Origin of the sequence: Youngimonas ophiurae (nom. illeg.) (assembly GCF_049803795.1) — a bacterium.
Classification (GTDB): domain Bacteria; phylum Pseudomonadota; class Alphaproteobacteria; order Rhodobacterales; family Rhodobacteraceae; genus Thalassobius.
Map to the genome: position 1 here is coordinate 280,118 of NZ_JBNAGJ010000005.1, position 42,845 is coordinate 322,962.

The following is a 42,845-nucleotide window of genomic DNA, read 5'->3' on the forward strand; positions in this document are numbered from 1 at the left end:
GGCCTATGCGGACGATTGTCAGAACGCCGCCGACTGGCTGGTCTCTGATCTGCAAAGCATTGGGGTCGCAGCAGAAAAACGCCAGACGCCCGGCCATCCGATGGTGGTGGGCCATGTCGAGGGCGACGGCCCGCATATCCTGTTTTACGGCCATTATGACGTGCAGCCCGTAGACCCGCTGGAGCTGTGGAACCGGGATCCCTTTGATCCGGCCATCGAAGAGGAAAACGGCAAACAGGTGATCCGCGGGCGCGGATCCTCGGATGACAAGGGCCAGCTGATGACCTTTGTCGAGGCCTGCCGCGCCTGGAAAGAGGTGCATGGCTCCCTGCCCTGCCGCATCACCTTCTTCTTTGAGGGCGAAGAGGAGTCGGGCTCGCCCTCGCTGGTGCCGTTCATGCAGGACAACGCGGACGAGCTGAAATCGGACATCGCGCTGATCTGTGACACCGGCCTGTTCGGCGAAAGCACCCCTGCCATCGTCACCATGCTGCGCGGGCTGCTGGGCGAGGATTTCACCATCACCGGGCCGGATCGTGATCTGCATTCGGGGATGTATGGCGGGATCGCGATGAACCCCATCCGCGTGCTGACCCGTATCCTGGCCGATCTGCATGACGAGACCGGCGCGATCACCCTGCCCGGTTTCTATGACGACGTGCCCGAGCTGCCCGACGCGGTGCGCGCGCAGTGGCAATCGCTGAATTTCGATCACGATGCCTTTCTGGGCGAGGTCGGGCTGAAAGCCCCGGCTGGCGAAATCGACCGCACTCCGCTGGAGATGATCTGGTCGCGTCCGACCTGTGATGTGAACGGGATCTGGGGCGGCTATACCGGCGCAGGGTTCAAAACGGTGTTGCCCAGCCAGGCCAGCGCCAAGGTGTCTTTCCGCCTGGTGGGGCAGCAAGACCCCGACAAGATCCGATCTGCGTTCCGCGAATATGTGGAAAGCCGCCTGCCCGAGGGGTTCTCGATCGAGTATCGGACCAACAAGGGGGCGCCGGCCTCGCAGATGTCGATCGACAATCCGATGTTCGACAAGGCGCGCGCGGCGCTGTCGGATGAATGGCCCAATGCGGCGGCCTATGTGGGCTGTGGGGGCTCGATCCCGATTGCGGGCTATTTCAAGGACATTCTGGGCACAGATGCCATGCTGATCGGATTCGGTAAGGACGATGACCAGATTCACAGCCCCAATGAAAAATACGATCTGTCCAGTTTCCACCACGGGATTCGCAGCTGGGCGCGGGTTTTGGAGGCTTTGACCCGATAAGCTGCGTGCCGCGCGGGAAAGCGCAGCGCAGTTGAGTATTTTAAGAGCAAAGAAGCGGGGCGGGCCCGGTTTTTAAATGACGCCGGTGAATCTGTCGGGCAGGCGGAATTGCAGGTCATAGTCGGGCCGGTCGAATTGGAAGAAGCCGGTCTCGCCGCGCGGTTTGAAGCTGCGGTGCATTTTTTTGCGGTAGGGGCGCATGTCAAAGCCGTCTTGAAGCGGGAGGGCTGCGAGATCATCGAAGAGAGCCTGATCCTGGCCGCGGGCCTGGGCGAACCAGTGGCGACCGATGGAGACGTCCTTGGGATCGCCCAGGGTTTGGGTGATCGTGTTGCGCCGGTCCATGGCGGATGTATATTCGCCAAAATCGCAGAATTTGAGGTGCAGCAGGTAGAGGCAATCTGGTGTAAAGAGCTGTTCGAATTGGGTAAAGTGGCCTCCGCGCGCGATTTTCGTGCCGGTTGAGAGGATACAGGGTTTCGAATAATGCGGGGCCAGGCGGACGTGGCGGCGCGGGCCTAGGATGTGGTCTTGGATCGGGTCCGGCTCGATGTCGGTGCGGTGGATCACTTCGAGCCCCAGCGGGGTGTAGACCCGATTTTTGCGGACCTGTTGCAGGAATTCAAGCAAGGTGCGGCCATCAGCGGGATCAATCACCACCAGCTCGTCCACGTCGCCGACGATCACATGGGTGTAATAGCTGCGCAGCCCCATCACCAGGTTGTTCAGCAGGCGCCAGCGTTTCATGTCGAAATTCTTATGCGGATCGCCGGGGATGCCGATGATATTGCAGCCGGCCGCCAGTCTGGCGACGTCCTCACCGCGGCCGTGATTGATGATATAGAGGTTCTCGCGTCCGAACAGCGCCCCGTAGTGCCGCAGCCAGAAATCCAGGAAAAACAGATCGTCCCGCACCATGGTGACGACCGCAACGGTAGATTGCATTTTACGCGCTTTGCCTCTGCTCAACTGCCTTTTGGCAAGACTAACCATTTTATGTGTATAAGAGAATCGATTTCTTAGTCCGGTCGGAGCGCGCCTGTGTCATTGCCCCCTGATTTCGCCGAAACCGGCCTGTTGATCCGTCCGGGTGCGCGGCCTCCGGCCCGGTTTCAGGTGATCGGAGAGCGCAGCAGCGGCACCAATTACGTCAAACGTCTGCTGGGCCGGAACACGCCACTGGAGCCGACGGAATTGCTGGGCTGGAAGCACGGTGGATTCCAGGCAATGGCGGTGCCGCGCGATCTGGTGGTGATCCTGTCGGTGCGCAATGCGCGCGATTGGGCGCGCTCGATGTTTGCTAAGCCATGGCACACGGGGACCGCCCTGCAAAGCCTGCCCTTTCATGCGTTTTTGCGCGCGCCCTGGGAAACCGTGATTGATCATCCCAAGTATTTTGCCAATGCCGGCCCGGCCATGCTGGGCCAGCCCTTGCAGCAGGATCGCGATCCGGTGACGGGCCGCCCCTATCCGAATCTTTTCGCCTTGCGCAGCGGGAAATTGCGGACGCATCTTAGCCTTCTGGGGCGCGATTGCGCCTTTGTTCTGTGCCGCCACGAAGAGCTGATCGCGAATCCCCAGGCGTTTTTGGCGCAGTTTCGCGCCGGGCTGGGGCTGCCCGTGTCAGAGGCCCCGCTGCGCCCTGTCGTCAAACGTCTGGGATCACGGTTTAATCCGGCGGTCGAACGCCCTGCCCCGCCTCGGGACTGGGCCGAGACCGATCTGGCATTCATGCGCGCGGCGTTGGATATGGGGCTCGAATCCCAGCTGGGGTATCGCTACTGACGGGTTTGCAGGCTGCGCACCGCCTTTAGCAAGGCCACGCCCCAGGGCAGCCCGTGAAACAGCAGATCGAACCAGTCCAGCGGGGCCACCAGCGTGCCCGCGGCCAGCATTTTCAGCTTTTCCCAGATATGCGGTTCGGGCACGAAGGGCGCCAGGCCCAGCGTCGCACAGATCAGCAGGACGGTCGTCCAGGATATCTGATCGATCCATTTCATGCGCCTACCCTTCGGAAGAAAATGGCGCGGTTGACGGGGCTCGAACCCGCGACCCCCGGCGTGACAGGCCGGTACTCTAACCAACTGAGCTACAACCGCGCTTTGCACGTCTGGTCCACTGGATCGGATAGCGATGGCGCGGTTGACGGGGCTCGAACCCGCGACCCCCGGCGTGACAGGCCGGTACTCTAACCAACTGAGCTACAACCGCTCGCTATCCGCTCGGGCGTCCCAAGCGTGAGAGGCTGTTTATGCGCAAGCCTGTCGGGCGTCAAGCGCCTGGAGCCGGAAAAAGCACAAATATTTCACCCTCTTTTTTGCCCCCCTGATCGTCCCGTTATTTGCCCCCCTGATCGCCCCCTCGACCGGCCCGTGTCGAAACCGGCCCAAGACGCGATTGGCGGGCGATCCCTTTGGGCGGGCCGATCGGCCCGGCCGCATCGCACAAAAATCAGGCAGAGACAAAATTCCCCCAGAAGAAACGCTAAAAATGCGGGCACATGCCTGTAAGAACAGCATTCCGGACGCTAGGATGTTAGCGTGAACACCGGGCCAAGCGCCCGTTAACTGATTGTTCTGCAAGGAAAATGGTGGGTGATGAGAGACTCGAACTCCCGACATCTTCGGTGTAAACGAAGCGCTCTACCAACTGAGCTAATCACCCGTGGCGCCGGTGTTACCCAATGCGAACGGCAGGTGCAAGGGCTGTGATGGGAAAAACTGCTGCAATTGTTTTCACCGATCTGGACGGCACATTGCTGGATCATCACAGCTATGCGTTCACAGCTGCGATTCCGGCGCTGGAGCTGCTGAAAGCCCATGCGGTTCCGGTGATCCTGGCCAGCTCGAAAACCGCAGCCGAGATCGCCAGCCTGCGCGATAAAATGGGCCTGTCCGCCTATCCCGCGATTGTTGAAAACGGCGCTGGCGTGCTGCCTGCGCAGGCGCACCCACAGACGATCTTAAGCCAGGATTACCCGAAAATCCGCGCCGCACTGGCCGCGATGCCCGCCCCCCTGCGTCGGCATTTCACCGGATTCGGCGACATGAGCATCCCCGAAACCGCCACGGAAACCGGCCTGCCCCCCGCAGATGCCGCCCTGGCCAAGGAGCGCGCTTTCTCCGAGCCGGGCACCTGGCATGGGGATGACGCCGCGCTGTCCGAATTTCTGGCCTATCTGGCCGGTCAGGGCATCTCGGCCCGTCAGGGCGGGCGCTATCTGACGCTGTCCTTTGGCAAAACCAAGGCCGACCAGATGGCCCAGATCCGCGCGCAATACGGCGCGCCGCCCGTCATCGCCCTGGGCGATGCGCCCAACGATCTGGAAATGCTGATGGCCGCGGACTATCCGATTTTGATCCGCAATCCCAAGGCACGCCCCCTGCCCGGTCTGACAGATGACCAGCGGGCCCGCCTTCTCTATAGTACACGACCAGGGCCGCAGGGCTGGAACGAGATGGTCCCTCCGATCATCCGCTCCCTGACGTCCCCCAACACAGGAGCCTGACACGCGTGGCTGACTTTCACCAGAACGGCAATATCACGACCTTGCACAATTTGCGCACCAACAGCGCCAATGACCTGAGCCGCGATTTGCAGACCTACTCGGAGACGCGGAAAATCTCGCTGATCCTGCCATCGCTGTTTTCCGAACTCGAAGGCGACGCGCTGCCCAATATCCTGGATGAGCTGGCTCAGGTGCCCTATCTGCACCGCATTATCATCGGGCTGGACCGCGCCGATGCAGAGCAGTTCCGCTATGCCAAGGAATTTTTCGCGCGCCTGCCGCAGCAGCATATCGTGATCTGGAACGATAGCCCCCGGATGCAGGCCATTGACGCACGTCTGGCCGATCTGGGCCTGGGCCCCTGCGAGCCGGGCAAGGGCAAAAACGTCTGGTCCTGCCTGGGCTATCTGATGGCCTGTCAGGACAGCGCCGTGGTGGCCATCCACGATTGCGATATTGTGACCTATGAAAAGGACATGCTGTCCCGGCTGGTCTATCCGGTGGCCAATCCGAATTTCCCCTATCAGGTGTCCAAGGGGTTCTATCCGCGCATTGGCGATGGCAAGATCAACGGGCGCGTCAGCCGGATGCTGGTCTCGCCCGCGCTGATCGCGCTGAAACGCACCATCGGGGATCGCGATTATCTGGATTTCCTGCGCTCGTTCCGCTACCCGCTGTCGGGGGAATTTGCCATGCGGACCTCGATCCTGCCGGATCTGCGGATGCCGTCCGATTGGGGGCTGGAGATTGGCCTGCTCTCCGAGGCCTGGCGCAATCTGGCGCGAAAATCCGTCTGTCAGGTGGAAATCTCGGACGCCTATGACCACAAACATCAGGAACTGTCGCCGCAGGACAAAACCCAGGGCCTAAGCCGCATGTCCATCGACATCTGCAAATCCATCTTCCGCAAACTGGCGACCGATGGCACGGTTTTCACCGAGGAAACCTTCCGCACGCTCAAGGCCACCTACTATCGCGCCGCGCTGGACCTGCTGGAGGATTACTATCACGATGCGCGCATGAACGGGCTGTCCGTCGATCGCCACCAGGAAGAGCGCAGCGTTGAAATGTTTGCCGAAAACATCACCGAGGCCGGGCGGATCTATCTGGAAAACCCGGCCGAGACGCCCTTTATTCCCACCTGGGCGCGCGTCCATGCCGCCGACCCCGATCTGATGCGGGACCGTAAAGAGGCCGCCGAACTGGATTACGCCGAGATCGGCTGATCGGGCCGGATTTATCAGGCCAGAATCAGGCCAGATTGGTGATCCAGCGACATTGGTAGGGGGCGAAGGTAATTTCGGCCCCGCCGGGGTCCACCTTCTGCCCGCTCAGCAGATCCACCCAGTTATCGCCGTCGATCAGGTTGATGCTCTGCGGAGAGATCGTCAGGGAATCGGCGCTGACATTATGCAGGGCGAAAATGGACTGGTCGCGCTCCAGGCTCTGCCGCCAAAGCCCGAAAATCCGCGGATCCACATGCAGCGTGAACTGCGTCGCATTGGGGTGGAACGCGGGCTGTTTGCGCCGCACCGTCATCCGCCGCAGCAATTCCGTCATCACCCGAGACTGCACCGTTTCAGGATTCGCCAGACGCTCGTTCAGCGCGCCATAATCCCAGCGATGCCGATTGATCGCCCGATTATGTCCTGACTTTTCAACGCCTTCGTGATCATTGGGCGTCCCCAGCAGCGCATGGATATAGATCGCGGGAATGCCCTCTAGCGCCATGATCAGGGTCTGAGACGCCATGAACCGATCAAATTGCCACTGATCGACGCCATCAAACGTGCCTTTCATCGCCTCATACCAGGTGATGTTCAGCTCATAGGGGGCCTCTCCGCCGCCGGGTAATGCGCGCATACTGACTTCGCCGCCGAAATCGCGGACCTTACCGATGACCTGATCCACCTCGTCCTTGCTAAGCAGGCCCTCAGCCGGGCGCATCCCGATTCCGTCATGGCTGGCGGTGAAATTCAGATAAGCGCAACCCATCTGCGCCGGCGGCATCGAGCCCTGCCAGCGGTTCAGATACTCGGCCGTTCCCGCCATCATCGCGTGCAGCACCAAAGGCGGCAACGAGAAGTTATACACCGCGTGCGCCTCGTTCCGGTTGCCGAAATAGGACAGGTTTTCCGCCTTGGGCACGTTGGTTTCGGTCAGCAGAATCACCGGCTCGATGGCGTAATCGGCCAGCAGGCGCATCAGGCGCACAATCGCGTGGGTCTGCGGCATGTGAATGCTGGTGGTGCCGATTTCCTTCCACAGGAAGGCCACCGCATCCAGCCGGACGATCCGCACGCCCATATCGATATGCAGCCGCATCACGCGCAGGAACTCCAGCAGAACCTCGGGGTTGCGAAAGTCCAGATCCACCTGATCATGGCTGAACGTACACCACACATGACGAGGGCCGTTCACCGTTTCGACCTCGCGCAGCAGGGGGTGCGTGCGCGGGCGAACGACGCTGCTCAGATCATCTGTGGGGGCTGCCTCGAAGAAGAATTTATCATAGGGTTCATGCCCTTGCAGGTAAGAGTTAAACCACATGGACTGGCTGGAGACATGATTCAGCACCAGATCCGACATCAGTTTGAACTCAGACCCAATACGGCTGATATCAGCCCAATCGCCCAGCACCGGATTGACCGCGCGATAATCCGTCACCGCAAACCCATCATCCGAGGTATAGGGAAAAAACGGCAGGATATGCACCCCATCGATCACGCCTTTCAGGTGGCGCTCCAGAAAATCGTGCAGCAGGTCCAGCGGTTTATGCTGCCCATCCACGATCGAGTTACCATAGGTGATCAGCAGCGAATCCCGCTCGGACCATTGATTATTGCCAGGCACCCGCCCGCGTTTGCGATGATGCGCCTCTCCGGGCCAGAAGGCATCAATCACCTGGCTGGACAGGATCGCGCTGTCCAGTTCGGGATAAAGCTGTTCAAGCAGAGCGGCAAGTTTCAGGCTGAATGAATGGTTTTGCGAGGTCATTTCAATGTCTTGGGCCGTTTTCCTAAGTAGTGCCCGCCCACCCGCAAACGGGCAAGCCCTGGCCCGAAGATAGCTGAAAACAGCCCGAATTTCCGGCACAGTCGCTTAGAAACTATGCAAACGCCGCCGAAATAAGAAAACGCGCCGCATTATTGGGCGCGTTTTCCGGGAATAATGGTGGGTGATAAGAGATTTGAACTCCTGACATCTTCGATGTGAACGAAGCGGCGGTCGCTCAAGCTATTGTTTTTTGGTCAACAGAGCTGTTTTTAAACGGAGTTTTTCGCAGCCAATGCAGGCAAAGGCAGGTTCACGCAGGTTCAGTGAACTGCCATGCACTTCGTAGATGTTTTGTAAGGACACCCTCACCATTCCTAAACACTTCCCCACCAAACTGCCCGCATGATTAGTGCGATGCTTATAGTGACCACCATAGCCGTCACGGACGGCGACACCCTGCGCAGCGGGGATCTGCGAATCCGGCTATGGGGCATCGACGCCCCCGAGCTGAAGGACGACGGCGGCCCAGAGGCCAAGCAGGCCCTGGCCGATCTGACCGATGGTCAGCCCCTCGTTTGTGATGTGGTGGACGTTGGAAAATACGGGCGCATGATCGCGAAATGCCGCCTGCCCGGCGGGGCCGATCTGGCGTGTGAGATGGTCAGGACTGGTCACGCTGTTGATTGGCCGAAATATAGCGGCGGGGCCTATGCCGGGTGCAAAAAAGACGGCGCTAGGCACTGATTTTATTGCCAAAATCCCTCTTTTCCCTTGCTCATAGTACCCCTATTGTGGTACTAATTGGGCATAGAAAGAAAGGAGGTGAGACGAATGAAAACAAACTGGGGAATTGTTCTCCAACTAGTGACGATACTGATCCTCACAATCAATATTATCCATCACTGGTAGGAGAACGGGGTAGGCTAGCGGGCCTGCCCCACCCTTACCCCAGAACACAACTCCAGTCAACGAAAGGAAGAACCATGACAAAGATGTCTATTGCCCTGTCCATCGTGATCCTGCTGCTGATTGCGTTCAGCATCTACATCGGCGCGCTATGACCGGCGACCAGATGAAACAGATCCGAGGCCAGCTGAACCTGACACAGGCCCAGCTGGCCGACTTGGTGGGTGGCCGCAAGCAACTCATCTCGGACTATGAAAACGAGCGACGCACGATCCCGGCCAAGTTGGCACTGGTGATGGAATGTTTCCGCGAGATTGACCATCTAGGCGGGAACATCAAGGCCGTAACCAACCGGGCTCGCAGGTAACATCACCCCGCTTAGGCGCGGGGCTTTTTCTTGGAGCGCCCAACTGATCGACAGCGATACTTTTTCATTTTGCGCAAATAAATACGCAAAATAGCTTGACCCCAAAGGTAGATTTGTGTATATATTTACGCATGGAAACAAACAGCCGAAAGATTATCGCTAGGTTGCTTTCCGAAGGCTTCGAAAAGGTCTCTCAAAAAGGATCACACGTGAAGCTTAGAAAAGGAAACCGAACGGTCATCGTTCCTCACCCCAAGCGGGATTTGCCGAAAGGCACAGCTCGCAACATAGCAAAGGCTGCGGGCTGGATCGAATGATCCGGCCCCGGCCACCCAGCCAGAGGACGGCTAAACTAAAAAAGGAGAGCGATGAAAATGTTCTATTGGGCCATCGTGCATCATGACGAAGGTTCCGCTTTTGGCGTCAGCTTCCCGGATTTGCCGGACTGTTTCGCTGCTGCGGACGATGAACGCGACATCATGAAAAACGCCATTGCGGCATTGGACGATTACTTCTCGGACGGGCATGAAGCGCCTACCGCGATGTCTCTGAATGAGGTGAAACGTGAGGTCAAAGAAGATCTGGCCGAGGGAGCATACCTCATCCAGGTTCCGGTGATCCCCCTCACATCCAAGTCGGTGCGCGTAAATCTGAGCATGGACAGCGGTCTTTTGGCGGCCATTGACGATGCTGCGTCGAGGCTCGGGCTGAACAGGTCCGCTTTCATTGCGCAGGCCGCCCGCCGCGAAATAGAAGCGGCTTAGGCGCGCAAATTAGGTAAGGGAGCGGGCAACCGCTCCCTTTTTCACCGAATGTCTCAGATGATGAAACAGAACTATTGAGGTCGCAGACTTCCTCATTCTCACCTCAAACACCGAATCGCGCGCCCCAACCCCAAAAGAATTTTTTTTTCACTTGTCGAGACAGTCTTTTCGGTTCACCCATGATCTGGTTTTCATGTATGTGGGCTGCGTTATGTCGAACATTCCACCACAAGACTTTGCGTTCTACGCAGATGAATCTGGCATTAGCCAAGACCGGTTTACCGTTGTTGGTGGTATTTGCATGCGCAAGAGCACCGCGGCTGATGTGTATGACTCCATAGCACGATACCGTGATGAACACGGCATGAATGCAGAACTAAAATGGAGCCGCATTTCAAATCAAAAGATTGAGCAATATCTGTCACTTGTTGACCTGTTTTTCGCCCTGAACAACACCAACAAGGTACAGTTTCATTCTGTTATCTTTGACAGCCACAAGGCCAACCACAAGCGATACAACAACGGCGATCCGGATATTGGCCTTTCGAAACTCTACTACGACCTCATCCTTCACAAGTTCGTAAAGCGGTGCGGCCACTATGGCTCTCTTTTCGTCTGCCTAGACAAACGAAATAGCAGCACTTCGCTGCACGATTTATTGAAAATGCTCAATGCATCAGCCAAGCGCGACTTTGATATGGCTCGCGCACCAGTGAGGCAGCTAGTCGCGAGAGATTCCAAGACAGACTGCCTGCTTCAAATGAATGACGTCGTCCTTGGCGCAGTGTGTGCGATCCGAAATGGCAGACACTTGCTTTCACATACCCGCAGCGCAAAACGGGAAGTAGCTGAGTATGTTCTGAAGAAGAGCGGCTTGGAGAGTTTCGAAGCTGATTCACCGAAAAAAGTAAACCGCTTCACAGTCTGGAATAAGGTGCCTAAACCGAGATAATTTGGGGCCCCAAGAACCTACAGGCTTACGCACATACGCTATTGCGTTCTCCTAACATCATCAGGATTTTCAGCCCTTGATGACCCCTGTGATTCTTATACACAACTGTGGACATTGACACAAGTCACTTGAATGTGTAGCTTTTTGCGCCGCCGAATCGCACCCGGAAGAGTGGGAGTGCAAACGTCAAGCCAAAACCTTTGATGGAAAGTGCGTCAACTTCGCATATTCCTGATGCAACCGGGTCGCCTGAGGACAGGCTTGGTTCAGATGGCTTTCAAGACCTTCGACCTGCACGGCTCCGCCTCAGCGCGGGGCTTTTTCTTGCCCCCTCACCGCCGCAACACCCGCGCCAGACCTGCCAAGCCAAAGAGCGACAGGATGATCTGCCCTTGCCAATCATCCATCGGCGCGGGCAGCGCGTGGACGGTCCAGCCGGGAAACCACCCCGGCACAGCCGACACCAGCGCCACGCAACTCATGTGCAGCACCAGCGGCAGACCGGCAAGGAACACCAGCAGATCGAACAGACGCCCCCTGCTCTGCAGGCTGCGGATTCTTTCGATCTCGATTTCTGCGGCGATACGGTCCTGCTCTGTCTCAGCGCTCTGGCGCGCGGCAAAGGCAGCCGCCAGCCGATCGGCAAGACCTGACCCGGCCAAGCGCGCCAGCCAACGGATCACGTCCGCCACCCGCGCCGTTTGGCCAGATAATATGCGCCCTCGACCATTGCCCCGATCAGCGCGCCAGTGACCATCACAATGTCAGGATCGGCGGCAAGCCGGTCACCGATGGCCACAGAGCCAAAAACCACGCCCCCAGCGATGTAGCGCAGAACGATCCGCGCGATTGGAGCCCAATTCATTTTTCACCTCCGAAAATAGCTTTGATCATCCGGGCGATCAGACCAGGCCAGGTTGGTGCAGATGCTTTGCGCCCCATCCGATCCAGCAATTCAGAGCCGCCGATATGGCTGTGGATGCCCACCAGACGGCCCAGGGCGTCCACCTTCCAGATTGCGATGTCGGACCCGTTGGCGTCATAGTCGCCAGTCTGGAACAACCGCATCTCAGCTGTGCGGCGCTTGCGGATCTCGGGCGGGCGCACCCAGCCCATGAAATGCCGCGCCGCCTGCGGATCGCGCGCATTGATTGCGTCAGTCAACTTGGCGCGGTGGATTCCGCCGGTGTTGAAATCGAACGAGACCAGTGCGTCAAATTCGTGCTGCTTCAATGGCACCCGGATCGCTTCGTTCACGCGCGCCTCGTACTTGGCCACATCAGCGCGAAACAGTTCCAGCGCCTCATCTATCGCGGCGCTGAGGTTTCTCGGCATACCCCTCACCATCGTTTCCGGGCGCGGCGTTCCCGCAGCCGATGTGTGCCCCACCCCAAAGGTCCAGGTTCCTACGCTGTCGCGATACGGCGCCGGCACTATTCCCTCATGTTCAGCAAGCTCCAAAAGCCCGCGATCTGACAATTTCATTGAACAGTCCCTCCGATACGAGAGAGCAGCTGGCGCAAAAGTTGATTATTCTCGCGCTGCTGCTGCTTGATGTCGTTCATGGCGCTGGCGATGGCCGTCATCTCGGCCCCGCGCCTCTGGCTGTCGGCCTCGACCACGCGCAAGCGCGCCTCGATGTCAGACAGGCGCGCGGTGTTTTGCTCACCCTCAGCCTGCACAAAGGCAAAGCCCACGGCGATCGACACCGCGAGCATTCCCATTTGGATCAGGTTGCCCAAGCTGATCCGGGCCGAGATTTCTGGTTTGGTCACTGCTGCACCCCAATAAAAAACCGGCGCGCTGGCCGGTCGCTACGCTCTAATTTTCAGGTTGATCAGCTGTAGTCGTGCATCGCACTGACCTTCGTCCAGCTTTCATCTGCCAGCGCGATAGGGGCGCGCCCTGACACCGCAAGGTTTTCGATGTAGCCGCGATACAGGCGATAGTTCGACGCGTCCTGATGCTCAGCGAAGCTGCTGCCGTCCAGCAGGTTGTTGAACGCCTCGACCACGCCCCACTGCGGGCGCAACCCGGTCAGATCGCCCGTGTTCAGCGCCCCGGCAGCGCCAGTCACGGTGACTTCGCCCAAGGCCGATTTCAGGCGGAAATAACTTTGCGAGGCGGTACGCGCATACATGACCTGCGTCACCTGACCATAGAAGTTGGTGAGGTCCGCGATTTCCAGTTTTTCGATTGTTCCGGCCCCGTTGGTCTGACGGCGCGCCGAAATCAACGGATCGTCTTCCTGACAAATCGTCAGCAGATCCGGCCCCGCCGGATAGCCATTGGCATCCGAGGTGGTGAAAATCGGCGCGATTGTCGAACCGCTGTTCCAATCCGCTTGGGACGGCATCTTGAACCAACTGATGACGCAAAATTCCTGCGCGGCTTGCAGCGGCGCAAGGACGCCCGCCGGGCCGCGCACCACATTTGCATCGCGCGTCACCGCGCTAAAATCCAGCCCGCCCCCGGCATTGGTCAGAGTTTGGCCAGCGCGGATTTGAACTTCGCCCGCCGCCGCGAGGATTTCGGCGTCAGTCGCATCCCAGGCGCTGGCGATGCTGCGCACGGTCTTGGCGTTGGCAGGGGCCGTTTCGGCGTCATACGACCAGTCGAAAGACAGATCAAAGCCGAACAGCGCGCCGTTCCCAGCCCCCTTGAGAACAGGGTCGCGGGTCAGCTTTTGCAAATTTGCGGCGGAACTTACGCCAGGTACGGTGATCAGAGCGATGTTGCCCATTTTTTAGGTCTCCTAGTTAGGACAGAATTGTGGGGTGAAAGTCGTGGAACTCTACGGCCAGCGAACTCAACTGCACCCCGCCCGCGTCGTAGTTCGGGTGCGTCAGGTCTGTGTGGAACAGGGCGAACGGCTGGTCGTGCCCATAGGCCATCCGATCCGGCCCAAACGCGGGCTGGGCATCCAAGAATGCGACGGCCATCTCATAGGCCAAGTCGCGCGCCTGGTCGGCGTACTCAGGCATATCATGGGCATTGTTGGCGCGCTGGTTGTCGGGCGGCATGAACAGGCAAATGTCAGCCTCAACCGAGGCCGCGCGCATCCGCGTGACCATGGCCGCCATCTGCCCGCGCCAGGTCGCTGGCGTCACCTGCCCCGGCGTGGTTTGGCTGTTCGTGCCTTCCATGTAGGTCCAGGCGGTGGCCTCAAGCAATTCCCACGAGGCGCGCTGTTGCGCCTCATCTTGCTCCACCCACTGACTGACGCGGCTGCCAGAGCGGGCGATTTTGTGGACCCGGTAGCCGGGGGCGTCCGACAGCGCATTGTCCCCGCACAACTTGACGGTGCCGGTAACGATTTCGATTTCTACCGAATGGGCACCGGCGGTCAGCGGAATGTCGGCCCACTGAATGGTTTCGAACGTGCCCTGAACATTTAGCGCCGTCCAGTTTCCACCATCTACGCGCCAGCGCACCACACCATCCGCAGTAGCTATCCAGACCAGCCGCAGCGCTGTGTGATCTGGTGCTGCGGGCACCTCGCGCGTGATCTTGTCACCTGGCGTCGAACTGGTGATGTACAGCATGTCTGGTGACGGGCTGAGCGTGACGCGATCCCACGAGCCATCATAGGTGATCGGGTAAAGATCAGGACGGGCGTTGCCATTGACCAGAACGGGCTGCGCACCACCCGTGGTGTAGGGGCCAGCATAAGCCCCCTGATACCCGTAGCCCGTCCAACCACCGCCGCCGTCGCCATAGCGCGCAACCATGTCCCTTGCGAAGCGGCCAGACCACCGCTCCCAATTGTGCGTGAAGCTGTCACCGCAAAGGACGTGATTGATCTGCAATGAAGTACCGGCCCGCAATTGTGCCTGACGCAAGCGCATCTGCCGCATGGCATCCCGATTGACGCGGGGTACGCGCAATCCACCCTCAGGGCTGAGCGACGAAGCCAAGCGCGCGGACAGGCTTTCTTCATCCCCGCGCGCGGTTTGAACCTCAGCCTCCAGCGCCGCGATTGCATCCTCCATCGCTGACGTGTCGGACTCTTCCATTTCGGCCAGAACATTGCCCGCCTCATCGACCACGACCGCGCCCGACGCGCCGTTACGCACGAAAGTGCGAATTTCGATACCGTCACTGGTCGCCAGGGTGTCAGGCAGCGCGCGGCTGTCGAACACGACCTCGCCCGCTGGCCCAACAACGACCAGACCGGGTACATCGTTCTGCGCAAACGTGGCCACCTCCAGACCATCGCCGCGCTTGAGCTGCGCCAAGATCATGTGCCAAATAGCGTCCTTATCGACGCGGGCCAGAATTTTGCCAGCGGCATCCTGGATTTCCAGTAGCGCATCGGACTGAAAAGCCGCTGGTGCATCCATCAACGCCATCCGGGCTGCAACCTCCGCCGCAAGCGCCGCCGCCGGCGCCTTGCTATCCAGGTCATCTTGCAGGCCGGTGACGCCGCTGATCGGGTGCTGGTCAGCCGCAGCCTTGTGGCCGTCCAGATCGGCCTGTTGCAGCGCTGTGTCAGCCTTCGCGCCCTGCGCCGCCGTGGCCTTGCCATCCAGCGCGGCTTGTAGGGCAATGTCCTCGGTCACGTCATCCCAGACGACAGCCGCAACTCCAAGCTTTCCGTCGCTGCCATAGGTGCGGATCTCGGGCAGGCCATAGCGCGCCGTGGCAGGCGGCACATAGTCCGCGCCAGATACGTCAGCACTGATCAGGACGCTGTAGACCTGAACGCCCGACGCGATCAGCAGATCGTCATAGAGGTGCAGCACCACGTTGCTGACCGCCGCCTTACTCTTGCTCAGGTTCTGCCACCGGATTTCCACGGCGTCGTTGTTGGGGTCCGTGCCGTCCACGAGTCGGTTCAAAACGATCCGCAGCCGGTAGATACGCCCCGCCTCGATTGCATAGGCCCGGCGCGGCGCAATGGAAGCACTGGCAGGCAGCGACCAGACCGCGCCAAGGTCGTCGTCAACGACAACCACACCGTCCGAGATCACCGCGCGCTGCGCCGGATCGCCGGTCAGATCGGCGGAAAACGAAGTTGGGTCTTCGCCAGGTCGCACCACATCGACCGCGAGAATACCCTGAACATCCGAATCCAGTGCCGCGCCAATCTGCGCCGCTGTGACGCCATGAGGATTGTCGGCGTCAGACTTGTGGGCCTCGATATTGTCGTAGTTTTCAGCCAGGGCTTCGTTGACCTTGTTGATATCGAATTCATCATTCGTCACAGGCACTTGAGGTGCGGGCATATGATTGCTCCTATAAAAAAGCCCCGCACGTTGGCGGGGCGGGTCTGTTGAACTGTGCTGTTCTGCTACGGGTCCGTTGTGGCGCTGACGCTGGCAGTGAAGGCACCGACCGCCCCATTCGGCCCCAGCGAGCGGGCGAAATAGTACCGGGTCACGCCAGCCCCGAGGCCTGTTTCGGTATGCGCGCGGTCCTGATTTTGGCCGCTGTAGATGGTGGCCAGCAGGGTCGCGGCCAGCGCATCGTCCGTATCACTGCCCCAGAACTCGATAGCGCGGAAATCGGCCGCGTTTGGCGTGGTGAACTGCACCGTGATCTGTGCCGCGCCGCCGGTGGCCAAGCCATTTTCCGGCTGGTCCAGATCCAGCGCCGGACTAGCGGCCACGATAGACGCTGTGATCCAGTCCGATTCCCCGCTGGGCGCAGTCAGGCGCGCGCGCACCTCGTAGGTCTCGCCGGGGGCCAACCCCGTCAGACGAGCGCGCAGCGCCTGATTGTCGCCCGGATCCAGACGCGGTAGCGCGTCAATCGTGCCCCCAGCCCGCCAGTCCGGCGCGCCCGGCTGCGGACGCCATTCCCACGCGGCTCCGTCCGAGGTGTAGTCATTAGCCGCCCGCGTAATCGTCAGATCAATCACAGGCTCGCCGGTCACACCATAAGTCAACGCCGTGGTCAGCGCCAGCGAGGCAGGCGCGGCAAGCGACAGGTCGATTTCAGCGACGGAATTCGGCACATAGACCTCCTGTTCATCAGTGGCCGGATCCCAGTCAAAAATGCTGGACGCGGTTTCGCGCAGCGTCACGCCCTGTTGAAAGGCCACGCCATCGTCGGCCTCCAGCCATTCGCCGGGCGCGGATTGCTGAATTTCGTATGTCCCGTTCCGACTAGCGAAATCCGCGCCCAGATCGACGCTCAGCCAATCACCGGCCTGCGCGCCATTGGCAAAAATCTCTGGACCTGCCAGGAACGACAATTCGCGGCCCATGGATTTCTTGCGCGCCGCGATCTGTTGCAGGTGCATCGCCTGCCCGGCGAATGGCACCAGCCCTAAATCCAGCGCCTCAACCCGATCCTCACCGCCCAGCCAGGTCTGCCCCGGCACCACAGCGGGTGTCAGCGTTTGCAACTCCCACTTGGCCTCGGGCTGGGGCCAGGTGGCCTGCACCGCCTTGGGCACGTCCCTGCCCTTTTGCCGCGCTCGAAACGCCATGGCGCGCCCTTTCAGCCAGTTGGTCACGGTCGTCACGGGCGTCTGCGCCTGCGCAGGAATGGCCGTGATCCCATCGCCCGAGATCAGAAGATCGCCGCCCGTGGCCGCCACCATCGGCGCGATCACATCCAGCAGGACCGAACCGCCACCGAACCCCACGGTCCCGCCGATCCGCCAGCGCGGCTCGGTGCTGGTATCCAGCCGCAGCCGCGCAGCATCCGCGTCATTGGCCGCTGCAATGAAACTGTCCAGGTCGATCTGATCCATCGACCAGCGCGCCAGCGGGTTGTTCCGCAGCGCGTCCAGAATGGCCAGCCAGGCGTTGTTGCTCACCGTCCAGGTGGCCGGATCATAGGCGTCCTGCGCGCCGTCGCGCGGATCCCAAAGTTTCGTCCAGTCGCCAATCGCGCCCACCTCGGGCGGGGCCGAGGGCCAGCGTTCCGCCATGGTGCGCGACCGGCCCTTTTTGTACCGCCCCCACAGGACCGTGCAGCCGCTCCAGCGATCTGTGGGCCAGAATTTTTCCTGATCGGTGGCGGTCGCATCGCCAACCTCGGTCATGATCTGATCGGGCGGGCCAGACTGATCGCCCAGCCCCAGCCAAAAGTTGGCATATCCAGACAGTTTGTCATGGACCGGATCCGCGCCCGCGCCGGTGAAGTCGTAAATGTCGCCGGTGAAATCCAGATAACGCTTGTCCAAAATGACCTGCGAGACCGCATCAGACGGGCGACTGTTCAGGATGTGACAGCAGTACAGCACCCCGTCCTGCACCACCCAGGCCGGAGCCGGTGATCCGGTCGCGATCTGGTCGGTTCCATAGACGAACCGTTTGGCCGGTAGGCTGGTCGGATAGGCAAGCTCGCGGTCGGTGTTGCTTGACTGCTTTTGCAGCTGGGCGGCCAGCGTGGACAACAGAATGGACGAGGCGATAGACCCAAGCGCCGTCGCGACCGCGCCCTCACCAATGACCAGCGCTATCTTGCCTGCGATAAACTCAGCCATTCAGACCCCACGACATTTCTACGTCCGGCGCGATCACCACGCCGCAATCCACCGGCAGCGCCCAACCGCCCGCCACCGCAATCCCCAGCGCGAAATCGCGCGGCCCGTTCCGTACCAGCCCCAGGGCGGCGCCGGACGCAGCCACGCCCTCGATCAACCCCGCGCGCGCCGCCAGCGTGGCGCACATTGCCTGCCAGCCACCATAGGACCGGATCAGCCGCGCAGCCCCCACAGGCCCGTCATAGCGCCCGCGCAGCGGGGCCATCGGGTCCACGCCATGCAGCGCCCGGAACACATCGCAGGCCCGTGTGCAGCAGTCCGAGCGCCCCCACTCAAAGGGCCGCAGATAGACCTGATCCACCAGAGCCATCACCATGTCGGCACATTCGCCGTAGCCGAGGCCACAGCCGCGCGCACCCAGCGGCCCGCCGTGTCGCCCGCCGAGGCAAGCTGCTGATCCTCGAACGTATGCGTCGGACTGCCCCCGCTCATTTGCGAGGGGCCGGACACAATGGTCAGTTGCCCATGCCGGGTGGCGGCGTCTACGCTGATCGTGTCGCCTGCATCGTCAATCGTGCCGGTGAACATCCTTACCGGATCGGTCAGCAGCGGCGCGGGCGTCCGACCTGTCAGAACGCCGAACCACGCCTGCACTTGCGCGCCAGCGCTATCGGCCCCGACCATCTGATCAATCACCGCGTCCAGCCCGCCGAATTGCAGCAGACCCGTTTCCTGCCCGATCCCGCGCGCCACGACCGGCAGGCTGACAAAACCAAAGCCGCGAACGCCCGTCCAGGTATGCCCGTCCCAAGACAGATTCCCAACGCCCGAATGAACACGCACCGCGCCGCCGGGCCAGTCCACATAGACCAGCATGACCGGATGGAACCCGCCAGCCAGGATTGCGTCACGCATCGCAACCGGGATCGTCAGCGCCATGGGTTCACCTCCAGGGGGCTATCAATTTCACTGTCCAGAACCTCGCGCAGCGACAGGCTGATCGACCAGTTCTGACCAATCGTTTGCGCGCCGGGTTTGTATTCCAGCACCTCGAACACCGCGCTTTCCTCATCCGCGAAGGCGATCACCCCGGCAGGCAGCGCCGCCGACACAGGCACCTCGGCCTCGCCATCCGCATCCGAGCGCGTCAGGTCCAGCACCCGCGCCGTGCTGGGGGTGCCAGCATCCCAGGCGCGCACAATGTCACCGGGCCGCGCGACGATGATGTTGGGCGGCAGGCCGGTCACTGTCACCGCATGGGCATACCCCGCCAGCACCAGCGGCGCGGCTGTCCGGCGCGTGTTGCCGAATGCGGTGACGGGCGTGACCCCGTTCACCAGAACGACAGGATTCCCGCCATCGACGCCGGGCACGACCCTGTTGCCAATCGAGCGGCGCAGCCCGATCTGATCCAGATGCCAGTTTGTCGGCGGCAAGTTCAGCCGCACCAGCCCGACGCCACCGTCGATATAGCGCCACAGCTGCGCCAGATAGCCCGCACCGCCATTGTGACCCCGCCCCAGCGCCCCGCAGGTCAGTTGCAACGTGCGCCGCGCGGGGCCAGCCGTGGACACCGCCCGCTTACCGTCCAGCGCGTATTCCCCGCGCCGCGTGGGCAGCTCTTCATTCGGCAGCCAGCCTGTGATCGGCGCAGGCGGAAAGGTGTAGATGTTCATTTGCGGCGCTTCCCAAGCGGATATTCGGCAGAGCGCTCATATGTTGCATCCACCGACTGCCCGATCAGCTTCGGCGCGGCCTGCTCGATGCCTTTCCTTGTGGCCTCCTCAGCAATCTTCTTGACCGCCTCATCGCCATTGGCCCCGGTGACATCAACAACAACCGTCAGAACGGTTTGGTTCGAGCTTGTGTTGTTGACCGTCTGCGGCTTGAACGACTTCGGAATATCAGTGCTGTTCGCGATAAGCGGCGGGTTGAACCAGTCCGTTTTTTTGGTGCTACCAGCCATCTGCGTAACGGCCTCGGCCTCCGTTGCGCCAGTCTTCCCCAGCAAGCCGCCCAAAATTGTACCGAAGAACCCTCCGCCTCCGGTGCCAGGCGTCAACTGATCGGTCAGAATTGCCTTGATGCCCGAACTCAGCGCGTCCTGGGCCATCTGCCGCAGCACATTCGCAAACGCATCACTCAGGCTGTCACCGGCCACGATAGCGCCCGCAATAGCATCGCTCAATTCACCAACCAAAGGCAGGCTATCGGCCAGTTCCATGTTTAGGTTCTTGATCGCCATCGCCATTTCATCATCCGAAAGATGTTTTTTCAGGGCGACAAGCTCTTTCATCTTCTTGTTGTAGCTGTGAAACGGGTCGATGCTGGCGCGGATCGCGTCAAGCTGGCGCTCGGTTTCCTTGGTGGCGCGTGCCCCGGCTTTGGCTGCCTTCTTTGTGGCGCTAGTCAGTCCCTTTTTCTGCTTGAGCAATTCCTCTTGACGCGCGATCTGCGCCAAATCTGTAGCCCTGCGAGCGTTCGCAATGACCCAATCTTGGCCCGCCGCGATCTGATCTTGATACGCCTGCTCGGCTCTGAGGCGTTTTGTCTCGATGATTGACGCAATTGCTCCATCTGCGCCGCGTTCCAGCGCCCTTATCTCCGCTTCTAGGACGCGAATGCCATTATCCAAGCTAAGAGAAAACCCTGCCGCCGATGCCACAGCTGATGCCAAAGCCCTCGCGGCTTCTTCAGCGTCACGCAGCGCTGCTGCCGCTCGCGCACTGTTTGCCTCAGCGTCAAAAGCGGCGTTGGCAGCATTCAGGACATTCTGCGCAACATCGCCAGACAGCCCCGCTTGATCAACCATCGCTTGAGCTGTTCGAATGGCCTCGGCCCGCTTCAGGGCCTCAACCTGCGCGCTGTCCTTTCCGAAAGTTGCGATGGCGATAGCCATCTCTGCCTGACGCTCGTACTTCGAAACAATTTCGGCGGCGGCTTCAGACTTTTTCTCCTCGGCTCTTTCAGTATCCTCAACTGCCCCCCTAAGAAGCCTCATTTTTTTCAGAGAATCCGCGACCTTCGCAATGAACTTGTCTTCTTCTTTGGTTCGCTTGCCATCAGCCTCCGCGAGACCGATAGACGCATTCAAAAGCCTTTCAGATGCTACGATTTGAGCATCAAGTCTTTTAGTTCCGTCTTCAATTGTTGATGCGTACTCAAGCGCTCTCTGCGCCCCCAAAAAGTCCCCTGTTAGTTCTCGCGCTACCTTACGTGCATCGCGAGCCTTATCGGTGAATGCCAAGAAGATGTTAACGTCGAAGAAATCAGCAATCGCACTGCGCTTTTCGCCGTCCCCGGCCACAGCAAGAAGTTCTGAAACCGATTCAGAAAGGGCATCTATGGCGTGCTGGCCCTCTCGTTGCTTCAAGTCCTCGATAACTGAAAGCAGCGAGCGCATAGACTTTCCTGCCGAGCCAAATCGCTCCTCAAGCTGCGTAGTCGTCATGGCGGCCAATTCCGCAGCGGATTTATATTGATCGAGAGCGTCCTCTGCATCTTCGATCTTCTTCGCCAAATCTTCGATTGAAGATGATGTGCCAACCAATGCCGGAATAAATGCCGCCGCCATAGCCGCCGCGCCGCCGGCCAGAACCAACTGCATACTTCCAAAACCGGCAAGAATATCAGGGATCTGCGTCGTGATTGACGTCATCCAACGTCCAGTCACTGCGCCAGATTGCGCGATCTGGTTCAGCTGATACGGAAGCATTCGCATCCCCATGCGCGCTCCGCTAGCCTCTATCCCTAGCTTCTCAAACCCTCGGCTCAACATGCTGGCCGTTTCTTCTGTGCTTTTGCTTTGCTGGCCGAGGCGCTTCATTGCCTGCTCAACCTGCGCCATATTGGCTTTGACATTCCGTTCGGTCTTAGCGCCCGTACGCTCGAACGAGTTGAGGACCCGCTCGCCGTCGGTGACCGACGTAGAATCCACCAGAAGTGTCAAACTACCTGCATTTGCACTCATCTCTTGCCTTTCCCCTCAAAACGAGAAAACTTCCCACTTTATCTAAGAAGGAGGTTTTCAATATGTCTGCTCTTTACTGGCTCGCTTACGCCGCTTGGGCGCTCGCAGCAGTTTCGGTGCTGATCGGGCTCACCGATGGCGGGTTTGAGTTTTTCGTCATTGCCATCTCAATTGCCATTTCTGGCGTTCTGTTCTTCGCCTTTGGGAAGGTGATTTCCCTGCTGAGTGATATTCGCGATTCGCTGGCCTCCCCCACCGACGAGTCCGAGCAAACTGATCACGATAGCACCTTACCAATGATGCCCCTTTATCCAGGCCAGCCAATCGTTGACGAAGCTGCTCCTCGATCAATAGAAGAAATCTCTACCGATCTTGAGCGCCTTAAAAGGACACACGACTAGCGTCGCACAGGTTGAATTGGAGATTTCAAATGATCAGGATTGTGGCCCTCGCGGGCATTCTCGTTGGATCGCAGGCTTTGGCTGGTCCTGGACTCTACCAAAAGTGCATTGAAGAGCAATTGTCAGTGTTCAGTCTCAGGGATGCTATTGCCGTTAAATCCGCTCAATTCGGCGTCAGTTTTCGAAACGTGACAACAGGATCAGATACACCTGCCGCCCGCCAAGCAGACGCTGACTTTAAAGCGCTGTTGGCAGCGGCAAATGCGCTTGTTGCCTCGCATGACGCTTATTGTCGAGAATTCACGCCAAAATAAACAAAAGCGGCCCACCACGGGCCGCTCTCTCTCTTTTACGCGACCAGTGCCCGCGCTTCTTTCCACAGCGCGCCGGTGTGCCAGTCGTCCAGGGCCTGACCGTTCAGGGTGTCCACGATCAGCTTTGCGGCGAACTCGGCGGCGGTGACGGCGGGTAGCGCCATTAGTTGATCCACCATCACCTCTCGGGGCTCCCAAAACAGCCGGTCTTGTTCTTCGTCCTCGGCATCGCCGGTCAGGTCGGTTTGGTGGTCCGCAGCCGCTTGTTCTACCGCTTTAATTTCACGGTACAACCGCATGATTTCGCTGTTTGTTTCGTCTGCCGCCGTTGCGCCGGACGCCATGAGGGAGGCGAAGCTAAAGACGGGGGCGGTGGTCAGGAAGTTGCGGCGGGAAAACGTGTTTCCTTGGTTTTCGCTGAATGTGTCGCTATGTTTGGCCAGAGCCATGATCTGATCCTCCGTTGATCAGGTTGAGGTTAGGCCTCCGATCAGCGTTGCTGCGCTATCGGGGGCCGATTTGTTTAAAGCGGAATATTCTCTTCCGGGGTGGTATCGCCTGCTAAGCGCAGAAGCGCGATCTTCTCCGCGCGCTCCTCGGTCCATTGACGACCTCGCTCCGACGCCTCTCTCACAACCTCTTGGTTCAGGACATCAAACTCAGCGTCAATCGCGCTCAAGCCCTTGATCGCCTCTGAAATCACATCGCAGGATTCATCCAGCGCCTTGCTGACCGCGATAAGGCGTTCTTCTTTCGTCAGGCCATCGGCAATCGAGGTAAGGAATGCCCCCTCCGCAACAGCAGACAGGTAATGCAGGTTGGACACCAGTTTTTTGGCTTCGTTGCGGTTCATGCTTGCGCCCTCACTGCTTCATATAGCTCATCCAAGAGAGTGGCTTCGTGGAGAGTTTCCTCGCCTTTGAGGCGCATGAACTTACGGGCCGCATCAAGATCTCTTGGCTCTGCGATCAGATCAGGAACGCTGACATGCTCACCACCATCCAAACGCGGAACGAAATAGGCGACTGCGCCCAATTTCTTGATGTGCGGGATCAGGTCAGGATGGACATCTTCAAATGTCCTCTGTCTGGTGTCGGCGTCAGGCTTTCGAATGTAAGCTTTCACCGCGCCCAGCACTCCCAAGCGCAACATCCGGTCGCATCCTTCAAGTTCTGCACTGACGACCGTGGTCGGAAACGCTTTCTCGATCACTTCATCTGTTATCAGGCCTGGAACGTCGCCGACCTTCTGGCGGGCGTCGTCAATCAATTCGTAGAAAGGAAGCAGTGTTGCCTTAAGCATGGCAGGCCTCCTCGAATTTCTTGAGTGTCTGCAGTGCAGCCGCCGTATTCCGCATCAACCGCGCATGAGTTGTCTTGAGGTCGTCATACTTGGCGATGTGTGAAACCTGATCATCCATCAGCGAGATTTGTTCACAGATGCTGCTGAACCTTACAACAGCGGAATAATACGGGTCCGGCTCGTAAATTGGGTTCTGTTTCTTTTTCTTGGGCCGCTTTTGGGCCTGCTCAACCGCCGCAATCACACTTCGCTGCAATTCGGCCCGCGTCGGCTCGCGACGCTCCTCAATGGCCCGATCTAGGGTTTGCTTGACGATGCCCGGCTGGGCCTTTTCCGCGTCACGGATTTTACGGGCTGCGTGGATTTCGTCTCGGCGTAGACCAAGGTCGGCGGCTGTGGCGATAGCGTTGTCGTCACCAACGCTATCCCGAAACCGGTCTTGTTGACCTGATTTAGCCACCTCCCCCCGCTCCTGCGCGGCGTCGTACTCATCTGCCAGACGCCGTTTTGCCTCGCTCTCGATCATCAAAGCATCAGCCTGCGCGCGATGAGCCGCCGCAATGAGCGCGTCATGAGCGCCTTTCGCCCGCTGCATCCGTGCCGCCTTCTTGGCTGCGTCGTAGACGACCGAAGCCAGATCGCGGGCATCAAGAATTTCCGCACTGGACTGTGCGGCCGCCAGTGCCTGCGCGGCTTTGGCCACCATCACCGGCAAGCCATCACCGCTTGCCTGGGGTCTCGAAACTATGTTACGCGCTTGCGCATTCATCATCGGCACTCCTTTTGCCATTGTTGATAGACTCACCGCGCTCCAACGCGGTGCTGTTGCCCTCGGCAGCGGGGGCCTGTCCGCCAAGATCGCCCCCCGCTGCCGCTTCGAATTTAAGTCCGCTTTTCAGCAATCTACGGATTGCGTCAGCGCGACTTTTACAGCCTGAGGGAACTCCCCAGGCGTCTATTTCCTCGACAAGGTTCTCCGCCAAGTGCGCGACCACTCGCACCATTTCAGTGCCAGTAGCCGAATTTGCCGCATAAGGATTCATGGTCTGCACCTCTATATGTACATGCAATTGATAACCCAATTTAACACCACGTTGACAATTGTCAATAACGGTGGGGATTTCTATGCACACCTCAATTACAAAGGGTTGTGACATGGAAAACAACAAGGAAGAGGTTGCGTCCACCAGCAAGCGGCGCGTCTACGAGCTCCCTAACGAACTCGTTGAAAGAATTGTGGAGTTTCAGACGGCCAGAAGTCTTCCCTCAGAAGTGGAAGCTGTTCGTCGGCTACTGGATATGGCGCTGAAAAGCCGTGATACGATCGAAACACTAGTTGGTCGGTATTTAAATGCACTGTCGGCGCCTGGAATTGAACCCGGCGAAGCTGCTGGCGTGGTGCTTTCAGGTCATCCGTTGGTCAGGCAAATTTCATTTGAAGAAGACAGCATCGTTTTTCACTTTCAGCTTCCAAATAAACCCTTGCAAGCCGTTAAGGTTGTTGATGCAGATCGTATCACGATCTCAGACCCCAGCTCTTATGGGAACGGCGTTGATTTCGTATACAACGAAAAGAGAACCCCAGGGTTACGCCTGAGAAATAAAGATCTCGATGATGAGATCCCGTTTTAGTGGGTCAGCATATGGGTTTGTCCAAAGTTGAACCCACCACGCCCCGCCCCTCTCCCTACCCCTCCCTTTCCATCGGCGAGATCCGGAACGGGCTTTTCCCGGCTTGATTTTCTTCATGAAAAGACCGGCACATTTCGAACAGCGTTTCGGCCTCCCAGCTATTGCGCACCCGGCCCGTTGCCTGGGCGAAGGGCGCGATCTCGGACCAGCCTGTAGGCTCCGCACCAAAGCCAAGGCTGCGCGTAGGGCCAAGCTTGAACATGGCCTCGCAGAGATGTTCTGCCAGAAGCAAGTCAGGCAAATCCGGGGTGTCACCGGACGCTCTGATTTGCTCCAAACGGGTTTTCTGCTCTCCTTCGATCACCGCACACAAGAACCCGATTTGCGCAGCCCAGAGCGTCAGTGCGTCACGCGCTTTCCCAGCAGGGCCGCATACTCCGATGCTGCGTCAACGATCTGCTGGGCAAAAGATGCCTGCAACCATTCATTTTCGACCTTGGCCTTGCGCTTGACGAAATCTCTTTCCTTTTCCCCGTCATTTTTGACCAGCGGAATAACCCGGCGCCAATGGTGGTCTTCGCTGATTCTGTTCAGCGCCACGAAGGCTGACGCATCTTCGACGGTCAGTTCTCGGGGGCCGCTGTCACCTTTGGTCTGCATGTTGCGAAATCCCGCGATCAATCTGATGGCGCGATTGTTGATCTGCTCCTCAATCCTCGACCAGTCGAAATCGACGCTCGCCTCGGCCTCGCCGCCTTCGTCTTTTGCAGCCCTTGCCCGGCGGAAAGCTTCCGTCATGGCGGCGTTCTTTTCGGCGCGATCTGCCGACAGGATCTCCTCGGACATGGTGCTGCGGATCAGCACGACGCAAGGCTTTTTGCCGTTGGTGATCACCTTGCCTGTTGCTTGATCGCGCAATTCATACTCGATCAGATTTTCGGCCGCCGCGCGGGCGTCATATTCTTTCAGAAAATCCATTGGGGGTCTCCGTCATTTTGGGGTCTTGGGGTTTGAGGCCGCGCCGCCAACCCCATCGCGGCGCGGCCAGTCCGGTCAGCAGAGAAGGTGCTAACCAGATCAGGCGGGCTCGGTTGCTTTGACCGAAACGGCGTTTTGCTTGAAGTTGACCGAGAACCCCTCATAGCTGTTGTCCGTCGCCTGGTTTTCGACATAGCTGTGAACATAGCCCTGCGCGTACTCGACCGGATCACCTGCGACCGGGGCGGCATCGGCGCCAGACCCACGCACAACTTTGATTGAGCAAACGCTCCCCAATGCCTCTGCAGAATTTTTGACGTCCTCTTGGCCAGCGGTCAAAGCGCCGTCATCAATCAGGTACGAAGACTGGCTGTCCCGGCCCGAGGCCGCGCCTTTCAGTCCGGTGGTGAATCCCGAAGTCAGGTCCGGCGCATCAATATTATTGTGACTGATGCCAAATTGCGGGGCCTGAACCGGATGGTCCACCTTGACCCAGGCCAGTGCCTCGAACCCGGCGGCGTCATTCGTCGCGGGCAGCGCAGGAGCAAAGAAAATGCTCTTTCCGATGTTTGATTTAGGTGCCATTGCTTTGCCCTTTCAAAAGCAAAAAGCCCCGCACGGTGGCAGGGCCAGTTTGGTTGGTGTTTGGGTGCCCTCTGTTCGGCGTACGCCAGCCCGAGCGCGGGGCAAATTCAGGTGGTCCAGCCCACGGCGACAGGCACACGCCAGTCGGTATCTGTTGGGTATCCGCCAAGCACCTGCGAAAGCTTGATCGTCAGATCGCCCAATGGTCCCTTGCGAAAATGCTGCTTCACGGCCTCGGCCAGTTCGTCAGCCTGGAAGCTGTAGGCGTCCTTTTTGTGCACGACCAGCACAACAACCCGCCCCGAACTGGTCTCGCATGTTCCGGTAAGTGTGGGGTCAATTGTTCTGCGGCTGGCCATTTGCAACAGCAGATATGGCGGCTCGGGCAGCGGCGAAAGCTTCTTGTTCGGCCATCCAACAGGCGGGCAGTCCGGCAAGGTCAGCAGGTGCTGCGCAAGGGCGTTCAAAATCTGCGCTGGGGTCATTTTTTCAACGCCTTTGCGTGATGGTCGATGCGTTCACCGAACTTGGCGGCATTTTCCGTCGCAAAGAAGCGGCCCGGTACATCTACATCGCCGCCGTAGTCTGTGTCCTCATCACTTGCGATACGAAACCCGAACTCATGCGCCGCCGCATGTGGTGCCTGCCATTCAAATGTCTGAATGGTGCCGGGTTCGATCAAACCGACAACTTCGGGGCTTTTGCCGATATGTTGTTCATCCAAATGCAGGCTCTTGATCAGTTCGGCGGTGTCAACTGCGATCTTCCCGGTCTCGAAGGTGCCGCCGGTCTGGCTCACAGGGTCCTGTGGTGTCTGCGCCCCCTCGATCACGTCCTGCACGGCCTCATTGAGGACGTAGCGCACGTCTTCTTTGATGTTGCCAACCTCAGCAGCAAGGTATCCGGCCCAGCCAATTTTCGACATCACACGCCCCTTTTTAGCTTCACGCGATAGACAGCAGAGCAACGGCAGTTATGATTGATTATGCCGCTGCTCAGCAGTATATTTGAACTACTTTCAAAATTGTAAACAGGACCATCGTAATGGAACCGACGGACCCTACCCACAACCCGTACCGCAACACTCATCGGAGGCGGCGCGCCCACCTTCTTCCGGCTGTAGCTGAGGCCCACAAGACTGCTGAGAGTATTAACGAAATTGTCCGCGCTGTCGGGTCCACCATCCCCATTGTCAGGTCTTGCCTTTCCGACCTTGGCCTTGACGCGCCTGATGGCAAACATGCCAGTCGGAAGTGGAGTACCCAATCCAAGATTGCCCAAGAGCGCAGAGACTCCGCTAAGCCTGAAATCTTGAGGCTGTTCAACGATGGCTACGCTGTTTTGCCAATTTCTAAGCAAATCGGACTTAGCCGCACTGTCGTGAATAGATGCCTTGAAGAAATGGGAATCGAACGCCCTGACATTTCTGATGGGGCGAGGCGATCTAACGCCAAGATGACGAAAGAGGAGCGTCGCGCCAGAGCGAAGAATGCAAACGACGCCATTCGGGCCAGAGGGGCAACCAACAAGACGCGCCAATTTCAGGCGCATGACCATGAGGAGGCCATGTGCTACGTCGGCGCCGGAGAACAAACCGTTGTCGATTACCTGTTGCTCCGCGGGCTCGAGGCCATACCCCAAGCGGCGCGGCATGGCTACAACATCGACATCCTCAGTGGGAACGTGGCCGTGGAGGTTCACAACACGACTGCCTATCCTCACGGGACGACTAAACGACTCTGCCGCATCGTAGAGTTGCTCCGCGGTGGCTTCCATGTCGCATACATCCATCTCGGAAGAACTGAAACCAAACCGACCGATGCGGCCCTCGAACACCTCATCTCCTTTCTTGACTTCACCCGCAACAACCCATCCGCGCCCTGTGAGTATCGGGTGATTAGGCGTGACGGCGAGATTGATATTTCTGCCCACAGACAGTTCAACAAGTTCACCGGAATACTGATGCCTCATGGCATATTTCAGACCTAGGCGAGAGACCTTCACCCATGGCGCAAAGCAGTTTATGGTTTCGCTGATCGGCAGGTCGGTATCATGCGGGCAGCGGGCGGTGATCCCGTTCCCAAGGTCATATCGTTCGCTCAGGCTGATCACCTTGCCAGCCAGCGCAACATGATTTTCCCGATGCTCCTTTGGGAAACCCAGCTGCCATTTTCGCGTCACGTCCTCGACATCAGGGCGATCCATCACCTGCAACATCGCCTCTTCGCGGCTCTCGGCCTGTGCACGGAACGCCTGGTCCTCTGCGATCTTCTTGCCGCGATAGGCCAGCATCCGATCCTTGTACCGACCTGTGATGCGGTCGATCTGTTTTTGAGTCAGCGGTTTTCCGTCTCGGATCGCAGCCGCGACGGTCCGGTCAAACCGACGGTCCCGCAGCCTGCGGGTGAAATACCGGCGATCCAAATTCGTCAGGTCCGTCCGCGCGTTGATCACCCAATCGGTCATTTCGGAGGTCAATCCAATTATCCCGCCCTCGCGGCGGCCTGTTGCTCGGCTCATTCTGCCGGTGATGTCGAGTGCAGCGGCGCGCAGCCCACCAGATCGCGGACTTTCGATTGCATCCACCAGCGCACGGCGAACCGCCTCTTGTGTGTCTTCAACGATGCCCTGAACAAGCGCCGCGCCGTTGGCCTCCAGGTAGGCCTGTGCCCGCTGATTATAGCCGTCAAACCCCCAAGCGGCAGCAATCTGCCTTGGCAGCAATGAACGAGTATCAGCGCCCGCCGCAAAATATGTCTGCCGGATGGCTTCGCGCAGCGCAGAAAAATCCCCCTGCTCCATTCGGAACATTTCAGCAGCGTCCCCCAAGGCCCCACGGTCGAGCGCTTCAATCAACGCGCCAACATCCACACGCGCGCGCGCCTGATAGACAGCATCCAAGAACGCTGTTCGAATGATCGGCCCATACTTGTCCAGCAGCGCGGCCAGAGCGGCCCGCTGTGCGGCGGTGGTGTTTCGTGGCATTGGGGGGTGCCCCTCAGATGATAGGCGGCATTGCGCGCTTGGCAATCTCCGCTCGAACTCCCTCGATCCACGCGACAAGGATCATCGCGTCAACAAGCGAAAACTCGTCATGCGGCGTTGCCCAGGCATCCACGGCCATCCGCAGATTGCCCTGGCTCAGATGCTGGCAAATACGCCAAATATGAAAGGAGCGATACACGCGCCTATTGTTTCAGTTCGACCTCAAAAAGCAAGGCCACGCCGCCGGGGGCTACGCGGTTGACACTGGCAATCTCGTGCTTGCCGTCTGCCAATGTGATCACGTCGCCCATCAACGGTGCCTCGCCGGTTGCCGCAATCGTCAAAACCCGCGCCGTGCGTGGCACCAAAACACCTTTGTCATCCCGGCTGTGGCGCGTCTTGCTGCCTTCATCCAAGATCGTAACGTCATAGGTGTCCGGCTCGGGCTCATTGCCCATCGCCGCGTCACCCCAAGGGGTGCCCGCGTTCGGGTCAGATGCGCTCTCAGCGCCTTTGCGGGTGAGCGTGGCGATATACTCGCCCTGCCCCACAGCCTCGCCAGCCTCTGCCAGCGCCTCGGCGATCTCGGCGGCGATGTCTGTACCGCTCATACGCTCAACACCGCAGCTGCTCGGTTGATGTACAGGCGCAGCATCGCGTCAACCTTGGTACTGACCGGCGTCATAGTCTCGCCATCGGCCGAGGTCTTGTCTCCGATGACCTGCCACTTGATCCCCTTCACCTCAGTGAGAACCTTTGCCTCTCCCGGCGTGAAAGTTTTGGAAAAGAAGCCCGGCTTGCCTAGTTCAATCTTGGCAGCCTCGTAGATCGCAGCATCCACGTTGTCGCTATCCAGGTCATAGCCAGACATGAAGCGAGACACATAGCTAAATCGAATATAGTCTGTTGCCCGCACCAGCGCAGCGGCGCTATCTACATCGTCTGCGATTGTGTCCCCACGAGCTGCCGCATAGGCAATCCAGTCAGCAACAGAAACGGCCATATCAGACATCCACGAACATGACGTCGATCAACATTTTTCGAAGATCCTCAACGCCTTTGCGCTTGTCAAAGTCGACCCTGTGAGCTTCTAGCAACTCAGCCAGCTTGGGTTTTTCCATTTCGGCGACTTCCTCACGGGAAAACTGTTCGCGCGAGGATTCACTGCCCTCAGCGACGAGCCATCCATCCTTTGCCCAGGCCTGCACAACAGGGCTTTTGAAAAGGCGTTCTGCGACACTTTCTTCCAAGTCAATGCTGCCTCCGGCGGGAACAACGACATCTGGAGATAGCCCCAAATCACGGCTGATGGTGTTGTTGATCTTCATGGTTTTCACTCCTTGTAGGGTGCGAGGCCGATCGCCCGGCCCCGCGGTTGGATCAGATCCCATCGCCGTAGCTGACGGCTTTGGGCAGGCGGATATCCAGGCCACCCAGCCGGAACATGCCCGGAATGGTGAACTGGAACCCCTCGATCTGGACCGGGAAGAAGCGGTGAACCATGGGAACATGCAGCTTCAGAACATCGGGCGCTCGGCGGTAAGCCACCATGCGCGCGGTGTCCCCAGCACCTTTGGTCAGCAAACCCCGTTTGCCACGGATGGTCAGTTGCTGGCCTGTTTCAGCAGTGAAGACATTGGCTTTCTGGATGAATTCCAGAATCGTCATGCTGGTGTCCGTCAAACGGGTAGAAGCAATCGTGTTCAGGCGCTCAGTGGGCAAGATCAACGTGTTTGCCAACTCGGTTTCCTTGGTCGCGGTGACGATACCAGTCAGAAGCGAATTCACATCACGAATGATTTGGTCCGGTGTTTTGGTCGACCAAGTGGTAGTGGATCCGGTTCCATCTGCGGTCACAGATGCAGCCGGGACGCCGGTGTAGTCATAGAGGCCTTCGAAATTCTTCGAGCTGTCACCGTTGAAGGAAACGTCATAGACCATTTCTTCGTAGGCGCGGCGCGCGAGGCGGGCTTTCTCACTGTCCAGCGGAACACCCAGCAGGCGCGCTTGGTTCACTTCCTCGTAGCCGTAGCTGTAGCCGATGCCAGCCGTGTGAACGGCAGTCTCGAATTGCTCCATCTGGGCGCCCACAACGGGAACATCCTTGCCGTTGCCGTTCAGCCATTTGGCTTTACCTGCGCCGTCCATCGACAAGTAGGTGACAGACTTCACGAACTCCCCGGCGGACGTGTCGACCGGGATCAGTGAGGCATAGTCCAATTCGGGGTATTTGAATTTGTACACGCCAGCCTCGATGTGCGAGGTCTGCTTTTGCGCAAAGCCCAAAGATGCTTGCATCGCATCGTTGAACTGCTTGGTGGATTGAATATTCATTGCTCAGCCCCCTTAGCTGGCACCGGCGGTGCAGCCGCCATTGGTGTCGAAGCGAATAGCAGCAAGAGCCCCATCCGCCGCGCTCGTTTCCCAGCGCGCATTGTTGATTTTGATCGAGCCGTCCGTGCCAGCGTCAGCATTGGAAAAGGTGCCATCGGCAACCAGCACCCAGACGTCATCGCCCGCAGACACGCCACCGGCATCGGTGACAGTGACCCATAGAACGCCGCGCTGCATCACAAGCGCGCTGTCGTACTGGGCAAAGCTATCGTCGGTTGCCGACTGATCACGGACGGTGATTCCGAGGATGACATCGGTGGATGCCGACACTTCATCGCACTGGCCATCGGCGGTGCCCTGAATCACCGGGACAGCAAACCCGATCCCACCCGACGCTTCGACTTCTTTCGAAATCAGATTGTTGGGTTCAGTGTTGACGATCATACCGGCATAAGCCGCCGCCATGTTTGAAAGATAGGTCGATTGAACAGCCATCGATCAGGCCTCCTTTTTCGCGCCCATCCAAGCATTACTCAGATCGGTGATGTTGTCGGTGTAGGCCTTGTCGGCCACGGTCATGTCGGCACCACTCTGGATGCCGTCACGCACCGCAGCGGCGAACTGGTCGCCCTTGGCCGCATCTTTCGCCACGGCCTTGAACATGCCGGTGATTTCGGCATCGGACGCATCTTGCACCATGTCGTCACCCAGAACCTTGGCGACGGCTGACTTGCGCAAATCGGCATCTGAGACGTTGGCCGTCTTGATGTCTGCGTCAATCGCGCGAATCCATTTGACCGCATCGTCGGACAGACGCCCTCGGCGCAAAGTGATCTGCCAGTTATTGCGGATCACCTCGCCACCGTGCGCGCGTATGCGGTCCAAGATCATCACAGCGCGATTTCCTGCTTTTCCAATGTCTTGCGAAGCTTTTTGATTTCTTCTTTCTGGGCGTTGACCTGCCTTTGCAGGCGGGCGGCGTTGGACTGATGTTCTTTCGAGCGCCCCTCTGATTGGGCAAGGCGGCGCTGCAAGTTGCCGATGACGCGCCCCTGGTCGCCCTCCGTCAACTCTTTGATCTGCGCTTTCAGGTCGGTAATTTCACCCTTCGCCGCCCTAGCACTGGCCCTCAGCTCCGTGTTTTCTTCGCGAAGACCGATCAGCTCGTCTTCAATGCCCTCGCGTGTCAGCCCTGACAGCCCCATGCGGGCTTCTGCATTCTGATCCCCTACGGGCGCTGAATCTTGACGACTTTCAGGCCGCATTTCCTCCAGAGCGGCGGCAGGTTGTCCCTGCCCTTGTGCCTTGGGCTTCTCGGCTGCCTTGCCAATATTGGCTGTGTTCTGCTGGTATGTGGTGCCATTGCGCTCGACGGTGCGCTCCCTTTGCATCTGGTAACCGTTACCAGATAGATCAGAACGGATACTGGAAACGAATGGGTGTGACACGCCGCATCGCCGCGCAACCTCCCGATCAGACCATTGCGACCACTCCTCATCTTCTAGAAGCGTCATGACCGCGCGGCGCTTATCCGCGTTGGTGCGGCGTAGGCCATGCACTGCATTGGCGGCGCAAGAATGCAGGATTGCGCGGCGGCGGTCGCCCTGGCGAATTTCTGCGGGAATTTCCGTGCGACCGATCCGCTCCCAAGCCGCGACGCGGTAAAAGCCATCAGCCAGCCAGTAGTCCTTACCGTCAAAATAGACCGTGATTGGCGGAAATACCGTGTCGGGATCTGCCATCGCCTCGGCATATTCCGCAACGGTGACCTCGTGAATTTCAGCGCGGGACTGCGTTCCGCCATCAAGCCGGATTTTGCGAATATCTACACTCATGTTTCAAGCACCTCGATGCCTTGCGCTTGCGCCACGGCGCGGCGCACTTCGTAATCCCTGGTAGGCTTGCCTTTGCTGTCCTCGTAAACGGTGGCCCAGTTCAGGCGCTTGTCCTCGTAGACGAAATCAACGGTGAGCTTCATCTTGCGACCTGTGCGGGTCAGCAGGGGGCCGTTCCGACCTTGCAGTTCGATACCGACTTGGCGCTTGAGGTTGCGGATTTCCCCGGCCTTTTCCATGAGGCGCAACTCACCCCAACGGCGGGCTTCTTTCAGGCTGTCGAACCTGACGCCGTCCACAGTGGTTGCAATGGCACCGTACTTATTTGCCATCAGATCCGCACCTCTGGCGCAAATGGAATCTCGTCGTCAATGCCGCCAGCCCCATAGCCGCCCTGAGTCCCATATCCACCGCCCCGGCCACCAAAGCCGTTGTTTTCTTGGCTCTGACCCCGAGTCCCTTGCGGGCCGTCCAGCATCACCAGCTTGGCGTCAAAGCCCTGCAATACGATTTCGGTGGAGTAGCGATCCTGCCCAGCCTGATCCTGCCACTTGCGCGTGACCATCTTGCCGGAAATGTAGACCTTGGAGCCTTTTCGCAGGTACTGTTCAGCGACACGGATCAGTCCGTCTGAGAAGATCGCCACGGACACCCATTCAGTGCGCTCCCTTTGCTCGCCGGTGTTGCGGTCTTTCCAGCGCTCAGACACGGCCAGGCGCAGGTTGCAGACCTTGTTGCCGTTCTGAAATGAGCGAACCTCGGGATCTCGCCCCAGATTTCCGATAAATTGGCATTGGTTCAGGCTCATTTTGCCCTCCGTTGAAGCTCTTGCGTCTTCATTTCGATTGCAATTTTCTGGTGCGGCGTAAGTTCGCCGCGCTCTTCCCAGCCTGCGACCATTGCTTTAAGCACCTCTAGGTCCGTCTCGGCGGCGATCTTGTCGTCAATGGTGCGAAGCATCTTGCGCGTCATGCAGCCATCCTTCCAACAAACTCGGTCGGGCCACTGTGGCGCGCATCGAAAAGATACCAGGACACGTTGTCCTTTCCGGTCTGGTTCGTGCCCTCGATCCAGCACAGACGCCCCACAGAGACAATCTTCTGGAGCCGGGACAGATAGGGCGCAGCCTGCACCGTGTGGACCCAGTCCGCATCGAACAAAAGCCACGTCGGCAGGACGCTCGAAAAGTGCAGGATCATCGCGTGAAGGATCTCGCGCGTCCAAGGTGGATTCGTGATGATGTGAGTGGCACCGATCGACAGGATGTCCGCCCGTGTCGCCCGCAGCGCATCGACGCGAAAAACCCCCTCGGCCCCCGGCTCAATATCGCTGGCTACGAGGCATTGGGCTCCGTATCCTTGAATCTGGTGAACTAGATGGCCCTCTGCCGCGCAGGGCTCCCAGAAGCGGCAGCCCCACGCAAGATGTCTGGCGAGAGATGCACCGGCCTTAGGATCGAAGGTCAGATACTTGTCCTGCCTCCTGCGTCGGAATGAGGACCGCTTACCCATGCTGCGCCCGCTCCCTCTCTGGGTATGGCTGGATTGCCAGATCGGCGCGAATATCGGCCAGTAGTCGGGTGATAACTCCCCGCGAGACACCGGCAGCCTGCGCCGCGTCCTTTTGCACAACGCCGTGGTCCAGCATGGTCAGAATGCGAAGGTCGCGTTGGTCTCGGTCTCGTTCGTGAAGCTTTCTCATTTCTCGCCGCCCCACGGAGTTGCCGGCATAGTGACAGGTGCGGCACCGTCCACCTTGGATGTTCCTGTGGCATAGGGCACATAAACCACCGCGCGCCCGTCCTTGTCCTCACAGCGCAGCGCGGGGCGGATCTCGGGCGGCTTCGGGGTGACGGCTTTCATGATGGGCGGGCGGCCAAGAATGTCGATTTGGTGTGTCATTGGCCTGCCCGCCGTTCTTTCAGCATGGCGTCATAGGCTGCCAGTGCCCCCGCTAGCTGCTCATAGACGTCAGCGACTTCTTTGCGGGCTCGAACAATTGTCTCGGTGCTGGGCTGGCTTTCCACATGGGCGATGGCCTGAACAGCCTCGGTGCTTTCTCGCAGAACATCCAAATGGCTGGCGACCGTCATTTCAGCCCCGTGCTTTCCAACCACACGATTGCGGTAGGCGTCGAAACAGAAGTTCCCCGTTGCATCTTCAAGAGCATAGGCCCAGGCAATCGGCACCTCAGCGCGACCATTCGAGATTTTCGAAACTGTTCCGATGCTGACCGGGTGTCCGACAGTGGCAGAAATCGCAGCAGCAGCAGCCTCGACGCCGCCAACCTGCTGGACCAAGCCCTTGAACATATGGGCGAATAACTTGCTGGACATGGAAAGCCCTTTTCCTTGGAGATGTGAGGCGGCCGGCCCATGCTTGGCGCATGGAGCAGATCGGATTTTTAGGCGGCGTCAGATGGCGACTTGTTGGAGCGGAGGCGAACTGTCTTCCGAATGCGGGCATCCCCGCCCTGCACCTCAACCTCTACGGTCTCGACTCTGTCGCCCATAGTTCGCAAGATGAGGCCAATAATTCCGTACTCGTTCTTGTGGAGATCGTTCAGAATGTTGTCAGTTTCAGACATTGTAAAAATCCTCGATCAGATTCCGATTTGGAAAACACTCAAGGCGCTACCGGCGCGAATTGCAGAGTTGGAGAGGCGCGTTGCAGAGTTGGAGGGATCGCCCGCGAAACCGGGAGGAGAGCCATGCCCGTTCTGTGGGCAGCCATCACTCAGACTATCCGGAACATCCCCGTTAACTGGAGACCTGGAAGAACTGAACCAGATGGGAGGGCGGAATGAATCATGGACTTGCGCATCCTGCGGACAGACCGACACACGGGTCAAACTGCCTGGCTGATCTGCGCGCGGCGGGTAAACGCTCATGTCGAACCCTCCTCATCGCCATCACGGGCAGAGGCGAGTTCATCGTATGTGAGCGTGTAGCCACGCCTCTTTGCTGCCCGGATCATCTTTGTGTCGTACTTTGCGGGGATAGAGCCACGCTGCTTCCACGTGGCGACCGTGGTGTACGGCTTCTCAAGGTCCGCAGCGAGTTCGGCCATCGTGGGCCAGATATGAGCGATATGTTCCATAGCCCAAAGACTACGCAATCTGCGTATTATTTACAATACGCATTTTGTTCGCTGCGGCTCGCAGTTTGTTTATTTAGAATTGAACCCAGTGAGGCTTTGCTTTGATGGGGTGTGGTTTGCTTGAAGATCAGGAAGACGCGAGGGAGGCAGTTTGCGCTCGCCTAACACGGATTCGAGAACTCTCCGGCCTTAACAAAAAGGAGTTTTCATCCAGACTGGATATGTCGCCGCAAGCGTGGGGCGAGTATGAGAACGGAAAGCGCGACTTGCCGCTCTCCATTGCGAAGAAGCTCCGAAAAATTTACTCCATTCCGTTGGAGTTCACATACTTCGGGATCAGATCAGACCTTCCACACAGAATTGCGACAGAGTTGTAAGGGAGGCCCTCGGTGAAATCTGCCCAAAAGTCCAAAGGCAGTCCTGACTTTTTCCGAGCATCCTTTAGAAGCGACAATACTCGATCATCTTCCAACCGCGCGTCCACTGCCTTCATACCTCACCCCCCCTAATGTTCACCATTCGTTCACACTACAGCCCGGTCGCGAGTCAGGTCAAGGCAGCCAACCACAGCGCGCATTTAAGGCGCTGAATTAACGAGGAAGAAAATGGACCGGATCAGCCCACGGCAAAGCCAGAGAGGCTTTTGCCCAGAAGCGGAAATCGGCCTCAAACAGCCCATTCAGCAGGGGCAACTTTGACTTTCACCATTAAAGTGCATATTTGTCTGGTGTAGGTAGCAATATCTAAACTACCATGATGATACTAACTGCCGCCAGAAGCAGAATCGCAATGTGCAAACGAAAGGCAGACCCATGTCAAACACAGTACGGGTGGATCAACGCGCTTTCAATCGGGGCGTCGAGGAAGTTCTGACGTTAAGACCGATCATACGCGCAGCAAAAGTCGCAATCACCCACTCCGCCACAGCAAGCAATAACAACAATAAAGCCAAGGCTGGAACAAATATTGCAAGACGACCCAAAAAATAACCTGCCTGGAGAGCCTGGCAGGGATCCAAATTCGTCCACAAATGGCCGCGCGCTCTACGTAAAAGATCTTCACTACCATGCCACCAGCCTGACCGAACTCAGACGGCTAGCTGAAACCAACCCGGACTTGGCGGAAAAGGTGGTCGATCAAGAAGATCGTAGGCATCAGCGAGAGGATAGCAGTTTCAAGCTCGCTTTAATCGTGACAGGCTTTTTAGCAACTCTAATGCTAACCGCGTTTGTCTCGATCGCATATCTCTTTGGACTCTTTCAATCCATTGGGATGATCGTGTTCTTGTTGGCTGTCTCTCACCTGCTACGCGTCGTGTTGACGGGGGAATGGTCAGAAACCTCTTGGCTGGGCCAGTTTCTTTCCAGCGGAAAATCCGGCAAGAAAACCGACGACGAAGACTGACCGTTCGTCCCATCTATTGCAGCCAAGTAGACGCCCCGCCTCGCGCGGGGCTTTTTGGTTTCAACCATAGTCGCCATCCTCCCCCGCCTGGGCAGAGAGGTAGTATCTCGGCATTTGATCGGCATTGACGATACGTCGCTGGCGCGACCATACTCATGAAATGTCGCAATCGCCCAGCATCTTTGATTTAATCAACGCCACACTCGCCGGTGGCGCGTTCTGGCTGTCTTACCAGCGCCTCAAGGATGGCCGCAGGCGCATTCGTCCGAAGATCGCCATGAAGATGACGCCTGTGGAAGGTCACGACCTCTGGTACACGCTCACCATTGACATTAAGAACCGCGAAAGCCGCCCCATCACCCTTGAATACATCAAGGCTCCGTTCTGGTCCTGCGCCCGCTTCGTTCAGCCGAATGTCATCAGAACGCAAACTGCCCCATGGGAAGATCCAACGGAACTCGATTTCAGTGTCAATCTGACCATGTGCGCCTTCATGACCGCGCACCGCGTCCCCATTGAGATGGATGTTGCTGCAAACGGTCACGCGTCGAAATCCTTGTTCGTGCGCCGCAGTAGCCGGATCATATTTCCGATACTCCGGTGGGCCGACTCTAAGTCACACTTCAGGCTGAAAATACACACGACCTGAACGACCTGCGCCACCACCAAAGCGCCAACAATCCACCACATAGCTATCTCCTTTCTCACAGCGCCTGCACCGGCGCTCGACGCGAGCGTACTACATTGAGTCGGATAGAAATACGCAAAATGTTTATTTTTTACTTGCACACTACGCATTTTGCGTATTACGATCCCCACACACCCCGCCGAAGAGGCACCATCCCAACCCGGCCATCGCGCCAACAGGGAGCCAATCGCGGGGCAGATGAGAGGAACCAAAATGATCTACCGCGAAGAAAGTGCCGAGTTTTCCGGCGATGCTTGCAGCCTGACCGGGGTGGCCGTCTACGATGTGGCCATTGAGGACGACTACAGCGCAGACGTTGGCGGGGTTGACGGACTGTCCGTGATGGGTGTCGAGCTGCTCTACGTTGACATGGACGGCTACCGCCTGCCCGCGTCCGCCGTTGAGCAGATCATCGGAAGTTCCGCCATGGAGCGCGTTTTGGATGGTGTGGCCGAGGCTGTTCAGGAGAACATTGCCGACTACGCCATCGCCGCCGAGTAGTCGGTATGGCCTGCCCGCTCAAGCAACTCAAAGAAATCATCGAAACGCTGCAAGCCGCTACTCACGGGGGACGCAGCGTCTGCCGAGGGGTCTCCTCTCCCCCTGGCGAGCGCGGGGGTCGCACACCACCACCGACCCCCGCGCCCAAATCAACCGAAGCCCAGATTTTTGACCACATGTACGGGAGCTTTGAAGAATGACCGATCTGAACTTCCCCACCATTTCCGAGTTGCAGGCGCGCCAAGCTGAACACGAGCGCGCGGAACATGCCGAGCGCCTGTGCCTGTTTCTGGTCGCATGTCTGCGCTGGGGCTTCGTTGCCGCTGTCGGGACTGCACTGGTCCTGACGGTTTTCAAATCAATCGCCCACCACGCCGCCACAACCTGTGGCGCTTGCTGAGAGGAGACAAGGCATGAACGCCGTTACCAAGCACGAAGAACAAGCCGTCCTGCCCGCTGATCCGATGGTTTCCATGATTGAGCGGGTTGTCATGGACCCGAACGCCGACCTGGACAAGCTGGAGCGGATGCTTGCGATGAAAGAGCGTGTGGACGCTCAAAGCGCGCGCGTTGCCTTTTCTGCGGCCTTGTCTGCTGCTCGCGCTGACATCCCCCCGATCATCAAGGATGCAACGGTTGACTTCACCTCACAGAAGGGGCGCACCCACTACAGGCACGAAACGCTGGCCGGCATCGCCAAGCAGATCGACCCCATCCTGTCCAAACATGGTTTGTCCTATCGTTTCCGTACAGATCAGGGACAGGGCGGCGTTCGCGTGACCTGCATCATCGAACACGCGCACGGCCACAGCGAAGAAACTTCTCTGGCCGGTTCGCCAGACACATCAGGCAGCAAGAACAGCTTTCAGGCCGTAGGCAGCGCAGTGACCTACTTGCAGCGCTACACGCTAAAGGCTGCGCTGGGGCTGTCTGCTGAGGTTGATGACGACGGGCAAGCCGCCGCGCCGCGCCCCAAAGAGCCTGTGAAGCAACGCCCGAGCGCGTCGCGCCAGAGCACGGCCGACCAGATGATTGCAGACCTCAAACGCCACGGCGTCGGGCCTGTCACGAGCGACAAACGATTCCAGCAAGATTTGGCGAAGCTGAAAGGTGATGCGCCTGAAAAGGCGGCGCAGGTCGAGGCGGAAATCGAAACCATGAAGAAAGCGCAGAACGCCGATCTGAACGGCGATGCGATTGAGCACTGAGAGGATTGAGAATGGAACATGTTTGCGTAGTCGATATTGAGACGATCCCGGCCCAAGGTCCCGAGTCGCTGGAATCCGCGAAGGCCGCGGTAAAACCTCCGGCCAACATCAAGAAGCCCGAGAGCATCCAGAAATGGATGGATGAAAATGCCGAGAATGCCGCGAAGGAGGCTCTTGCCAAAACAAGCTTTGACCCTGCGCGCGGCCATATCTGTACGATTTCTTGGGCTATTGACGATGATGCCCCCGTGGTCGCGCACGCCGAGACGGTGGAGCAAGAGGCTGACGTGATCCGTGCCTTTTTCTCGGCGTTCCGCAGCTTCGCAAAATACACGCTTGTCGGTCACTACATTGGTGGTTTTGATATCCGCTTCATTTTGTGCCGTGCCGTTGTTCTTGGCATTGAAATCCCACGCCAGATTCCGCGCGACCCTAAGCCTTGGGACAAGAGTATGTTCGACACGATGACCGCATGGGCTGGGGCGCGCGGATCCATCCGCATGGACAATCTTGCATCTGCCCTTGGCCTTGAAGGCAAGGGGGATTTTGACGGCTCTATGGTTGCAGAGGCGTGGGCGAATGGGGAGCATCAAAAGATAGCGGACTATTGCGTCTCAGACGTCATCGCCACCCGCGATATTTACCGCAAATTCCAAGCGGTCGGTTGGTGAAATGGCCGTCCACCCCATCAAACTCGCCACAGACACGCAGCGCCACCTAGCGCACCGATATGTTGACGCGATGCCAGAAGGTGGCGTGATCCGGTTCGAGCCGGAGCCAAAGCGCAGCCTGGAGCAGAACGCCAAACTCTGGGCCATGCTGGGCGACATTTCGAAACAGGCAGAACACAACGGGATGCGCCACAGCCCGGAGACTTGGAAGGCGCTCTTCATGCACGCTTGTGGGCACGAGGTGGCCTTTCAGATGGGCCTCAACGGGGAGCCTTTCCCGGTAGGCTTCCGCTCGTCTGCAATGACTGTTTCGCAGATGTCGGACCTGATCGAATTCATATCAGCCTGGGCCGCGCAGCACGGCGTTGCTTTTACCGAAAGGGGCTTCTGATGGCTACCACACTGCCAAAGCGCCCAATCTATCGCAAAGGCCAGCGCCCCGAGAAGTCGGCCCCAATTCGGCAAGCCGCTCGCGGTCGGGACTGCTCTTTGCAGATACCAGGCATATGCACTCACGACCCAGAGCGAACAGTAGGTTGTCACCTGCGCCTCTTCGGATTTGGCGGCATGGGCATAAAGCCTGACGATCTCTTTGTTATCGACGCCTGCGACCAGTGCCATGCCGTCCTGGATAGCCGCGACAAATGGGCAAGCGCGCCTATCGGATACGAGGACATTTTGCGAGCCCTGATGGTGACGCAAGCGCGCAGCAGGGCTGATGGGCTGATTTT

61 protein-coding genes and 3 tRNA genes (1 of these 64 cut by a window edge) are annotated in these 42,845 nt (G+C 58.6%); 21 read left to right on the plus strand and 43 right to left on the minus strand.

Annotated elements, in window-relative coordinates; translation table 11 throughout:
* Positions 1-1,273, plus strand: the 3' portion of a protein-coding gene (locus tag ACP15O_RS13150) for a M20/M25/M40 family metallo-hydrolase (RefSeq protein ID WP_425096559.1). The gene continues 101 nt to the left of window position 1, outside the view; only the last 1,273 of its 1,374 coding nucleotides appear in the window; its start codon lies off the left edge, out of view; it ends in the stop codon at positions 1,271-1,273.
* A gap of 72 nt (positions 1,274-1,345) precedes the next feature.
* Here the strand turns inward: ACP15O_RS13150 and ACP15O_RS13155 are convergent, their stop codons facing one another.
* Complete coding sequence (locus ACP15O_RS13155; RefSeq protein WP_425096560.1) at positions 1,346-2,218, minus strand: glycosyltransferase family 2 protein; 873 nt, start codon at positions 2,216-2,218, stop codon at positions 1,346-1,348.
* Between the two features lie 96 nt (positions 2,219-2,314).
* Here ACP15O_RS13155 and ACP15O_RS13160 point away from each other — a divergent pair, with 96 nt between their 5' ends.
* Positions 2,315-3,058: a hypothetical protein gene (locus tag ACP15O_RS13160; RefSeq protein WP_425096561.1), complete on the plus strand. Its 744-nt coding sequence runs from the start codon at positions 2,315-2,317 to the stop codon at positions 3,056-3,058.
* On the opposite strand, the gene ACP15O_RS13165 is transcribed toward ACP15O_RS13160, so the two are convergent.
* The 4 genes from ACP15O_RS13165 to ACP15O_RS13180 form a co-directional block, all read right to left on the minus strand.
* On the minus strand, positions 3,052-3,273 hold the full coding sequence (locus ACP15O_RS13165) for an RND transporter (RefSeq protein ID WP_425096562.1): 222 nt from the start codon (positions 3,271-3,273) through the stop codon (positions 3,052-3,054). The genes ACP15O_RS13160 and ACP15O_RS13165 overlap by 7 nt on opposite strands.
* A gap of 22 nt (positions 3,274-3,295) precedes the next feature.
* A tRNA-Asp gene (locus ACP15O_RS13170) sits at positions 3,296-3,372 on the minus strand.
* Positions 3,373-3,407: 35 nt separating this feature from the next.
* Positions 3,408-3,484, minus strand: a tRNA-Asp gene (locus tag ACP15O_RS13175).
* Positions 3,485-3,861: 377 nt separating this feature from the next.
* A tRNA-Val gene (locus ACP15O_RS13180) sits at positions 3,862-3,937 on the minus strand.
* A gap of 46 nt (positions 3,938-3,983) precedes the next feature.
* Between ACP15O_RS13180 and ACP15O_RS13185 the strand changes: the two genes are divergently transcribed.
* Both ACP15O_RS13185 and ACP15O_RS13190 read left to right on the plus strand, forming a co-directional pair.
* Complete coding sequence (locus ACP15O_RS13185) at positions 3,984-4,781, plus strand: HAD-IIB family hydrolase (protein ID WP_425096563.1); 798 nt, start codon at positions 3,984-3,986, stop codon at positions 4,779-4,781.
* A 5-nt stretch (positions 4,782-4,786) separates the two neighbouring features.
* Positions 4,787-6,007 (plus strand): glycosyltransferase family protein, encoded by a 1,221-nt coding sequence (locus ACP15O_RS13190; RefSeq protein WP_425096564.1) that lies wholly within the window; start codon positions 4,787-4,789, stop codon positions 6,005-6,007.
* Between the two features lie 25 nt (positions 6,008-6,032).
* Here ACP15O_RS13190 and ACP15O_RS13195 read toward each other — a convergent pair whose 3' ends face one another.
* Entirely contained in the window at positions 6,033-7,778 is a 1,746-nt protein-coding gene (locus ACP15O_RS13195; protein ID WP_425096565.1) for a sugar phosphorylase, read from the minus strand.
* A gap of 414 nt (positions 7,779-8,192) precedes the next feature.
* Here ACP15O_RS13195 and ACP15O_RS13200 point away from each other — a divergent pair, with 414 nt between their 5' ends.
* From ACP15O_RS13200 to ACP15O_RS13220, 5 genes are all read left to right on the plus strand, one after another.
* Positions 8,193-8,522 (plus strand): thermonuclease family protein, encoded by a 330-nt coding sequence (locus ACP15O_RS13200; RefSeq protein WP_425096566.1) that lies wholly within the window; start codon positions 8,193-8,195, stop codon positions 8,520-8,522.
* A 328-nt stretch (positions 8,523-8,850) separates the two neighbouring features.
* Positions 8,851-9,051 carry a helix-turn-helix transcriptional regulator gene (locus ACP15O_RS13205; RefSeq protein WP_425096567.1) on the plus strand — a complete coding sequence of 67 codons (201 nt, stop codon included), beginning with the start codon at positions 8,851-8,853 and terminating at the stop codon, positions 9,049-9,051.
* Positions 9,052-9,182: 131 nt separating this feature from the next.
* Positions 9,183-9,368 carry a type II toxin-antitoxin system HicA family toxin gene (locus ACP15O_RS13210; RefSeq protein ID WP_425096631.1) on the plus strand — a complete coding sequence of 62 codons (186 nt, stop codon included), beginning with the start codon at positions 9,183-9,185 and terminating at the stop codon, positions 9,366-9,368.
* Between the two features lie 51 nt (positions 9,369-9,419).
* Positions 9,420-9,815 (plus strand): type II toxin-antitoxin system HicB family antitoxin, encoded by a 396-nt coding sequence (locus ACP15O_RS13215; protein ID WP_425096568.1) that lies wholly within the window; start codon positions 9,420-9,422, stop codon positions 9,813-9,815.
* A gap of 211 nt (positions 9,816-10,026) precedes the next feature.
* On the plus strand, positions 10,027-10,767 hold the full coding sequence (locus ACP15O_RS13220) for a DUF3800 domain-containing protein (RefSeq protein ID WP_425096570.1): 741 nt from the start codon (positions 10,027-10,029) through the stop codon (positions 10,765-10,767).
* A 332-nt stretch (positions 10,768-11,099) separates the two neighbouring features.
* Here ACP15O_RS13220 and ACP15O_RS13225 read toward each other — a convergent pair whose 3' ends face one another.
* The 11 genes from ACP15O_RS13225 to ACP15O_RS13275 all read right to left on the minus strand — a co-directional run bounded on the left by ACP15O_RS13225 (position 11,100) and on the right by ACP15O_RS13275 (position 22,178).
* Positions 11,100-11,450, minus strand: a complete 351-nt coding sequence (locus tag ACP15O_RS13225; RefSeq protein ID WP_425096571.1) for a hypothetical protein — start codon at positions 11,448-11,450, stop codon at positions 11,100-11,102.
* Positions 11,447-11,632 (minus strand): hypothetical protein, encoded by a 186-nt coding sequence (locus ACP15O_RS13230; RefSeq protein ID WP_425096572.1) that lies wholly within the window; start codon positions 11,630-11,632, stop codon positions 11,447-11,449. The genes ACP15O_RS13225 and ACP15O_RS13230 overlap by 4 nt, the downstream gene beginning before the upstream one ends.
* Positions 11,629-12,252 (minus strand): lysozyme, encoded by a 624-nt coding sequence (locus ACP15O_RS13235; protein WP_425096573.1) that lies wholly within the window; start codon positions 12,250-12,252, stop codon positions 11,629-11,631. Before ACP15O_RS13235 ends, ACP15O_RS13230 begins: the two co-directional genes overlap by 4 nt.
* Complete coding sequence (locus tag ACP15O_RS13240; RefSeq protein WP_425096575.1) at positions 12,249-12,542, minus strand: hypothetical protein; 294 nt, start codon at positions 12,540-12,542, stop codon at positions 12,249-12,251. The genes ACP15O_RS13235 and ACP15O_RS13240 overlap by 4 nt, the downstream gene beginning before the upstream one ends.
* 62 nt (positions 12,543-12,604) lie before the next feature.
* A complete protein-coding gene (locus ACP15O_RS13245; RefSeq protein ID WP_425096576.1) occupies positions 12,605-13,510 on the minus strand; it encodes a hypothetical protein in 906 nt (301 codons plus the stop codon).
* 16 nt (positions 13,511-13,526) lie between these two features.
* Complete coding sequence (locus ACP15O_RS13250; protein ID WP_425096577.1) at positions 13,527-15,995, minus strand: hypothetical protein; 2,469 nt, start codon at positions 15,993-15,995, stop codon at positions 13,527-13,529.
* A 65-nt stretch (positions 15,996-16,060) separates the two neighbouring features.
* Complete coding sequence (locus tag ACP15O_RS13255; RefSeq protein ID WP_425096578.1) at positions 16,061-18,208, minus strand: phage tail protein; 2,148 nt, start codon at positions 18,206-18,208, stop codon at positions 16,061-16,063.
* Positions 18,201-18,584: a DUF6950 family protein gene (locus ACP15O_RS13260; protein ID WP_425096579.1), complete on the minus strand. Its 384-nt coding sequence runs from the start codon at positions 18,582-18,584 to the stop codon at positions 18,201-18,203. Before ACP15O_RS13260 ends, ACP15O_RS13255 begins: the two co-directional genes overlap by 8 nt.
* Positions 18,578-19,147, minus strand: coding sequence for a hypothetical protein (locus ACP15O_RS13265; protein WP_425096580.1), 570 nt, complete (start codon positions 19,145-19,147; stop codon positions 18,578-18,580). Before ACP15O_RS13265 ends, ACP15O_RS13260 begins: the two co-directional genes overlap by 7 nt.
* Positions 19,138-19,884 carry a hypothetical protein gene (locus tag ACP15O_RS13270; RefSeq protein ID WP_425096581.1) on the minus strand — a complete coding sequence of 249 codons (747 nt, stop codon included), beginning with the start codon at positions 19,882-19,884 and terminating at the stop codon, positions 19,138-19,140. Before ACP15O_RS13270 ends, ACP15O_RS13265 begins: the two co-directional genes overlap by 10 nt.
* The gene (locus ACP15O_RS13275; RefSeq protein WP_425096582.1) at positions 19,881-22,178 is read right to left on the minus strand and encodes a coiled-coil domain-containing protein; all 2,298 of its coding nucleotides are present in this window, start codon (positions 22,176-22,178) and stop codon (positions 19,881-19,883) included. Before ACP15O_RS13275 ends, ACP15O_RS13270 begins: the two co-directional genes overlap by 4 nt.
* A gap of 62 nt (positions 22,179-22,240) precedes the next feature.
* On the opposite strand from ACP15O_RS13275, the gene ACP15O_RS13280 reads away from it, so the two are divergent.
* Together ACP15O_RS13280 and ACP15O_RS13285 are read left to right on the plus strand one after the other, a co-directional pair.
* On the plus strand, positions 22,241-22,579 hold the full coding sequence (locus ACP15O_RS13280; RefSeq protein WP_425096583.1) for a hypothetical protein: 339 nt from the start codon (positions 22,241-22,243) through the stop codon (positions 22,577-22,579).
* Positions 22,580-22,608: 29 nt separating this feature from the next.
* Positions 22,609-22,893 (plus strand): hypothetical protein, encoded by a 285-nt coding sequence (locus ACP15O_RS13285; RefSeq protein ID WP_425096584.1) that lies wholly within the window; start codon positions 22,609-22,611, stop codon positions 22,891-22,893.
* Positions 22,894-22,928: 35 nt separating this feature from the next.
* Here the strand turns inward: ACP15O_RS13285 and ACP15O_RS13290 are convergent, their stop codons facing one another.
* The 5 genes from ACP15O_RS13290 to ACP15O_RS13310 form a co-directional block, all read right to left on the minus strand.
* Positions 22,929-23,342, minus strand: coding sequence for a hypothetical protein (locus ACP15O_RS13290; protein ID WP_425096585.1), 414 nt, complete (start codon positions 23,340-23,342; stop codon positions 22,929-22,931).
* 74 nt (positions 23,343-23,416) lie between these two features.
* Positions 23,417-23,746, minus strand: a complete 330-nt coding sequence (locus ACP15O_RS13295; protein WP_425096586.1) for a hypothetical protein — start codon at positions 23,744-23,746, stop codon at positions 23,417-23,419.
* A complete protein-coding gene (locus ACP15O_RS13300; protein ID WP_425096587.1) occupies positions 23,743-24,195 on the minus strand; it encodes a hypothetical protein in 453 nt (150 codons plus the stop codon). The genes ACP15O_RS13295 and ACP15O_RS13300 overlap by 4 nt, the downstream gene beginning before the upstream one ends.
* A complete protein-coding gene (locus ACP15O_RS13305) occupies positions 24,188-24,967 on the minus strand; it encodes a hypothetical protein (RefSeq protein WP_425096588.1) in 780 nt (259 codons plus the stop codon). Before ACP15O_RS13305 ends, ACP15O_RS13300 begins: the two co-directional genes overlap by 8 nt.
* On the minus strand, positions 24,945-25,352 hold the full coding sequence (locus tag ACP15O_RS13310) for a hypothetical protein (protein WP_425096589.1): 408 nt from the start codon (positions 25,350-25,352) through the stop codon (positions 24,945-24,947). The genes ACP15O_RS13305 and ACP15O_RS13310 overlap by 23 nt, the downstream gene beginning before the upstream one ends.
* Here ACP15O_RS13310 and ACP15O_RS13315 point away from each other — a divergent pair.
* Positions 25,351-25,827, plus strand: coding sequence for a hypothetical protein (locus ACP15O_RS13315; RefSeq protein ID WP_425096590.1), 477 nt, complete (start codon positions 25,351-25,353; stop codon positions 25,825-25,827). The two genes, ACP15O_RS13310 and ACP15O_RS13315, sit on opposite strands and share 2 nt — an antisense overlap.
* Before the next feature lie 55 nt (positions 25,828-25,882).
* Here the strand turns inward: ACP15O_RS13315 and ACP15O_RS13320 are convergent, their stop codons facing one another.
* The 21 genes from ACP15O_RS13320 to ACP15O_RS13420 all read right to left on the minus strand — a co-directional run bounded on the left by ACP15O_RS13320 (position 25,883) and on the right by ACP15O_RS13420 (position 37,642).
* Positions 25,883-26,200, minus strand: a complete 318-nt coding sequence (locus tag ACP15O_RS13320; protein ID WP_425096591.1) for a hypothetical protein — start codon at positions 26,198-26,200, stop codon at positions 25,883-25,885.
* A gap of 26 nt (positions 26,201-26,226) precedes the next feature.
* The gene (locus ACP15O_RS13325; RefSeq protein ID WP_425096592.1) at positions 26,227-26,805 is read right to left on the minus strand and encodes a hypothetical protein; all 579 of its coding nucleotides are present in this window, start codon (positions 26,803-26,805) and stop codon (positions 26,227-26,229) included.
* Positions 26,806-26,904: 99 nt separating this feature from the next.
* Positions 26,905-27,390: a hypothetical protein gene (locus ACP15O_RS13330; RefSeq protein ID WP_425096593.1), complete on the minus strand. Its 486-nt coding sequence runs from the start codon at positions 27,388-27,390 to the stop codon at positions 26,905-26,907.
* A gap of 107 nt (positions 27,391-27,497) precedes the next feature.
* Entirely contained in the window at positions 27,498-27,875 is a 378-nt protein-coding gene (locus ACP15O_RS13335; RefSeq protein ID WP_425096594.1) for a phage tail terminator-like protein, read from the minus strand.
* Positions 27,872-28,315: a hypothetical protein gene (locus ACP15O_RS13340; RefSeq protein WP_425096595.1), complete on the minus strand. Its 444-nt coding sequence runs from the start codon at positions 28,313-28,315 to the stop codon at positions 27,872-27,874. Before ACP15O_RS13340 ends, ACP15O_RS13335 begins: the two co-directional genes overlap by 4 nt.
* Positions 28,315-30,375 (minus strand): hypothetical protein, encoded by a 2,061-nt coding sequence (locus ACP15O_RS13345; RefSeq protein WP_425096596.1) that lies wholly within the window; start codon positions 30,373-30,375, stop codon positions 28,315-28,317. Before ACP15O_RS13345 ends, ACP15O_RS13340 begins: the two co-directional genes overlap by 1 nt.
* 203 nt (positions 30,376-30,578) lie before the next feature.
* Complete coding sequence (locus ACP15O_RS13350) at positions 30,579-30,986, minus strand: hypothetical protein (RefSeq protein WP_425096597.1); 408 nt, start codon at positions 30,984-30,986, stop codon at positions 30,579-30,581.
* Entirely contained in the window at positions 30,983-31,378 is a 396-nt protein-coding gene (locus tag ACP15O_RS13355; protein WP_425096598.1) for a hypothetical protein, read from the minus strand. Before ACP15O_RS13355 ends, ACP15O_RS13350 begins: the two co-directional genes overlap by 4 nt.
* A gap of 1 nt (position 31,379) precedes the next feature.
* Entirely contained in the window at positions 31,380-31,703 is a 324-nt protein-coding gene (locus tag ACP15O_RS13360; protein ID WP_425096599.1) for a hypothetical protein, read from the minus strand.
* A gap of 52 nt (positions 31,704-31,755) precedes the next feature.
* On the minus strand, positions 31,756-32,709 hold the full coding sequence (locus ACP15O_RS13365; protein ID WP_425096600.1) for a DUF2184 domain-containing protein: 954 nt from the start codon (positions 32,707-32,709) through the stop codon (positions 31,756-31,758).
* A 12-nt stretch (positions 32,710-32,721) separates the two neighbouring features.
* Entirely contained in the window at positions 32,722-33,204 is a 483-nt protein-coding gene (locus ACP15O_RS13370) for a structural cement protein Gp24 (protein WP_425096601.1), read from the minus strand.
* A 3-nt stretch (positions 33,205-33,207) separates the two neighbouring features.
* Positions 33,208-33,600 carry a hypothetical protein gene (locus ACP15O_RS13375; RefSeq protein ID WP_425096602.1) on the minus strand — a complete coding sequence of 131 codons (393 nt, stop codon included), beginning with the start codon at positions 33,598-33,600 and terminating at the stop codon, positions 33,208-33,210.
* A complete protein-coding gene (locus ACP15O_RS13380) occupies positions 33,600-34,544 on the minus strand; it encodes a ParB N-terminal domain-containing protein (protein ID WP_425096603.1) in 945 nt (314 codons plus the stop codon). The genes ACP15O_RS13375 and ACP15O_RS13380 overlap by 1 nt, the downstream gene beginning before the upstream one ends.
* Positions 34,541-34,876, minus strand: coding sequence for a DUF1064 domain-containing protein (locus ACP15O_RS13385; protein WP_425096604.1), 336 nt, complete (start codon positions 34,874-34,876; stop codon positions 34,541-34,543). Before ACP15O_RS13385 ends, ACP15O_RS13380 begins: the two co-directional genes overlap by 4 nt.
* Entirely contained in the window at positions 34,876-35,352 is a 477-nt protein-coding gene (ssb, locus tag ACP15O_RS13390; protein WP_425096605.1) for a single-stranded DNA-binding protein, read from the minus strand. The genes ACP15O_RS13385 and ssb overlap by 1 nt, the downstream gene beginning before the upstream one ends.
* On the minus strand, positions 35,349-35,516 hold the full coding sequence (locus ACP15O_RS13395; RefSeq protein WP_425096606.1) for a hypothetical protein: 168 nt from the start codon (positions 35,514-35,516) through the stop codon (positions 35,349-35,351). The genes ssb and ACP15O_RS13395 overlap by 4 nt, the downstream gene beginning before the upstream one ends.
* Complete coding sequence (locus ACP15O_RS13400; RefSeq protein WP_425096607.1) at positions 35,513-36,055, minus strand: class I SAM-dependent methyltransferase; 543 nt, start codon at positions 36,053-36,055, stop codon at positions 35,513-35,515. Before ACP15O_RS13400 ends, ACP15O_RS13395 begins: the two co-directional genes overlap by 4 nt.
* Positions 36,048-36,245 (minus strand): hypothetical protein, encoded by a 198-nt coding sequence (locus ACP15O_RS13405; RefSeq protein WP_425096608.1) that lies wholly within the window; start codon positions 36,243-36,245, stop codon positions 36,048-36,050. Before ACP15O_RS13405 ends, ACP15O_RS13400 begins: the two co-directional genes overlap by 8 nt.
* The gene (locus ACP15O_RS13410) at positions 36,242-36,445 is read right to left on the minus strand and encodes a hypothetical protein (RefSeq protein WP_425096610.1); all 204 of its coding nucleotides are present in this window, start codon (positions 36,443-36,445) and stop codon (positions 36,242-36,244) included. Before ACP15O_RS13410 ends, ACP15O_RS13405 begins: the two co-directional genes overlap by 4 nt.
* A complete protein-coding gene (locus tag ACP15O_RS13415) occupies positions 36,442-36,879 on the minus strand; it encodes a hypothetical protein (RefSeq protein WP_425096611.1) in 438 nt (145 codons plus the stop codon). The genes ACP15O_RS13410 and ACP15O_RS13415 overlap by 4 nt, the downstream gene beginning before the upstream one ends.
* Before the next feature lie 550 nt (positions 36,880-37,429).
* On the minus strand, positions 37,430-37,642 hold the full coding sequence (locus ACP15O_RS13420) for a carph-isopro domain-containing protein (RefSeq protein WP_425096612.1): 213 nt from the start codon (positions 37,640-37,642) through the stop codon (positions 37,430-37,432).
* Positions 37,643-37,746: 104 nt separating this feature from the next.
* On the opposite strand from ACP15O_RS13420, the gene ACP15O_RS13425 reads away from it, so the two are divergent.
* The 9 genes from ACP15O_RS13425 to ACP15O_RS13465 form a co-directional block, all read left to right on the plus strand.
* Positions 37,747-38,019 (plus strand): helix-turn-helix domain-containing protein, encoded by a 273-nt coding sequence (locus tag ACP15O_RS13425; RefSeq protein WP_425096613.1) that lies wholly within the window; start codon positions 37,747-37,749, stop codon positions 38,017-38,019.
* A 589-nt stretch (positions 38,020-38,608) separates the two neighbouring features.
* Positions 38,609-39,046, plus strand: a complete 438-nt coding sequence (locus tag ACP15O_RS13430) for a hypothetical protein (RefSeq protein ID WP_425096614.1) — start codon at positions 38,609-38,611, stop codon at positions 39,044-39,046.
* Between the two features lie 124 nt (positions 39,047-39,170).
* Entirely contained in the window at positions 39,171-39,695 is a 525-nt protein-coding gene (locus ACP15O_RS13435) for a hypothetical protein (protein WP_425096615.1), read from the plus strand.
* Between the two features lie 237 nt (positions 39,696-39,932).
* A complete protein-coding gene (locus tag ACP15O_RS13440; protein ID WP_425096616.1) occupies positions 39,933-40,235 on the plus strand; it encodes a hypothetical protein in 303 nt (100 codons plus the stop codon).
* Between the two features lie 196 nt (positions 40,236-40,431).
* On the plus strand, positions 40,432-40,635 hold the full coding sequence (locus ACP15O_RS13445; RefSeq protein WP_425096617.1) for a hypothetical protein: 204 nt from the start codon (positions 40,432-40,434) through the stop codon (positions 40,633-40,635).
* Between the two features lie 13 nt (positions 40,636-40,648).
* Positions 40,649-41,443 (plus strand): ERF family protein, encoded by a 795-nt coding sequence (locus ACP15O_RS13450; RefSeq protein WP_425096618.1) that lies wholly within the window; start codon positions 40,649-40,651, stop codon positions 41,441-41,443.
* A gap of 11 nt (positions 41,444-41,454) precedes the next feature.
* Complete coding sequence (locus tag ACP15O_RS13455; protein WP_425096619.1) at positions 41,455-42,114, plus strand: ribonuclease H-like domain-containing protein; 660 nt, start codon at positions 41,455-41,457, stop codon at positions 42,112-42,114.
* Position 42,115: 1 nt separating this feature from the next.
* Positions 42,116-42,505, plus strand: a complete 390-nt coding sequence (locus ACP15O_RS13460; RefSeq protein ID WP_425096620.1) for a recombination protein NinB — start codon at positions 42,116-42,118, stop codon at positions 42,503-42,505.
* On the plus strand, positions 42,505-42,845 hold a 341-nt coding region (locus ACP15O_RS13465; RefSeq protein ID WP_425096621.1), incomplete at its 3' end, for a nuclease domain-containing protein. The genes ACP15O_RS13460 and ACP15O_RS13465, both read left to right, overlap by 1 nt.

Coding starts and splice junctions, on each gene's coding strand:
- ACP15O_RS13185 (WP_425096563.1), top strand. CDS start 3,984: ATGGGAAAAACTGCTGCAATTGTTTTCACCGATCTGGACGGCACATTG.
- ACP15O_RS13270 (WP_425096581.1), bottom strand. CDS start 19,884: ATGAACATCTACACCTTTCCGCCTGCGCCGATCACAGGCTGGCTGCCG.
- ACP15O_RS13445 (WP_425096617.1), top strand. CDS start 40,432: ATGACCGATCTGAACTTCCCCACCATTTCCGAGTTGCAGGCGCGCCAA.
- ACP15O_RS13330 (WP_425096593.1), bottom strand. CDS start 27,390: ATGGCACCTAAATCAAACATCGGAAAGAGCATTTTCTTTGCTCCTGCG.
- ACP15O_RS13315 (WP_425096590.1), top strand. CDS start 25,351: ATGGAAAACAACAAGGAAGAGGTTGCGTCCACCAGCAAGCGGCGCGTC.
- ACP15O_RS13165 (WP_425096562.1), bottom strand. CDS start 3,273: ATGAAATGGATCGATCAGATATCCTGGACGACCGTCCTGCTGATCTGT.
- ACP15O_RS13245 (WP_425096576.1), bottom strand. CDS start 13,510: ATGGGCAACATCGCTCTGATCACCGTACCTGGCGTAAGTTCCGCCGCA.
- ACP15O_RS13265 (WP_425096580.1), bottom strand. CDS start 19,147: ATGGCGCTGACGATCCCGGTTGCGATGCGTGACGCAATCCTGGCTGGC.
- ACP15O_RS13400 (WP_425096607.1), bottom strand. CDS start 36,055: ATGGGTAAGCGGTCCTCATTCCGACGCAGGAGGCAGGACAAGTATCTG.
- ACP15O_RS13410 (WP_425096610.1), bottom strand. CDS start 36,445: ATGACACACCAAATCGACATTCTTGGCCGCCCGCCCATCATGAAAGCC.
- ACP15O_RS13230 (WP_425096572.1), bottom strand. CDS start 11,632: ATGAATTGGGCTCCAATCGCGCGGATCGTTCTGCGCTACATCGCTGGG.
- ACP15O_RS13280 (WP_425096583.1), top strand. CDS start 22,241: ATGTCTGCTCTTTACTGGCTCGCTTACGCCGCTTGGGCGCTCGCAGCA.
- ssb (WP_425096605.1), bottom strand. CDS start 35,352: ATGAGCCTGAACCAATGCCAATTTATCGGAAATCTGGGGCGAGATCCC.
- ACP15O_RS13345 (WP_425096596.1), bottom strand. CDS start 30,375: ATGCCACGAAACACCACCGCCGCACAGCGGGCCGCTCTGGCCGCGCTG.
- ACP15O_RS13285 (WP_425096584.1), top strand. CDS start 22,609: ATGATCAGGATTGTGGCCCTCGCGGGCATTCTCGTTGGATCGCAGGCT.
- ACP15O_RS13305 (WP_425096588.1), bottom strand. CDS start 24,967: ATGATGAATGCGCAAGCGCGTAACATAGTTTCGAGACCCCAGGCAAGC.
- ACP15O_RS13405 (WP_425096608.1), bottom strand. CDS start 36,245: ATGAGAAAGCTTCACGAACGAGACCGAGACCAACGCGACCTTCGCATT.
- ACP15O_RS13385 (WP_425096604.1), bottom strand. CDS start 34,876: ATGGCAAATAAGTACGGTGCCATTGCAACCACTGTGGACGGCGTCAGG.
- ACP15O_RS13425 (WP_425096613.1), top strand. CDS start 37,747: ATGGGGTGTGGTTTGCTTGAAGATCAGGAAGACGCGAGGGAGGCAGTT.
- ACP15O_RS13310 (WP_425096589.1), bottom strand. CDS start 25,352: ATGTCACAACCCTTTGTAATTGAGGTGTGCATAGAAATCCCCACCGTT.
- ACP15O_RS13210 (WP_425096631.1), top strand. CDS start 9,183: ATGGAAACAAACAGCCGAAAGATTATCGCTAGGTTGCTTTCCGAAGGC.
- ACP15O_RS13450 (WP_425096618.1), top strand. CDS start 40,649: ATGAACGCCGTTACCAAGCACGAAGAACAAGCCGTCCTGCCCGCTGAT.
- ACP15O_RS13340 (WP_425096595.1), bottom strand. CDS start 28,315: ATGTCGAAAATTGGCTGGGCCGGATACCTTGCTGCTGAGGTTGGCAAC.
- ACP15O_RS13370 (WP_425096601.1), bottom strand. CDS start 33,204: ATGGCTGTTCAATCGACCTATCTTTCAAACATGGCGGCGGCTTATGCC.
- ACP15O_RS13290 (WP_425096585.1), bottom strand. CDS start 23,342: ATGGCTCTGGCCAAACATAGCGACACATTCAGCGAAAACCAAGGAAAC.
- ACP15O_RS13205 (WP_425096567.1), top strand. CDS start 8,851: ATGAAACAGATCCGAGGCCAGCTGAACCTGACACAGGCCCAGCTGGCC.
- ACP15O_RS13325 (WP_425096592.1), bottom strand. CDS start 26,805: ATGGATTTTCTGAAAGAATATGACGCCCGCGCGGCGGCCGAAAATCTG.
- ACP15O_RS13260 (WP_425096579.1), bottom strand. CDS start 18,584: ATGGTGATGGCTCTGGTGGATCAGGTCTATCTGCGGCCCTTTGAGTGG.
- ACP15O_RS13350 (WP_425096597.1), bottom strand. CDS start 30,986: ATGAGCGGTACAGACATCGCCGCCGAGATCGCCGAGGCGCTGGCAGAG.
- ACP15O_RS13355 (WP_425096598.1), bottom strand. CDS start 31,378: ATGGCCGTTTCTGTTGCTGACTGGATTGCCTATGCGGCAGCTCGTGGG.
- ACP15O_RS13155 (WP_425096560.1), bottom strand. CDS start 2,218: ATGCAATCTACCGTTGCGGTCGTCACCATGGTGCGGGACGATCTGTTT.
- ACP15O_RS13215 (WP_425096568.1), top strand. CDS start 9,420: ATGAAAATGTTCTATTGGGCCATCGTGCATCATGACGAAGGTTCCGCT.
- ACP15O_RS13455 (WP_425096619.1), top strand. CDS start 41,455: ATGGAACATGTTTGCGTAGTCGATATTGAGACGATCCCGGCCCAAGGT.
- ACP15O_RS13195 (WP_425096565.1), bottom strand. CDS start 7,778: ATGACCTCGCAAAACCATTCATTCAGCCTGAAACTTGCCGCTCTGCTT.
- ACP15O_RS13395 (WP_425096606.1), bottom strand. CDS start 35,516: ATGACGCGCAAGATGCTTCGCACCATTGACGACAAGATCGCCGCCGAG.
- ACP15O_RS13295 (WP_425096586.1), bottom strand. CDS start 23,746: ATGAACCGCAACGAAGCCAAAAAACTGGTGTCCAACCTGCATTACCTG.
- ACP15O_RS13300 (WP_425096587.1), bottom strand. CDS start 24,195: ATGCTTAAGGCAACACTGCTTCCTTTCTACGAATTGATTGACGACGCC.
- ACP15O_RS13255 (WP_425096578.1), bottom strand. CDS start 18,208: ATGGCTGAGTTTATCGCAGGCAAGATAGCGCTGGTCATTGGTGAGGGC.
- ACP15O_RS13380 (WP_425096603.1), bottom strand. CDS start 34,544: ATGAGTGTAGATATTCGCAAAATCCGGCTTGATGGCGGAACGCAGTCC.
- ACP15O_RS13415 (WP_425096611.1), bottom strand. CDS start 36,879: ATGTCCAGCAAGTTATTCGCCCATATGTTCAAGGGCTTGGTCCAGCAG.
- ACP15O_RS13440 (WP_425096616.1), top strand. CDS start 39,933: ATGAGAGGAACCAAAATGATCTACCGCGAAGAAAGTGCCGAGTTTTCC.
- ACP15O_RS13420 (WP_425096612.1), bottom strand. CDS start 37,642: ATGGAACATATCGCTCATATCTGGCCCACGATGGCCGAACTCGCTGCG.
- ACP15O_RS13235 (WP_425096573.1), bottom strand. CDS start 12,252: ATGAAATTGTCAGATCGCGGGCTTTTGGAGCTTGCTGAACATGAGGGA.
- ACP15O_RS13365 (WP_425096600.1), bottom strand. CDS start 32,709: ATGAATATTCAATCCACCAAGCAGTTCAACGATGCGATGCAAGCATCT.
- ACP15O_RS13250 (WP_425096577.1), bottom strand. CDS start 15,995: ATGCCCGCACCTCAAGTGCCTGTGACGAATGATGAATTCGATATCAAC.
- ACP15O_RS13220 (WP_425096570.1), top strand. CDS start 10,027: ATGTCGAACATTCCACCACAAGACTTTGCGTTCTACGCAGATGAATCT.
- ACP15O_RS13275 (WP_425096582.1), bottom strand. CDS start 22,178: ATGAGTGCAAATGCAGGTAGTTTGACACTTCTGGTGGATTCTACGTCG.
- ACP15O_RS13360 (WP_425096599.1), bottom strand. CDS start 31,703: ATGAAGATCAACAACACCATCAGCCGTGATTTGGGGCTATCTCCAGAT.
- ACP15O_RS13375 (WP_425096602.1), bottom strand. CDS start 33,600: ATGATCTTGGACCGCATACGCGCGCACGGTGGCGAGGTGATCCGCAAT.
- ACP15O_RS13335 (WP_425096594.1), bottom strand. CDS start 27,875: ATGACCCCAGCGCAGATTTTGAACGCCCTTGCGCAGCACCTGCTGACC.
- ACP15O_RS13460 (WP_425096620.1), top strand. CDS start 42,116: ATGGCCGTCCACCCCATCAAACTCGCCACAGACACGCAGCGCCACCTA.
- ACP15O_RS13200 (WP_425096566.1), top strand. CDS start 8,193: ATGCTTATAGTGACCACCATAGCCGTCACGGACGGCGACACCCTGCGC.